This is a genomic window from Cytobacillus sp. FSL W8-0315 (genome assembly GCF_038002905.1).
Lineage (GTDB): Bacteria > Bacillota > Bacilli > Bacillales > Cytobacillaceae > Cytobacillus > Cytobacillus pseudoceanisediminis.
Genome location: NZ_JBBOOC010000001.1, coordinates 2,995,534 through 3,053,204 on the forward strand (window position 1 = coordinate 2,995,534; position 57,671 = coordinate 3,053,204).

Sequence of the window (57,671 nt, forward strand, 5' to 3'; positions counted from 1 at the left end):
GATAGAACAGCGTATTTGCTTGAACATGAACTCCGCATATCCAATATGAAGATTGTAGGTGACAGGAGAGTTCGGATTTATGATGTAACCCAGTCTCAAAGTGAGATTACAAAAATCTTAATTCTGCATGATATTGAGCTAGAGGAAATACAAAAACATACAAGCACACTGGAAGACTATTTTTATCGTCAAATTCATGGAGGTGAAATAATTGTTTAAATTGATGGAATTGGAATGGAGAAAATTAAAACAAAAGATGGTTATTGGTGAGATGATTATTTACCTAGGCATTCTTATGTTTTTGCCAGTGTTTTTTATTAAGATGGTAATGGCAGATTTTGGGCAGAATTATTCCGTTGTTATTCAGCTGATCGTGTCGATTCAGCTGGGATTTGTCCTATTTGGAGCATCTCTTATCAATCAGGTTTTCATTGAGGAATATAAGAATAAAACCATATCTCTTTCGTTTGGCTATCCAATAAGCCGGAAAAAGCTGGTTATGGCGAAAATTCTTTTTATCTCGCTGGCTGTTTTCCTTTGTACGCTTGTATCCTTTGTATTGACCGGCTTGGCAACCTATTTGATCGATCAGGTTTTTGATATCATTAATGGGCAGCCAACTGCTGCAGATTTCGCAGCCTATTTTAGTAAAATGATTGTTCATTCATTTATAACTGCCCTAATTAGTTTAATTCCGCTCTTCTTCTTTGGTATTTGGAAAAGGGCAACGATTCCAACCGTTATTTGTGCCATATTCCTAATGCAGTTTCAAAACTTTTCCTCTCTTATTAATATCACTCTTGACCCTGCCCTTGTTAATGCAGTGCTTTGTCTATTAGGATTCGTTAGTGTTTATCTTTCGATTAAAATGATTGATAAAGTGGGGGATATTTAGTTTTAGGCAGCGTTGAAAAATTTTGGGGATGGTTAATAAGCTTTGCACTATAAAAAGTTTTTAATAAGGTTAATTGATGATAAGTTGGTGAAGAAATGGAGCTTAGAATAACAGGTGCAAGAGTTGGAGATTCAGTGTGGATCGGCAGCTCTTTTTTCTTATTCGGCTAAAGGGGCAGGTTTTTTTAAAACTAACGATTGTACTAAAATAAAAACATGAGAAAAAAGAACTTCTTTAGATAGTTTTTAGAAGAGTCCATACTTATTAATGGTGATGGAGCTAATACTGTTTAATAGAAGAGGAAGAGAAGATAGTGTTTCTCCGAGAAAAGGAATATCTTCTAAGATGAAAATGGCGGAAAACGGGAATGCAGACATTTTGTCAGCGTTCATCCGCCAAACATTAAGAGAGCCTGACTTATATGCCAGGCTAATGTTTAAAAAAATGGAACAAATCTAAATGGATTAAGCGGCTTCCTAATTATTAACTTCCTCTTTGGCTAATATTTTCATCGGTTGGACATATTCATAGCCGAGATCGTTTGCTACAGCTTTATAGGTGACTTCACCATTAATGGTGTTCAGTCCTGCTGCAAGAGCTGGATTTTCAATCAATGCTTTCTTTACACCTTTATTGGCAATTTGCAGCGCGTATGGAACTGTCACATTTGTAAGGGCGATAGTTGATGTTTGCGGAACAGCTCCCGGCATGTTTGCCACAGCATAATGGATAACACCATGCTTAATATATGTTGGGTTATCATGAGTAGTGACTCTGTCAGCTGTCTCAATAATACCTCCTTGGTCAACGGCGACATCAACAACTACAGATCCTACCTCCATTGATTTAATCATTTCTTCCGTCACTAGTTTCGGTGCCTTCGAGCCTGGGATGAGTACAGCTCCAATCACTAAATCGGAATCTGCAACCGCCTTGGCAATGTTAAAAGGATTAGACATAAGTGTTTGGATTTGGCTGCCAAAAATATCATCGATTTGGCGCAAGCGATCTGGGCTTAAATCGATGATTGTTACATCAGCACCCAGACCCATTGCGATTTTTGCAGCATTTGTTCCTGCAACGCCACCGCCAATGACGGTAACCTTTCCTCTCTTAACGCCTGGTACACCAGAAAGAAGAATTCCTTTCCCGCCTTTCGTTTTCTCTAGAAGCTGTGCACCAATTTGGGCGGACATTCTTCCAGCTACTTCACTCATTGGAGTAAGCAGCGGCAGCGTATTTCCTGCTTGTACTGTTTCATATGCGATAGCTGTTACTTCATTTTCCACCAGTGCTCTTGTCAGTTCAGGTTCTGCTGCTAAATGCAGGTAAGTAAATAAAATAAGGCCTTTTCGGAAATACTTGTATTCACTTGAAATAGGTTCCTTGACCTTCATAATCATTTCTGCATTTGCCCAAACCTTCGCTGCGGCTGATTCAATAGAGGCACCAACCTCTTGATAGAACTCGTCCCTAAATCCACTCCCAAGTCCCGCTCCACTCTCGATCACTACCGTATGTCCAGCATTAACCAGGCTCATAGCACCGGCTGGGGTTAGAGCTACCCGATTCTCATTATTTTTAATTTCCCTCGGTACTCCAATAATCATTTAAATAACCTCCATTAATCATTATTATTAAAGATTACTAGCTTGAGCTCAGTCATTTCCTCGATGGCATATTTAATCCCTTCACGTCCAATGCCGCTTTCTTTTACACCGCCATAAGGCATGTGGTCAACACGGAAGGTGGGTATATCATTAATGAGGACTCCGCCAACATGCAATTTCTTTGATGCCTGTAAAGCAGTGTGAATATTATCTGTATAAATGCCAGCCTGCAGCCCATAACGGGAATCATTAACAAAATCAATCGCTTCCTCAACAGAGTTGACCTTGTTTATTAAAACAATTGGAGCGAAAACCTCCTGACATGACACCTTAGATGTTGGATTCACACCTAGTAAAACAGTAGGGAGGAGGATATTACCTTCACTGGCTCCGCCTGCAGCAACGATTGCCCCATTTTGTTTTGCCTCTGAAATCCATTCAAGGGTTCTTTCCACTTCCTTAGGATTAATTAAAGCAGAAACATCTGTGTCAGGATTTAAAGGATCTCCAGCTTTCAATTGTTGTGCTGCTTTAACAAATTTTTCAACGAAGCTGGTGTAGCTATCCTTATGGACATAAATTCTCTGAAGGGAAATACAAACCTGACCCTGATAACTGAAGGCTCCTTCTACACAGCGCTTAATGATTTTGTCGATATCAATATTTTTATCTACAATGAGTGCAGCGTTAGATCCCAGTTCTAGTGTGACATGTTTTAATCCCGCTTTATTCCTGATGCCGATTCCGACCTCGGGGCTGCCCGTAAAAGTAATTTTCTTCACTCGATCATCTGATATCAGCTTTTCACCTATGACCGGGCCACTTCCTGTTACTACATTCAAAGCACCTGGCGGCAGCCCGGCTTTTTGCATAAGTTCAGCAAGAAAATAGGCCGAAATGGGCGTCTGGCCTGCTGGCTTTAATACGACTGTATTTCCAGCGGCAATTGCAGGTCCAACCTTATGGGCAACGAGATTCATCGGAAAGTTAAAAGGAGTAATGGCTCCGATAACTCCAAGTGGTTCTTTTACAGTGTAAGCGAATCTCCCTTCACCGCCTGGAGCTGCATCCAGCGGGATTGTTTCTCCGCTAATTCTTTTAGCTTCCTCAGCAGCAAATTTGTAAGTTTGAATCGTTCTTGCCACTTCTCCTTTAGCGGTTTTTAGCGGCTTCGCCGCCTCTAAAGAAAGAATTTCAGCAGCTTGATCAAAGTGCGCTTCAAATAGGCCTGCGAGGTTTTCAAGGATTTTTGCCCGCTGATGGCTTGGCATTTCAGACATAATCGTTCTCGCCTTGTATGCAGCTTCTATAGCGGAATTGACTTCTTCCACTGTTGCACTTGGGATTTCTGCGATCAGTTCTTTGCTATAAGGAGAGAATAGGGGGTTATAATGTTTTGCTTTTGCCCACTCTCCATTGATAAACAGGTGATATTTTTTCATAAGCATATAACCTCCAAATTTTTGAACAAGATTAATTACTTTTTAAAAAAGTCCAGTTCTGAAATAAAAGTCTACACTTTTTGCTCTATTTGATAGATGGCATGATGGATAATTTCTACTAAACGATCAATCTCCTGCTTATTAATTGAAAGAGGGGGGGCCAATACAAGTATATCCATCTTATCGAATACAACAGATCGGCAAATGAGTCCCTGTTTGGCTGCCTCATTGACAATCAGAGGGGCTAGGGGTCCCGCTGCCGATTGTTGGCTATTTAATTCAATAGCTCCCATAAGCCCTAACGCCCTGACATTTTTAACAATCTCTCTCTCTCCTTGGATCCATCTAAAGCCCTTGAGCATTTCTGCACCCATATTTTTGGCGTTCTCAATTAAGTTTTCATTTTCAATTATTTCAATATTCTTCAGTGCTACTGCGCATGCCATTGGATGACCGCTATAAGTATAGCCATGCAGGAGTGTGCCAGTTGATAATCGTTTAAAATCTTCATATATCTTTTCAGAGAGGACCACTCCGCCAAGCTGTGCATATCCACTAGTGACTCCTTTTGCAAAACACATTAAATCGGGGGCAACACCATAATGCTCAATTCCAAAGTATTTTCCTGTCCGCCCAAATCCGGTAATGACTTCATCCGTGATAAAAAGAATATTGTATTTATCACAAATATTTCTTACATTTTTAAAATACTCCTCAGGAGCAATATGAACTCCTCCAGCTCCTTGTACGGGCTCTGCAATAAAGGCAGCAATTGTATCAGGTCCTTCAGATATTACGGCTTCTTCAAACGCTTTTGCCGAAAAATTATCCGTATGATAAAAATCCGGTGCCAAGGAATTAGTGAAATCCCTGAAAGGCTTTAGGCCTGTTGCGCTGGTTGCCCCCATTGCAACCCCATGGTAGGACTTTATTCGGGAAATTATTTTCTTTTTCTCAGGCTGCCCTTTTAAAATCCAATAATGTCTTGCTAACTTATAAGCGGTATCATTGGCCTCTGATCCCCCAGAAGTAAAAAAGGTGGCATTTAAATCCCCAGGTGTGACCTCTGCTATTTTAGCAGCTAATCGAATAGCTGGTTCATTGCTAAATGTCGCGAAGCAGGAGCTAAAAGCCAGCTTATTCATTTGTTCCATGGCAGCAATACCCAGCTCTTTTCGCCCATGTCCAATATTTACATTCCAAAGAGAGGACATTCCATCAATAACCTTTTTCCCATGAACATCTTCGAGATATATGCCGTCTCCTTTTGTAAAAATATAGGCAGGGCCATTTTCCTGCTGTTGTTGAATAGGGGATGTAGGATGCATGAAATGCTTTTTGTCCAATTCCGCCAATTCTTGATAAGTAAGTTCATTTGCGATCATTATCATTCTCACCTCATACTTTAAATTTAAGTTTCTAAAAAGAACATAATGGCTTTCTTCTTACATCTAATTACAATGCAAGGATTGTGCCAAATATTATATGTAAGCCATTTTTTCCGGGGAACACACAAAAAAAGAGCTGAATTAAAATTCAGCTCGAGTTTTTTTAAAAATAAGAGTATAAGTTTTCACGAGTATTAAAAATGCTTAGTTCTATGACGCTTTAGCTTTTCTTATGGCCACGGCTGCTGCTGAGTGATGCAATGAATGTTTCCTCCGCCAACTGACACCTCACGAGTGTTAACCGTAACAATTTGCCGGTCCGGGAACATTCTTTGAAAAGCGGCGACAGCATGCTCATCCTGGGGATCATTAAATGTTGGCAAAATAACTCCACCGTTACATAAATAACAATTGATATAAGTAGAAATAAAGGTCACGTGTGTTGACCGTTCGTAACTATGTCTGGAGTAATCAATTTCAAAACTTTCAGCTTCGCTTAATGTTATTTGTTTCGGCATTTGTATTTTGTGTATTTTTAGTTTTCTGCCTTTTGCATCTGTTGCATCCTTCAGCCGTTCGTATGCATCCTGAAGCACTTCATACTGAGGATGAATCGGGTCATCTGTCCAGCTCATGGCAATTTCACCAGGCTTAACAAAAAATAAAACCTCGTCCACATGCCCATCTGTTTCATCTCCGACCAGCCCATCCTTTAACCAGATGATCTTTTCTACATTCAGGAATTCAGAAAGTCTTTCTTCTACCTCTTCTTTTGTTAAATTTTTATTTCGGTTTTTATTTAAAACACACTGTTCGGTAGTAATTAGCGTGCCTTCACCATCCACGGTTATAGCGCCGCCTTCTAAAACAAATTCTGTTGCATCGTACCGGCTTATATGCTCGATCTCTAATACTTTTCGTTTTACTTGGAGATCTAAATCCCAAGGGAAATATAAACCCTCTTCAATTCCTCCCCAGGCATTAAACCCCCAGTCAATCCCGCGCACCTCACCTTGATCATTTTTCACAAAGGTTGGACCAATATCTCTCATCCAGGCATCGTTAGAGGAAATTTCAATTACGCGGATATGTTCAGGTAAAAGGGCGCGGGCATTTTCGAATTGTTCCGGTCTTACACACATGGTAACAGGTTCAAATTGGGCAATCGCTTTTGCAACTTCGACATATACCCTTTGAGCAGGCTTAGCTCCAGCTCTCCACGTATCCGTTCTGACTGGCCAAAGCATCCAGGTCCCCTTATGTTTTTCAAATTCTCCCGGCATTCTAAAACCGTCTTTTTTTGGTGTTCCATTCATTGTTAATACCATGTTTTATCCCCCTAAACTCAGTAATTCATCGTAATTATTGACAGAGCCTTTATATAAAGAAAGCAGCGATGCTTTAAAAAACTCCCTCCTTAAACTGTATTTACTAGGTTTCTGTTGCAAGTTCCATGCCAAGATTAAGAAGAGAATTTTAAATGCTTATATCCAATTTTTTTCGTTTTCTAAGCCTTTGGTAAATTTGTTTTTCGAATAAATGAACCGATTTCGAATCAATTCATGTTTTAGTTTATGTAACTTATAAATTATATTTTTGCAGTCTTCTTATCAAGGAGGATTGTGTTATTCCAAGTGCTTTGGCGGCTTTCCTGGTGGAGTTATGTTCTTTTTGGGCATCAATAATCAGCTTTTTTTCAATTTCCTCGATATAACTAGGAAGACTTTGGCCATTTAGTTTGGGAGGAAACGCACTTTCCTTCTTCTGAACCTCTCTTAATACCTTTTCCGATAAGTCGCTTTTATCAATTATTTCTGACTTTGCAGTGACAACTAAACGTTCGATCATGTTCTCTAATTCACGAATATTACCAGGCCAGCTATAATTCTGCAGATAATCAACCAGCTCTTTTCCTAAGACAGTGGACTTTCGATATTTTGTTTTGAAAAGTTCAAGGTAATGAAAAACAAGAGGAATAATATCATCCTTTCTTTCTCTTAGCGCCGGGATTTGAATTGAAACAACGTTCAATCTATAATATAAATCCTCTCTGAATCGCTTTTCTTGGACCATTTCCAGAAGGCTTTGATGGGTAGCGGTAATAATCCGTACATCTACCTGTTTTAATTCGGTGGAACCAATAGGAAAAAATGACTTTTCCTGAACCAATTGAAGAAGCTTGGGCTGCAGAGTTAAAGGCAGTTCCCCGATTTCGTCAAGAAAAAGGGTACCTCCATTTGCCTTCTCAACTAATCCGATTTTCCCGCTATTGTTTGCTCCGGTGAATGCTCCTTTCTTGTATCCAAATAATTCTGATTCCAGCAGAGTTTCAGGAATTGCTCCACAATTTATTTGAATAAACGGTTTATCGGTTCGGTTGCTCCTTCTGTGAATCATTGATGCAATCATGCTTTTCCCGACCCCAGTCTCTCCGGTTAAGAGGATGGTTACGTCTAATGATGCAATTCTCCCGATTAAATCCAAAATTTCCTCATGTTTTTTGCTATTGCCAATAATGATGTGATTGTTTTTCTTTTCTGATTCCTTGACCTTCATTTCCTGGAGTTCATCCCAATACTTTTGGAGAAGTATTTCCGCTTTTTCCAGCTGAAGGGAGGACCTGACAGTATCCGTTATATCCTTAACATTGACCAGGACATACTGGGTCTTATCTTCTTTTATTTCAACAAAATAGCCAGTTGCTAAGTATTGTCGCCCTTTAGAGGTTTGAACCTTTGTCACGGTCTCTCTTTTTTCTAACACAATATTTGTAATGGACGGGGTGAATAAGCCGTCTTTTTCAAGATCAGATACACTTCTTCCGATAACCTTAGAGCGCGGTGCTCCCATTTGCTTTGAACTAGTGTCATTAATCCATAGAGCGATGCCATTATGGTCAGCTATAAAAATCCCATCTTTTAAATGATTAAACATATGATGAAAATGTTTATCTTCAAAAAACTTTTTGCTCATATTAAGCCCCCAAAGTATGATCGATAGAGTTTGATTCGTTTTCGATTCAAAATGAACCGGAATTGGTTCGAAATAATTACTATATTATTAATTTTCAGATTAATAGTCAAATAAATATTGATATTTAGGATGATTTTCACTTTGGCATAAAAATTGCATTAAAAATAGTTGAGGAGGTAAGTAAATGGAAACTACGAAACTCATGGTTAATAGAAAACGCCTGCTTGATACGATTAATGTAAGTTCTTCCATTGGAGCGTTAGAAAATGGAGGATTAAATCGGCTGGCTTTAACAGAAGAAGATAAAAAGATGAGAAATATATTTGTTAAATGGCTGCAGGAAGAGAAGCTGGACGTACGAGTTGACGACCTTGGAAATATTTACGGAAGGAGAAAAGGAAAGTTTAATGATAGTCCAGCTGTTGCAATTGGATCTCATTTAGATACACAGCCCTGCGGCGGAAGGTTTGACGGAATCCTGGGTGTTTTAACCGCCTTGGAGGTCGTCCGTACATTAAACGAAAATAATATTGAAACTGATTATCCAATTGAAATTGTTAATTTTACTAATGAAGAAGGTGCCCGTTTTGAGCCTCCGATGCTTGGATCAGGCGGTGTTGCAGGTGAATTTACAACAGACTTTATCTATAACACAAAGGATAATGAGAACATTTCGTTCCAGGAGGCATTAAAAAAAATTCAATACATGGGAGACGAAAAGCACAGATTAAGAGATATAAAATACTTTATCGAGCTCCATGTGGAACAAGGTCCCATTCTTGAAAAAAACAACAAGTTAATTGGAATTGTCGAAGGAATTCAAGGAATAAGCTGGCTGAATGTAAAGGTAGTAGGAGAGACAAATCACGCTGGGCCTACTCCGATGGAAGACCGAAAGGATGCCTTGGCACCTTCAGCTAAAATGGTTACCAAAGTATATGAAATAACAAATGAAATAGAAGGTTTGAAAACGACAGTAGGAAAACTTAATGTCAAACCGAATATTACGAATGTTATACCTGGTGAAGTAGAGTTCATGATTGACGTGCGGCACAAGGATGATGAGATTAGAGCTGGTACAATTGATAGACTAAGAGAGCAGTTAGGCACAATTGCGGTAATGAATAATGTTGAAGTTACGATTTCAACAGATTGGAATTCGGATGCTGTGCTATTTTCCTCCGAAGTTATGGATGCAATTAGTGAAGCTGCAGGCGTGTTGGGATATTCCACTTTAAGATTATTTAGCGGTCCAGGACATGATGCAAAATATATAAGTAAAATGGCCGACACCGGGATGATTTTTTTACCCAGTATTAACGGGATTAGCCATAATGAAAAAGAATTGACTTTAGAGGACGACATTGAGAAGGGTGCAAATGTCCTTCTGAACACGATTCTAAAGCTTGCAAGGGCTCATTAACTTTTATTTATTTAATTGGCTTTTTAAAACTATTTTAACTGGAGGCATGTTTGAAAATGAACCAAAATCAAACAATTATGAATGGAAAAAACGAATTGCTGGCAAGTGAACTTTCCGCTTTAGATCGCAGGCATCTCCTTCATCCATCTACGAATCCAAAATTACAGGCGCAAACAGGCCCAAAACTTATTTTTACAGGTGGAGAGGGAATTTATCTCCATGACATGAGCGGCAAAAAATATATTGATGGAGTTTCCATGCTGTGGAATGTAAATTTAGGGCATGGAAATAAGGAAATGGCTGAAGCTGCCTATAATCAGATGGTAAATGTTGCGTATGCTTCGGCATTTTATGGCTATGCAAATGAACCAACTGTTCGCTTGGCTGAAAAAATTGCTTCATTAACACCGGGAGATTTAAATACCGTTTTCTTCACTTCCGGTGGATCGGAATCAAATGATACGGCCTTTAAATTATCCAGGTTTTATTGGCAATTGCAGGGATACACCGAAAAAAGAACGATTATTTCATTAAAGAGAGGGTATCACGGTGTAACAGTTTCTGCACAAAGGGCAACTGGTATAGAGGTTTACCGTGAATTCTCGGGATCTACTGACCCGGATATCGTGAATGCAAAAGCTCATTTAACAGAGTGTGAACTTGGTGACACGAACCATCCAGAGTATGAGGGATGTATTAGAAGCATCATTGAAAAATTAGGAAAAGATAAGGTTGCAGCTGTTATTGTAGAGCCAATCCAAGGAGCTGGCGGAGTCCATATTCCTCCTGATGGCTATCTTCAGGCTGTTAGAAAATTATGTGATGAGTTTGATATCCACCTTATAGCAGACGAGGTTATCTGTGGTTTTGGACGTACAGGAAAAATGTTCGGGGTAGATCATTGGGATGTTGTTCCGGACTTTATGTCAATCGCAAAGGGGATAACCAGCGGGTACATTCAACTTGGCGGTGTGGTCATGAGAGAAAAAATCAGAGATGCCTTTACATCATATGACGGCATGCTTGCGCATGGATTCACTTACAGCGGGCATCCGACAGCTTGTGCAGTGGGATTAAAAAATATTGAAATTTTAGAACGAGATGGTCTTATTGAAAAAGCCCGGATATTGGGAGAACGATTAGAGAAGGGGCTTCTTTATTTAGAAGACAAATATGAATTTGTATCAGGGTCAAGAGTGAAGGGTTTATTGGCTGGTTTTGATTTAATGAAGGATCCAGATCAAAATATTCCTTTTGATGAATCTGTAAAAGCATCGGTTAGTGTGGTAGATGAAGCATATCAAAGGGGCTTATTGATTAGGCCATTTGATTTTGAACCAGGGATGAACATTGTTGCGATTGCTCCTCCTTTTATCACTAGTGATAATGAGTTGGAACGAATTATCCATATTGTAGATGATTCTTTAGCAGCCTTTTCAAAAAAGGTCACAAAATAATTTGAGTAAGCAAGGAGGAAGATCCGGATGGTTGGCAATACGGTGGAATTGCACCCCAAAGTGATAGAATTTTTAAAAGAACCAAAAAAACTATTTATCAATGGAGAATGGGTTGAGTCCATTGAAGGAGATACAATTCAAACGATAAATCCTGCTACAGGAGAAGAGTTAGCTATTGTATATGCTGCGTCAGAAAAGGATGTTCATTTAGCTGCCGAAGCGGCTTCAAGGGCATTTGAAGAGGGACCCTGGCCGAATATTTCCTCTGCAGAAAGATCTAAGCTCATGCATAAACTGGCTGATTTAATGGAACGGGACATGCAGGTGCTGGCAGAGCTTGATACATTAGACAATGGGAAGCCCATTAAAGAAATGTTAACTGGCGATCTCCCTAATGCAATCGAACAGCTAAGATATTTTGCAGGCTGGACGACAAAGATGACTGGACAGACCATTCCTATTTCAACAACTCATTTAAACTATACTCACCATGAGCCAGTCGGTGTGGTTGGGCAGATTATTCCGTGGAATTTTCCCATCATGATGGCCCTATGGAAAATAGCTCCCGCTCTTGCAACAGGCTGTACTATTATATTAAAACCTGCAGAACAAACACCTTTATCAGCTTTATATTTAGCTAAGTTAATAGAGGAAGCAGGTTTCCCAAAAGGGGTTGTCAACATTCTTAATGGCTATGGAAAAATAGCCGGAAATGCGCTTGTTAAACATCCAAAGGTAAATAAAATTGCTTTCACTGGTTCAACACCTGTTGGTCGAGCCATTATGAAAGAAGCTGCAAACACGATGAAACGAGTAACCTTGGAGCTTGGAGGCAAATCACCAAATATTATTTTGCCTGATGCGGATCTGGATAAAGCGATACCAGGTGTATTTTCCGGGATTATGGCAAATCAAGGTCAAGTATGCTGCGCGGGCTCAAGAGTGTTTATACCAGATCATCTTTATAACCAGGTAATGGATAGACTGGTAGATTATGCAGAAAAGGTAAAACTGGGTAATGGTTTGGATGAGTCAACAGAAATGGGTCCACTCGTCTCTAAAAGACAGCAGGAAATTGTAGCATCCTATATAGAAAAGGGGATAAAAGAAGGTGCAAATCTTCTAATAGGCGGAAAAAGCTTAGACAAAGGCTATTTTGTTCAGCCAACCGTATTTGCTGATGTACAGGATGAAATGTCTATAGCCAGAGAAGAGATTTTCGGTCCAGTTGCAGCTGCGATGCCATATAAGAGTATCGATGAAGTTGTAGAACGCGCCAACTGCAGCCCATACGGATTGGCAGCAGGATTGTGGACGGAAAATTTAAAACATGCCCATACTATTTCAAGAAAATTAAAGGCTGGTACTGTGTGGGTTAATTGCTATAATATCACCAACGCAGCTGCACCTTTTGGAGGATATAAAGAATCCGGATTTGGCCGCGAGATGGGGTCATATGCATTAAATAGCTACACGGAAGTAAAGAGTGTATGGGTTAACTTAGAGTAATTAGCCTTACTTAATGGCCTTCAATAAATAGAATGTTAATCGAAGGCTGTTAGGTAAAATTCTTCTCGAAATGAAAGCGGATTCAATATAGAGGGAAAGGGTGTTTATATGGATGATACGAATCAACTTCAGCGAAGGTTGAAATTAAAGCATGTTGTCGCAATTGGAATTGCTTATATGTCTCCATTTGCTGTATTTGATACTTTCGGAATTGCTTCGGATGTATCCTCAGGGCATGTGCCGGCAGCATATATTATCGTTTTTACTGCAATCCTTTTTACGGCTTTGAGCTATGGAAAGTTAGTTAAGAAATACCCAACGGCAGGTTCAGTTTATACTTATACAAAAAATATTTTGAACCCATATTTGGGAATAATCGCTGGCTGGATCACTTTTCTTGCTTATTTAGCTTTGCCAATGATCAATGCCTTATTGGCCAAAATCTATTTATCTGCTGCCTTACCAGAGGTTCCCGATTGGATTTGGATTGTAGGGTTAATTCTTGTCATTAGTATTTTAAATATTTTTGGAGTAAAGCTGGCAGCTTCATTAAATATGCTGCTCGTTGCTTTCCAGTTTATTGTCGGAGTCCTCTTCATTTACCTTAATGTAAGATCAATTATTAAAGGACCCGAATCTTTAATTTCTATTAGTGAATTATTTCCGTCCAGTATGGGAATTTCCGGTCTATTTGCCGGTGCTGCACTTCTGGCTTTATCCTTTATCGGCTTTGATGCAATCACTACACTTTCGGAGGAGACGATTGAACCGAAAAAGACAATCCCAAGGGCGATTATTTTAGTAGCTTCAATAGGGGGAATCTTCTTCTTTACGGTAACTTTCTTTATGCAGTCCCTTTTTCCTGATGTATCTGTGTTTAATGATATCGAAGGAGCCTCTCCAGAGATCGCCTATACCATTGGAGGAAACCTTTTCTTATCTATTTTCACAGCTGGCGCATTATTTTCAGTATTTGCTTCCGGCTTAGCAGCTCAAGTAAGTGCATCAAGGCTGTTATATGCTATGGGCAGAGATAACGTTTTACCTAAAGGGTTCTTTGGGTATCTTCATCCTAATTTAAATACACCGGTCCCAAATATTCTATTTATTGGGCTTCTGGCGCTTTCCTCTCTTTTTCTGGATTTAACAATGGCAACATCACTTATAAATGTAGGGGCATTTACGGCATTTAGCTTTGTTAATATTTGTGTGATTGCAAATTATTTTAAAACCAATACAAAACGTACGATTGGATTCACCTTTGGAAACTTGATCGTCCCCCTGGTTGGACTTGGTTTCATTATATACCTATGGAGCAGCCTGGATTTTATGTCCATTATTGCAGGATTAATATGGACTTTACTCGGTATCGTTTATTTAATTATATCAACCGGCTTCTTTAGTAAAGAACCCCCAAAGATCGACTTTGAAGAGTTAGAGATGTAGCATCAACGTTTTGATTTTTTTATAGTAGTGTGTCTGAAACATCCCTAAACAATAAGGAGTGAAATGTCGATGAATAATAGATTGCGTAACAAGTTGTGGTTTTTGATTTTCATCCTTATTCCATTAATGCTCATACTTGGTGCCTGTACTGAAAAATCAGATGTAACCGCCAAAAAGGACACAAATTCTTCTGATAAAAAGGACGTGGAGGCATCTCATGATCATGCCTCACTTGTACTTAAAAATGGGAAAGTTTACACCATGGAAGAAGATCAGCCGCTTGCTGAAGCAGTTGCAATTAAAGATGGAGAAATCCAGTTTGTAGGAAGCAGTTCTGACGCGGAAAAATATGTGGGGGAGGATACTGAGGTAATTGATCTGGAAGGAAAGATGGTATCTCCTGGTTTTATGGATGGTCATACTCACCCGCCAGGTTTATGGACCTCCAAGCTTTTTGAAGTATATCTAGCAGAGCTTGAAAGCCATGAAGAATATGTCCAAGCAGTCGCTGATTTTAGGGAGAAAAATCCTAAGGCCAAAATCATTACTGGGGATGGATGGGTGAACGGTCCGTATGAACAGGCGGATGGTACCAACCCAGGCCCTAAGAAAGAGGATTTGGATGCAGTTGTTTCGGATATACCTGTTATGCTTTACTCTATCGACAAACACTCAGTATGGGTAAATTCAAAAGCGCTGGAGATTGCCGGAATTACCAAGGATACAGTGGTTCCTAAGGGTGGTATGATTGAGCGTAATCCTGACGGTTCTCCCCGGGGTGTGCTGCGGGAAGGAGCAATGGATTTGCTCGCAGATGTCCAGGCGCTGTCTAACTTAACGGATGAACAATATAAAGAGGCAATATTAGAATTTCAAAAAGAAATGCATAGCTTTGGTATGACAGGAGTCATGAATATGTCAGGCGGTGATAGAAGTTTAAAAGTACTGAATGAATTAGAAAAAGAGGGGAAGCTGACCATGCGGGTCGCCAATGCAATTGTATTTGGACCGGAAACTCAACCGGAAGAAGCGGTTGCGAAAATACAGGATGCTGGTAAAAAGTACAATTCAGATTGGCTTTCAGTGAACACCGTAAAATTATTTGCTGATGGAGTGACTGAAGGGAAAACAGCCCTCTTTGTTGAACCATATACCAAGAATGCCGGAATGGGATCCCACCACCACGGTGATGCGAATTGGAAAGAGGATACTTTTAATAAGATGGTCTCAAAGCTAGATAAGGAAGATATACAAGTACACATTCACGCAATCGGCGATGGGGCAGTTAAAATGGGCCTTGATGCCCTGGAATTGGCAAAGAAAGAAAATGAAGAGCACAATTCCCGCCACACGATTACTCATATCAGTGCGATTCAGGATAGTGACATCTCCCGTATGGCGAATTTAGGTGTTATTGCGAGCTTGCAGCCTTTTTGGTTTTACAAAGATCAGTACTATGACTTGGAAAAGGCCATGATAGGGGAGAAACGTGCATTAGCCATGTATCCGGCTAGAGAAATGTGGGATGCCGGAGTAACGATTGCCAGCAGCAGCGATTATCCGCCTACCCCTGATTATCGCCCATTGAACGCAATAGAAACAGGAGCTACAAGAAATAGTCCTTATCCAGAAGAGCAAGATACTGATTTGGTTCGCAACCTTGATCAAGCTCTTACTGTAAAGGAAATGCTGCAGTCATACACAAAGAATGTTGCGTATCAAATATATCGCGAAAATGACTTAGGCTCACTTAAAGCTGGGAAGAAAGCGGATATGGTTGTTCTTGGAGAGGATCTGACCAATATTGAACCAAAAAATATATCTGAAACCTCTATTGTTTACACGATAGTTGATGGGAAGATTGTATTTAAAGGGGAATAAAACTGATCTATGTCTGTAATTTCTCAATAAAAAGAAGCTGATACCTACTATTCGTAGATGATCAGCTTCTTTTTCTATATATTGTCATGTTTACTAGTTCTTAATCCTCTATACGAGTTTGTTATTATTTTAAGTATCTTCATTTTACCTTAATATCTCATTTTCTTTAGGGACAAATTACACAAGTAAAGGGTTTCCGATGACGGCTGGGACGTTCGTGCGCCCTGTTCTATCGTGAATAAGAGAGGAAATATATGATAACCACATGGTATAGACATTTATAGTAATAGAAGCAAGTGTTTATATGTTTCGGCACATAGGTTCTCTATTAACTTATAGTTAAAATACGTTTGACAAAAAATTTTTTAGGTCTTGAATGGGAACCGAGTTCTAATGTTTATACAGCTAAAGTTAACTTACTTAGATTATATATGCTTTCATTTGTAAGTTGGCGGATTCACGCGATGAGTGGTATTAGGAAAGTTGAGATGTTAGAGTGTTAAATCAATTGTATGGCATTGAATTTAACTAATCTGTTCCTAGACAAATTGGAAATAAAAACTATAGAATAGCTAATAAAAATAGATTAAATTAAGGATATTAAAAAAATACAAAATATTATGAAAAGTAATGGAGGGAGGAAAAGAAATGAAAAATGAGATTACAGTATATTTGACAGAAGTTACTCGCAGGTTTTCCTTTAAAGATAGCAGTTGCCTTAAAACATTTCAAACAGAAGCAATAGCAGTTCATTTTGCAATAGATCGTACGAGAGCAAGCAGATTATTAAATGAGCTAGCTAAAGAAGGGACTTTATTAAAAATTAATACTCGCCCTGTTTGTTTTTTACACAGACAAACGCTAGAAAAACAATATGGGAGTTTGCAGCATACTGTTTATGATAGTTTGGAATCGATAGAGAAAGAGCTTATTCCCGACTCGGAGGAAATTTTTAAAAGGCTGATTGGATATGAGAAGAGTTTGAAAGAAGCCATTGAACAAGTCAAAACAGCCATTTATTACCCAAATATGGGATTGCCATTACTTCTACTAGGTCCAACTGGTGTAGGGAAGACTTTCTTCGCAAAACTTATTTATGATTATTCAAGGGCGAAAAAAATCATTTCGGATCAGGCTCCTTTTTTTGTTTTTAATTGCGCCCAGTATGCAAATAATCCCGAACTATTATCAAGCTATCTATTTGGGCATTCAAAGGGGGCTTTTACAGGCGCCTTGAAGGACCAGGTTGGTCTGATTGAACAAGCAAATAATGGGATATTGTTTTTGGACGAGGTCCATCGTTTAAATAAAGAAGGACAGGAGAAGCTATTTACCTTTATGGACCAAGGAATATTCACAAGGTTAGGTGAAACGAGTGTTGTTAGAAAGTCCAAGGTTCGATTGGTGTTCGCGACTACAGAAAGCCTGTCCGTTTTTTTAGAGACTTTTTTAAGAAGAATACCAATTAAAGTAAATATCCCTAGTCTTGAGGAACGGGGGCCAGATGAAAAAAAACAATTTATTCACCACTTTTTTATGGAAGAAAGTAAGTTACTTGGCCTGCCAATCGAGGTAACAAATAAGACTGTTGATATTTTAAACAAATATCATTATAGCGGCAATATCGGTGAATGTAAGAATACAATTAAATATGCTTGCGGCTTTGCTTTCTCTAAGAAGTCGAAAACAATGGATAAAATTTTTGTAACCCTACAGGACTTGCCAAAGCAAATTTTTAAAAATTCCCCGAATCTTTTTAATAATTACTCTGCTAAAGATGGCAGTGTGCTCTTCTCACCTAATAGTAAGCAGTCTTTTAATCATGTAAATGAAATGAAAATTACACTTATTGAACAAACCTATCAGAATTGCTTAAACTATTTCTTGAAGTTCGAGAATGATCACTTCGTTGAATCTGCATTTATAGAGAAATGTACAGATGAGATAACAGCTATGATGGATAGGTTAATATTTGAACGCCCTAATGAATCAAATAATATAATGATGGAGATTATTCTTTCAACTATGCAGGATATCTTTAGATATCTGGAATTGAATTATTATGTGAAATATGATGGCAACAGTGTTTATACATTATCATCCTATTTATTTTTTAAAGCTTATCCTTTTCAATTTTCGAAACAGGAACAGGTTCTATCTCAACGCATGCTTCAATTCATAAAAGATCATTATAAAATGGAATATTCAATTGTTTCTAAGTTGAAGGTATTTATTGAAAAACGGATGGACATTCATTTAAATCTCGAAGATTTTGTCATGATGACATTATTCTTATGTAAGGCAAAAATAAAGCAATTCCATAACCGAGTTAAAGCCATGATTATTGCCCATGGATATGCCACAGCTAGCAGCATTGCAAATGTATGTAATCGTCTTTTGGGAGTAAATGTCTTTGATTCCATTGACATGCCTGTAGAGGCTACCGTCCGTGACATTACAGTGAAAATGCTGCAATATATGGAGGAACAGGATACTTCAACTGGCTTAGTTGTTCTCGTCGACATGGGCACATTGAGTTTAATCCATGATCATATAAAAGGTGAGATTGATGGTCCACTTCTTTGTGTAGACCAGGTTTCGACCCCAGCTGCGTTAGAGATTGGAAATTATGTAATACAGGGAAGGACCGTAGAGGAAATGGTAGAACCTCTTCAAAAATCAGTACAACCTAATATAAATCTATACTATCCCACATATGGGAAGGAATACGCTATTATAACGTCTTGCTTTACTGGAATTGGAACGGCTACACAGATTCAGCAGCTTCTTTCGGAAAGTATTGGGGATTTATTAGACATTAAAGTGATAGCTCATGATTTTGACCGGCTTAAACAAAACGGAATGAACGAGGCGCCTTTAAGAATTTATGATGTACTAGCTATTGTGGGAACAGCAAATCCAGAGATAGAGGAAGTTAATTTTATTTCATTAGAGGATATTATTTCTGGTAAAGGTGAAGGTGATGTGTTTCGAATATTCGATAAAATTGCTGACTCTGAGATTATTCGTCAAGTAAACGATAGAATTATTATGAACTTTTCCCTTAGCAGGGTTATTGATTCCTTGACTATTCTTGATACAGAAAAAATTATTCATAAAGTAGAGCAGGGAATTATTCAAATAGAAAAACAGATGAGACAGAAGCTTCCAAATGACAAAAAGATAGCTTTATTTGTCCATGTAAGCTGTATGATTGAGCGATTAATAAGAAAAGCACCGATCACGGAATACCCTAATTTAGATAAATTTAAAAATAATCACACTAAGGAAATCAAATGGATAAAAAATGCTTTTAGTGTGTTGGAAGATCATTATAGTGTGCAAATGACACTGGCAGAGATCGGTTATATCTACAATATTATCGAGCCTAAAGTATTGACCCAGAAAGAATTAGTATGAAATATATAAATATTTTTCAAGCATGTCACTAGTTGGCATGCTTTTTGCATTATAAAAAATGAAAAAAATAAGGGGGATAGATCATGAAACACTTTTTAATCGCCACTCATGGGGAGTTATCCCAAGCATTTATCGAAACAGTAGAACTGATTGCTGGAAAGCAAACGAATGTTTCCTATTTTGGGATGACAAAACTAAAGTCTGGCGATATGGCGAAAAAGGAATTGAAAGAGATATTAGGCGGCAAGAAGGAGGATGAGCATTTTATTGTATTAACGGATGTGTTTGGCGGCAGTGTTACAAATATTTGTACCGAACTGCTGCTTGAAATGGATGATTTTGACCTAATTACCGGCTTAAATTTGCCGATGATACTTACTATGATTTTGACAGGCGAGGAAACAAGCGTTACTGATACAATTTCCGAAGGCGTAAGCGCAGCACAAAATGGAATTATTCATATTAATAACTTACTAAAATCCCAGAAAGGAAGTATGTGTGATGATTTCATTATTTAGGATTGACGATCGCTTAATTCACGGTCAAGTAGCATATGGCTGGACCTCTGCCCTGGGGGTTAATGTCATACTTGTAGTTAATGATGAAGCCAAAAATGACCAAATGAAAGCGATGGCACTTAATCTGGCCAAGCCGTCCAGCGTAAAACTGTATATTCGAGGGGTTCAAGAATCCGGTGAGATTGTCCAAAAGTTTTCACAATCACAAAAAAGTAAGGTTTTGGTTCTTGTAAAGAATACAAATGATGCTGTTGAACTAGCAAGAAATTCAGGAGGGGTTATCAAAGAAGTAAATGTTGGCGGATTACGCTATTCGGAAGGAAAAAGAAAGTTAACAGACTTGGTAGCTGTTGATGACCAGGATCTTGCGAATTTAAAGGAAATGGAAGAAATGGGAATAGAACTTGAATTTAGAATGTTGCCCCGTGATAAGAAAAAGGGGCTAAAGGATATGATTTAAAAGACTAAAAGGGGGGTTTTTGATGGCAGCACAAGCAATTATGTTAGGAATTATTGCTGGAATTGGAATTTTGGATAGTCGGATTTTTGGGGTACTGATGTTAGAGCGTCCTTTGGTTTTAGGCCTCTTAGTGGGTTTGGTTTTAGGAGATGTCCAGCAGGGTGTCATCATCGGGGCACAGCTTGAATTAATCTGGATGGGTATTGCCGGAATAGGCGCAGCTACACCTCCGGACATTGTAACAGGCGGGGTGCTAGGAACTGCTTTTGCAATTATTTCTGGCCAAGGTGTGGAGGTAGCACTAGTACTGGCTGTTCCGATTGCTGTATTAGCTCAGTCACTAGGTGTACTGGTCAGAATTATTAATACTTACTTTATGCATAAGGCTGACAAATATGCGGCAAAGGCAGATTTCCGAGGCGTAACAATAATGATGTGGATTCCTCCAATTTTGTTTTTCCTAAGCGTATTTATTCCAACTGTCTTAGCGATTATTTTAGGGGCAGAACAAGTGAAAAATTTAATTGAATCAGTCCCTAAAACGATTCTGGGAGGGTTAGAGGTTGCTGGGAATTTATTACCTGCAGTTGGATTCGCTTTACTGCTCGATATGCTGTTTTCTAAAAAGATGGGTGTTTACTTTTTCCTCGGGTTTTTAGCAGCCTCCTTCTTAGATATTAATATCACAGCCATTGCGTTATTTGGAGCATGTATAGCTATAATTGTTAATCTCGTTATTAACAATAACAATAATAATCATGGTAATGACCAAAAAGCTAACATTAATAACTTAACGGAGGGGGAGATCGACTTTGAGTAGTCCCAAAAAAATAACTAATAAAGAATTGCGCCAAGTATTTTGGAGATCCTTTGCCCTTCAAGGAGCCTTTAACTATGAACGGATGCAAAATTTAGGCTATGCCTTTGCTATGATTCCGGTTATCAAAAAATTATACGACAATCACGATGACCAGGTAAAAGCCCTAAACAGGCATTTGGAAATATTCAATACAACCCCGGCTGTGTCAACAACGATTATGGGGATATCCGCCGCCATGGAAGAACAAAATGCAAACGATTCTAATTTTGACTCGAATTCAATAAATGCGGTTAAAGCATCACTCATGGGTCCGCTGGCAGGTATTGGTGATTCACTGTTTTGGGGAACATTTCGAATTATTGCAGCTGGGATTGGTGTTTCACTTGCAACACAGGGAAACATTTTCGGACCTATATTGTTTTTAATCTTATTTAATATTCCTCACCTTTTTATTAGAATTGCTGGACTAAAACTGGGATATCGTGTCGGTGTAAATTCTCTTGAAAGAATACAAAAAGAAGGTTTAATGGAGAAGATTATGGCGATGACCACTACTGTCGGATTAATGGTAGTTGGAGGAATGGTCGCCACCATGTTAAAGCTGACAACCCCGCTCGAATTTAACATTAACGGTGCAAAGGTAGTTCTTCAAGATATCTTGGATCAAATATTACCGAATATGCTGCCTTTGATTGCTACATTTGTCATATATGGATTAATGAAAAGAAAAGTTAGCATTACCAAACTAACCCTAGGAATTATCGTTGTTGGAATCCTTCTACATTGGATTGGATTACTTTAAAAGAGAGGAAGAATAAAAATGAGAATTGAAGATTACATGCAAGAAACCCCAGGGAAAATGAAGGAAATTATTCAAGGTGCAGATCAATTGTTTGCCGAAGTAAGAAATAAAGAAATTGACCGTGTGGTTGTTACCGGCTCCGGTACAAGCTATCATTCTGGTCTCCAAGTACAAAAGTTAATGCAGTCCGTAACGGGTATTCGTGTAGATGTCTATTATCCATTTGCTATTAGTAGAGAAACTTTCTTAGGGGATTCTTCCAAAACGCTATTAATTGGTGTATCACAAGGTGGAAGCAGTTACTCAACTTATAATGCAATGAAATTAGCAAAAGATGCAGGTTGTATGATAGCTTCGATGGCTGGGCAAGAAAAAGCATTAATTGATGAGGTAGCGGATTTTATCTTGACAGTTAAATGCGGTGAGGAAAAAGCAGGTGCAAAGACTAAAGGATTTTACACGACTAAGTTAAACCTGACTCTATTTGCACTGCAACTTGCAAGAGAAACAAATAAAATAACATCAGCAGAATATAATGCAGAAATCATTGAATTAGAGAGAAGCGCAAATCAGTTTTTGAAAACATACGAAAAGTCTTATCAATGGATTGATGCGAATAAGGAAAGATTATCTAATGCAAAAGAAATTCGAGTTATTGGGACAAGTGAAATCTATGGCGATACATTAGAAAGTGCCCTGAAGTTGTTAGAAACGCTGCGAATTCCGGTAACTGGCTACGAGTTCGAAGAATTTATTCATGGTATTTATAATGCGGTCAATGAAGATTCTACTATTATTATTTTAGATACTGGAGTAGAAAAACGAGTAAAGAAAATGATAGAGGTGCTATCTGATTGGACTGAAAATATCTATGTAATTGGATGTGAGTCTGATGAGAATTCTCGAAGCCTGGCTGCTGAGTTTATCAACCACCCCTATTATAAGACCTATGAATATATTATCCCGATTCAGTTAATGTGTGCAATAATTCCACCACTAAGGGGAGTGGATCCCAGTATTCCAAAAGATCCAAAGTTTCATCAGAAATTAGGAAGTAAAAAATTAAATAACTAATATTCACTTAAGGCTACCATAGTCTCAAAAGCAGGAATATGTGAGACTATGGTTATTTTCTAACAATTTTAGTGACCTTTAAGTATTTTAAAGGGTAGATAAAGGAGATTGAACTAATGATTGAAAAAATATTTACAATTGTAGATAAAGAAGGAATCCACGCACGCCCTGCATCACTATTGGTTCAAACAGCAAACAAGTACAGTTCTGACACTTCTATAGAGTTTAATGGAAGCAAGGGGAATTTAAAATCCATCATGACTATTATGACTTTAGGTATTCACCAAGGAGCAAAAATAAAAATAAGTACTTCAGGCCCTGATGGAAATGAAGCACTTGCTGCTATTGAGGAGGTATTGAAACGTGAAGGGTTGGGTGAATGATAACAATTTGGCTAAAAGGGATTTGGGTGCGAATACTTTTCAAAAATGTCGCTGACGTTGCAGTGACCGCTCAATAAGTCAAGTGACTAAAATCGTGAACCAACTTAATGGGGATTATCTGGAACTATTGGAAAAGACGATACAATCAGCATTGTATTTAATGAAATTGTTGATGTCCAAAGACGTCTATACATTAGTGACGAACAAATATTCAACCGGGATCGAAAATGATAAAAAGTTGTCTTTTATAAAAGGAGCATAACATATTTTCCTACTGATTAAACAGCGAAGTAATTCGCTTTTTTTTATGATTATTATTTAGGAGTATGGTAATGGAGTAGCAATTTTCCTTTTTTAAATTAAACATTTGGTTTTAATTCTGATTATACGAGAGTGTGCGAAACATCTGAATTTCAGCTTTGACGCACTTGAGGACACACTCCCGTTTGTTTTTGTGAAATTTTAAAAAATCACACATGCATTTGAAGGAAATTGTAACCTTGCGTTTATTAATTGTCATGGGCAATATTCTACCTAATAGTTGTTATGATGAAGTCTTTTTTAATTCCCTAAGTATTAACTCCCTAATTTATTGGAAATTCGCAAGCCGTATTCGATTACTTTTTCGATTAAGCAGTTTTGTCTTTCTTCTGTGATATTGAAATTAACATATCCGATGCTTATGGCTCCCAGGAGTTCATTGGCGTGATCGAAAATAGGCGCAGCGACAGAAGAGGTTCCAGGCGTTTGTTCACCATGACTCTCCCCATAACCCTGCCTTTTCACTTTGCTTAATAGTTTAATAAACGAATCTCTATCCTCAGACGGGACTAAGGAATTAACAACTTTAACAGTCTCTGAGTTTGGCATATTAGCTAACAGCACTTTGTTGGCCGCCCCAATATTCAATGGAATTCGGATCCCCAGCTGATCATTAATTCGAATAGGATTGTTGAGACAATCAATTCTTTCAACCACTAGTGATTCTAATCCAATTGGCTTGCTAAAATACACACTCTCCTCCACCTCATGCATTAATTTTTCCATCTCTGGGCGAATCAGTCCAACAAAATCAAAGGTGTCATACATTTTAAGTCCATATTCTAACCAGGTGTTGCCCATAGAATATAGTTTCAAATCTGGATCCTGCTGAATAAGCCCGTGCTGCTTCATGGATTGCAGGAGCCGATGAAGTGTACTGACAGGCAAGTCGCATTCCTTTGATAAATCTGTAATGGAAATCCACATTCTTGTATCATTTTTAGACAAAACCTTGATTACCTGCATGGCACGATTGATTGTCTGCATCTTTTATCCTTCCATTCCTTTTAATTTGCATAAGTGTACTGAAATAAATTATTCAGTAAATTCAAAATATATTGACATGGAGAATCTATCACTATAATATCATATTATAAGTTTTCCTGTCAGAGGAAATCTATTCCGATATGTGGAAAAAGGAGGTTAAGCCAATTGGTGACTTCGATGTACAAAAAGCTAAACACTGTCATTGTAAAGCATCCAAAAGAAGCCTTTATCAGCCAGGAGCATTTAAGAAGTGAGTGGAAAAAGTTTAACTATATCAGTGAGCCGAATTATATGAAAGCCCAGAAGGAATACGAACAATTTCTATCCATAATCAAGAAGCATGTCGGCCATATTAAATTTCTGCCGGTTTCAGAAAAGGTGGGGCTGGATTCGCTTTATGCCCATGATCCCGTTAAATTTACGAAAAAAGGCGCAATGATTTTAAAATCAGGGAAAAAATTACGTCAGCCTGAAGCAGGAATTTATAAAGAATTTTTACAGGAAAAAAATATCCCCATTCTGGGAGAATTAACTGGTGATGCAATAGCTGACGGGGGAGATCTTGTTTGGCTGGATGACCGCACTTTATTAATTGGACGCGGTTATCGAACAAACGATGAGGCGATTCGCCAAATTAAAGAAATGACAAAGGATATAGTTGATGAATGTATAGTTGTCCAGCTCCCGCACGATCAAGGAGAAGAGGAGTGTCTTCACCTTATGTCATTTATAAGCATCGTGGATGAAAATCTTGCAGTGGTATATTCACGGCTTATGCCGGTATTTCTAAGACAGATGCTTCTGGAACGCGGCTTCCAGCTTGTTGAAGTACCGGACGATGAATACCGGCGGCTCGGCTGTAATGTACTGGCTGTTGCACCGCGCATTTGTGTCATTGTTTCCGGAAATCCTCAAACCAAACAGGGACTATTGGATGCAGGAGCGACTGTCTATGAATATGAAGGTAATGAAATTTCATATTTAGGCACTGGCGGGCCAACATGCCTCACATGTCCTGTGGAACGTGTTTAACCAAAGCTTACAAATCAGAGAAATGATGGAGGAATAATACATGTTAAGAGAATCAGCATCAAAATCAGCACAAGCTGCAAAAATGTTTCATAACACAATTGTAAAAAGACCCGGTTCAACTTTTATCAATGGATTAACAACATCTGACCTTGGAACACCTATTTTAGAAAAAGCATTAGAGCAGCATGATGCCTATATTGAAGCACTTAAAGCATGCGGTACAGAAGTAACTGTGCTTCCAAGCAATGATCAATTTCCGGATTCTACCTTTGTAGAAGATACAGCTGTTTTAACTGCAGAGTTCGCAGTTATTTCCAACCCTGGTGCGGAAAAAAGAAATGGCGAAATTCACGAAATAGAGCCGGCAGTCAAATCCTTCTTTGATAAGATCTACTATATTAAAGCGCCTGGAACACTTGACGGAGGCGATGTTTTACAAATCGAAGATCATTTTTACATCGGAATTTCTTCCCGGACAAACCAGGAAGGCGCCGAGCAGCTTAAACAAATATTAAAATCCCAAGACTATAATGCTACCATCGTTCCATTACAGAAATTCTTCCACCTGAAAACTGGAATAGCTTATTTAGGCAACCAAACGATTGTCGCTGCAGGAGAATTTGTCAACCACCCGGATTTCAATACCTATCAAAAAATTGTTGTTCCTCCTGAAGAGGAATATGCAGCAAATTGCATTCGCGTCAATGACTATATCATCGTCCCGTCCGGCTACCCGCAAACAAAGCAAAAAATTAATGAGGCGGGATTCCAGACGATTGAACTTGATACATCTGAGTTCCGTAAACTTGATGGCGGTTTAAGCTGTTTGTCACTGCGTTTTTAATAAATAGTTAAAAAAGGGTCGTTTTATTTCGCATAGAAGGAGCGTTTAGTTATGACACAGCTAAGGTGGGGAACCCCAGATGCATTGCGCAGGTTATTGTGTGAAGTAGTAAGCTGGAAAAGCATGACACTTACGGAGGGAGAGCGTGAATTTTCTTTTAAGGTGACAGCGAAGCTCAAGGAGTTGACCTATTTTCGGGAGAATCCTGATCACTTGGGGCTCCATGATGCCGATTTAGGCCGTCGGTTTGTAACCGCTTTATATAAACACCCTGATGCCACGGAAACGATCGTGTTAATCAGCCATTTTGATACAGTAAATACCGAAGAATATGGCGATCTTCAGGAGTACGCGCATCTCCCGGAGGAATTGACGAAATTGCTTCATTCCAGGGCAGATGAGCTTCCGGAAGAAGCCAGGCAGGATCTTCTCTCGGGAGAGTTCTTATTTGGCAGGGGCACGATGGATATGAAAATGGGGCTTGTCATGCATATGGGATTATTAGAAAAAGCTACTGTTGAACGCTGGCCTATTAATCTAATTTTGCTGACGGTTCCTGACGAAGAAGTGAATTCATCCGGAATGCGGGCAGCTGTTCAAGAACTTTTAGAATTGAAGGAAAAACATCAGCTCACCTATAAGCTTTTCTTGAATGGGGAACCGGTATTTACGCAGGAACCGGGTGACAGAAACTATTATGTGTATTCAGGCTCTATTGGTAAAATCATGCCGGCCGCACTCTTTTATGGAAAAGAAACGCATGTGGGGGAACCGCTCAGCGGTATAACAGCGCCTTATATTGCCTCGTTTTTAACACAAAGAATGGAGTGGAATACAGCGCTGCAGGAATCAGAGAAGGGAGAGCAGACTCCGCTTCCGGTGACACTGCAGCAAAAGGATCTTCGTCTGGAGTATTCCGCGCAAACACCTTATCGTTCAGCGGCTTTGTACAATGTATTTTTAATGAAACGGAATGCCGGTGAAATCATGGATATATTCGAAAAGGTAGCGCTAAAAGCAGCTCATATCTGCAATGAAGCCTATAAAGAAATCTGCAGTGAACAGAATGTATCTCCCGTAGGTGAGGTGCGTGTGCTGCGCTATGAAGAACTGGAAAAGCATGCTATTCGAAAATTTGGTTCAGCTTTTGTTGCGGGCATCAAAGACTACGTACAGAAAAAAGCGGAATGGGATGACCGGGAGAAATCTATCCGAATTGCTGATGCGTTAATCATTAAGTGTCAGGAGCTGACACCCGCAATCGTTCTGCTTTATGCACCGCCTTATTATCCGGCAGTCAATTCCTCTGAGGATGAGCTGGTCGCAGAATGCATCGAATACGTTAAACAACAAGGCTTTGAAAAGTTTGGACTGCCTGTTAACCAAGTACACTATTTTAATGGGATTAGCGATTTAAGCTACGTCAATTATCAGGATGCTGGTGACGGCTGGATCGTATTTAAAGAAAACACGCCGGTTTGGGGCAGCAGCTACAGTATTCCATTCGATGAAATGACAAAGCTCCAGGCACCGGTACTAAACGTAGGCCCATTCGGAAAAGACGCTCACAAACGAACCGAACGACTTCAAATCAAAAGCGCGTTCGAAGAAGTACCTGCCCTTGTAGAAGGGATGGTCAAAATGCTGGCAAAAAAGCATCTAATGGTGTCAGGCGCAACTAGTTGACAAAATGGCGATTTTGTCCATTCAGGTGGACAATTCGCGCAAGCTTAATGTGCCTGATGCCAATCTAATAAAGGGATGTGATCTAGATGGTAGAGCAAGATGGTCAGAAGAATCAATTAAACCGGTCGATGAAGCGCCGTCATTTGTTTATGCTTTCTTTGGGTGGAGTAATCGGGACCGGATTGTTTTTAAACGCCGGCTACACGATCAATCAAGCGGGGGCAGGAGGGGCTTTAATCGGGTATTTATTCGGTGGGGTCATTTTGTATCTTGTCATGGTTTGCCTGGGGGAGCTTGCTGTGTACATGCCAGTTACGGGATCGTTCCAGACCTATGCCAGTAAATTCATTAGTCCTTCGGCTGGTTTCTCATTAGGCTGGATGTATTTCATTGGATCAGCAACCACAGCTGGAGTAGAATTTACGGCTGCCGGAATTTTGATGAAACGCTGGTTTCCGGATATCTCCGTATGGGTATGGTGTGCAATATTCATCCTTCTTTTATTCGCACTCAATGCCTTAACAACAAGGGGCTTTGCTGAGGCGGAATATTGGTTTTCCGGCATTAAAGTTGTAGCTGTGATCTTCTTTATTATTATAGGCTTCAGTGCCATCCTGGGCATCATACCACTGGCGGACAGGCCGGCGCCATATATGGAACATTTAGCTCCTAAAGGCCTTTTCCCTGCTGGAATCGCCATCGTGTTTGTAACGATGATGAATGTTATCTTTTCCTATCAGGGATCTGAATTAATCGGGATTGCGGCCGGAGAGAGCGAGGAGCCTCAAAAGAATATTCCTCGTGCGATTCGAAATGTCATATTTAGAATCATCATTTTTTATATTGCTTCTATTATTATATTATCCGCCATATTTCCAACACAAGAGCTCGGAATATTAGAAAGCCCGTTTGTAACCTTAATGGACCTGGCTGGAATTCCATTTGCCCCTGATATCATGAATTTTGTTATCTTAACAGCTATTTTATCTGTAGGAAACTCTTGTATTTATGCTTCGACCCGCTTACTTTGGGCGATGGCTCATGATGGAATGGCACCAAGAGTTTTTGGAAAACTCTCAAAACGGAAGGTGCCGTTCACTGCTCTAGTATTCACCATGATATTTTCACTTTTATCATTACTCACAAGCGTGTTTGCTGCTGAAACCGTGTTTGTATTATTAATGTCCATTGCTGGTATTTCTGTCACCATCTCATGGATGGGAATCGCGCTCTCTCAATTCATGTTCCGGCGTAAATATATAAAAGCAGGCGGTAAGGTAGAGGATCTAAAATACAAAGTCCCATTCTACCCAATCATCCCTCTGATTTGTATTATATTCTGTGTCTCTATTCTAGTATTCCTGGCCTTTGATCCAACTCAGCTGGCAGGACTGCTTATCGGAATAGGATTCCTGCTTGTCAGCTATATATTCTATTACTTCAAAAATCGAAAGACAGATAAAGTTCGTTCCAATAATGAGATTGGTGCGTGAAGGCAACCTTAGACATTTGTAAGTTTCTATGTATCTAAATGAATTAACCGGATGACCATGATGGCTGTCCGGTTTATTAGAATTATAGAGGGATATTGTAGTTTTCATAATTACCTATTCAAATAAACACTTACTTTCAAACGTGTTGATTTCATAGCACTCATCTGATAATGAGAATTTGCTGTAAAAAGTAAATACCACATGTTCATTCGGCTAAAAAACATGTGGTATAACTTATTCCCATTAAATGCTTGAAATTAATTTGTCAAAAAGATAACAGAAATAACAATTAACCAGAAAATTATTATTGAGAAAACTTGTTGTTAAATACTTGAACAGCTGCCTCTGCAACCTGGATATCATGGGGAACTGTACTGCCGCTGACTCCCACGGCGCCTGCCACTTTTCCATCATTGACCAGAGGGATTCCTCCGCCAAAAACGACAAGGCGTCCAGGCTTTATTTTGGGCAATTTCGATGCTGGCTAACCGGGCATCATCCATTCGGTGAACAGCAATTAGATTTCCACCCTCATCCACTACGGAGATAACCATGGAAACCCCAATTCTTTTTGCTTATTCTTCAGCACCTGCAATAATTTGCTTAGCTAAATCTAATGTGATTTTGCTCTTCTTAATGAACCTCCTAATCTTTTATGGTTAGATTACCGGTATCATATTTTTTCAAGCGTTTTGTTCACATACAGAATACTTTTTACCTCAAAATTTGCTCACTCAAATTTTTTAGTGAATGCTTCTGACAGACTTTATTTATTAAATATCCCGTGAGGGTCAATAACAAATTTCTTGGAAGCACCCTGATCAAATTCGGTATATGCTGCTGGTGCCTGGTCTAATGAAATCAACGTTGCATTTACAGCTTTGGCGATTTGTGCTTTTTCGTTTAGAATAGCCATCATTAAGTCACGGTGATAGTTCATAACGGGTGTTTGACCAGTCACAAAGGTATGTGCTTTTGCCCAGCCGAGCCCCAAACGGACCTTCAATGTTCCGCTTTTCGCATCATTATCGATCGCACCCGGATCACCAGTAACATATAGACCTGGTATACCCAGCCGTCCTCCGGCACGTGTTACTTCCATTATCGAGTTTAATACAGCTGCTGGAGCTTCACCTGCTCCAGCACCATGTCCGTGGGCTTCAAAGCCTACACAGTCAATTGCGCAATCCACTTCTGGAATTCCTAAAATTTGTTCAATTTGTTCCCCCAGATTTGGATGTTCTTTTAGGTTAACCGTTTCACAGCCGAAACTTCTGGCTTGGGCAAGTCGCTCGCTATTCAAGTCACCAACGATAACGACAGAGGCACCAAGAAGTTGAGCAGAATGGGCAGCAGCCAAGCCGACTGGTCCAGCTCCAGCAACATATACTGTAGAACCGGGCTTCACGCCAGCGCTTACCGCACCATGATAACCAGTTGGAAAGATATCGGAAAGCATCGTTAAGTCAAGAATTTTCTCCATGGCTTGTTCTTTATCTGGAAATTTCAGTAATTGGAAGTCTGCATAGGGTACCATTACATACTCGGATTGGCCTCCAACCCATCCGCCCATATCTACATAACCATAAGCGGATCCGGGACGATCCGGGTTAACGTTCTCACAAATATGCGTGTTGCGTTCTTTACAACTGCGGCAGCGGCCACAAGCAATATTAAATGGAACGGATACAAGATCTCCTTTTTTGATAAATTCAACATCGCGTCCAACCTCAATGACTTCACCCGTGATTTCATGGCCGAGAACGAGTCCCTCAGGAGCAGTCGTCCGGCCGCGAACCATATGCTGATCGCTTCCGCAAATATTGGTCGTAATGACTTTTAGAATTACCCCATGTTCACACTTACGGCCGACATTTAAAGGATTTACTCCGGGTCCGTCTCTTAGAATCAAATCCGGATAGCTAATATCTTCCACGGCTACCCGTCCTGCACCCCTGTAGATTACTGCTTTGTTTCCTGCCATTCTTGCATCCTCCATTCTATTTAAATAGTGAGTTGGTTATCGTATAGATAGAGTGTTTTTTAGGATGCTCCATCCTAATTTTATAAAAAACCAAAATCTCAATTTTCTCTATCTTGAATATATTCTAAAAAATAATCCTTTTTTATGGAAGAACGCACTTTTTTGTGAGAAGGTTACTAAAAGGATACTTTTAGACTGCAGGGAAGTGGAGGGGATATTATGGATGACTTGCGGAGCGAAGTGAGGAAGAAAATTGAAAATAGAGAATTTAATTGTGAAAAAGAATTGACATTATCCCTTATTAGCGGCAAGTGGAAAATAACGATTATATACTATTTAGGAACTGACGGGACTTTACGATTCAGTGAAATTAAGCGTCTGTTTCCAAAAATCACCCACAAGGTATTGACAACTCAGATTAGAGAATTAGAGGAAGATGGGATAGTTCATCGGAAAGTTTTCCCGGAAGTCCCGCCTAGAGTGGAATATTCATTAACAGAATTAGGGCAAAGCTTAATGCCGGTTATTTTAATGATGTACGATTGGGGGAAAGAAAATATAAAAACATTCATAAAATAGGTTGACAATGTATGGATTTATTTAAGAGATGCTGACTTTGTGACGTCCTATAGAGAGCAGGTATAACGCAGTTTCATATTGTTGAGAGGATAAAAAAGTTATGTTTCAGATTTTCAATATAGCTCCAATACTATGCTTTATTTGAAAGAGGGATATTATGATTCCAGGTTCATGGAGAGCGTTAGGATGGATTGGATTAGCTGAATTATGCGCATTAAGCTTGTGGTTTAGTGCTTCTGTTATAGCCCCTGAACTGATTCAAGTATGGAATCTTAGCTCCAGCTCAGAAGCATGGCTGTCTGCTTCTGTCCCAATTGGCTTTGTAATGGGTGCATTAGTTAGTTCATATTTTGGGATAGCAGATCGTTTTAATCCCCGAAAGGTTCTTGCCGTTTCAGCGTTTCTGGGTGCGCTATTGAATGCCTTGCTTTTATTGGCAGATCAGGCTTTTTTCGGTATTCTGCTTAGGATATTAACCGGTGTATCACTCGCTGGTGTATACCCGACAGCTGTTAAAATATTATCTCAATGGTTTCCGAAAAAACGCGGGCTTGCAGTTGGTATCTTAATAGCCGCCTTAACTCTAGGGTCCTCTTTGCCACATTTTATTGTTATATTCTCTTCTTCTTTAAATTGGCAATTAGTGATTATTTGCAGTTCAATATTGGCTCTCATGGCAGCTGTAATTGTCAATTGGGTTTTAACAGATGCTCCAGTAACAACGAAAAAATTACCTTTCTCTTTTAAATTAATAAAAAAGGTAGTTTCGAATAAACCAGTAATGCTTGCGAACTACGGTTATTTTGGGCATATGTGGGAATTGTATGCGATGTGGACGTGGATTCCCATCTTTTTGACTGCTAGTTTTACAAGCTATTCTCCAGGGATTCCTCCCTGGTTCATTGCATTGTCCTCTTTTATTATTATCGGAATTGCAGGGGGGATTGGCTGTGTAGCAGGCGGGCTAGTCTCAGATAAAATTGGAAGAGCAAATCTAACGATTATTTCTATGTGTATCAGTGCCATTTGCTGTATCTTGATTGGCTTTACTTTTGGTCAATATATTTGGTTAACTCTTCTCCTTTCTATCATTTGGGGAATGTCTGTCATCGCTGATTCTGCCCAGTTTTCTGCCGCAGTTTCAGAAGTTGCAGAAGTTGAGTATGTAGGAACAGCTTTGACTTTTCAAATGTGCATTGGTTTCCTGATCACTATATTTTCTATAAATTTAATCCCTATTATACAGAGGTTAGTTGGCTGGGAGTGGGTCTTTGCCTGTTTAGCGATTGGACCAATTCTTGGTATTGTATCTATGGTCCAGTATAAACGGCATGATTTTAATAATGTCAAAGGGACAATCGGTCATTTTAAATAAATTAAACAATATCTATTTGGTCTAACTTTGTAAATTATATCCCAGCAAAAATTAACTCCTGAATAGCAGATATAAGTTCTTTTTACCAATTCCTATATCTAAAAGTCAAAGGCATTAACATAGCATTTAAAAAATTTAGAAAAAAATAATATGCCAAAATTGGTCATTATATGTTATATTAGTAAAAAATTAATATATCAATTTGAATAAGTGCTCACTTTGGTGAGGTAAAAGGGAAACCAGTGAAAGTCTGGTACAGCCCCCGCTACTGTAAAAGCTGATGAAATTACAATGCCACTGAGAAATCGGGAAGGTGTAAGAGTAAGAAGAAGCTTAAGTCAGGAAACCTGCTTATTTAAACGACACTTGCTTTTCGGAGGGAGAAGTATAGGCGGGACAATTATGATCAATTGTTTTTGAGTTTCAGTATGCTAATTTTTATACTGTCATTTCATATGCCTGTATTCCTTTGAAAAGGAGTGCAGGCATTTTTTATTTGGCAAGAAGCAATGAATTTTGAGAATTGTCCGGCGCAGGGCGCCTGCTAAGCAGCACTGCAGCAGGCAAGGCGCATGTGCTTTTCTTAATTGGAGGTTACCTATGAAGAAGGGAAAAATCTTTGTTGTCGGCTTCGGTCCGGGCGATCGTGAGCATATAACCAAACGGGCTGTGGATGCGCTGCAGCAGAGTGATTGCATTATTGGCTACAAAACTTACGTAGATCTGATCATGCCATTCGTTACAGCAAGTTCCATTGTGAGCACGGGGATGACTGAGGAGGTATCCCGTGCGCAGGATGCAGTGAAAAGAGCGGAAGCCGGCCATATTGTTTCCGTGATATCAAGCGGTGACTCGGGTGTATACGGCATGGCTGGCTTAGTGTATGAAGTGCTGATCGAAATGGGCTGGACGGAAGAAGAAGGAATCGAAGTGGAAATTGTTCCGGGCATCTCTGCGATTAATTCATGTGCGAGTTTACTGGGGGCACCTGTCATGCATGACTCCTGCACCATCAGTCTGAGTGATCATTTAACACCCTGGACTGTGATCGAAAAGCGCATTGAAGCAGCCGGGATGGCGGATTTTGTCATCGCATTATATAACCCGAAAAGCGGCAGAAGGACACGGCAGATTGTCGAGGCACAAAGGATCCTATTAAAATATCGTTCTCCTGATACACCAGTGGGTCTTGTGAAAAGTGCTTACCGCGAGAATCAGAATGTCATTCTGACTACACTGGCGGAAATGCTTGATCACGATATAGGCATGCTGACAACGGTTGTGATCGGGAATTCCTCCACTTTCTTTTATGACAATAAAATCATTACGCCTCGCGGATATCAGAGAAAGTATACGCTCGGTGAAGAGAAGCAAAGCTTAAAGCCGCATCAGCGTTTAAAAAAGGAAGCGGAGCCATGGGCATTAAATCAGGAAACCGGGGAAGCACAGGCCGGCTACGAGCAGATCCAGAGAAGAAAACAAGAAGCCAGCTCAATGGATATGGCTTTAAAGGCTTTATCGATGGCAACGAAATCGGGGATTGACCAAACACATTTGGTGAAGCAGCCAATCGAAGATATTTTTGAATTTGCAGTAACGCCTGGGGTTGCCAATAAATTTATTACACCAGACCAAATGCGCGTATTGGCAGAAGCTGTTGGCGAGAAAGGCACCATGGAATATACACCGGATCACCGATTTTTAATCAAGATTCCAACTGGACGGCCTCAGTCGATTGTGGAAAAACTCGAACAAAATCAACTGACAGTCATGCCAGTGGGCGATGTTCTAAATGTAAAAGCCTGCGATTTTTGCTACGGGGAGAAAGCAGAATCCATTCCATATGCAGAGAAAATTGCAGCTGAACTGGGGGGCTTAAAGCTTCCAAAGGAACTGCATATTGGTTTTAACGGCTGCGGTATGGCCTGTTATCGGGCCGTATTTGATGATATCGGCATAGTTTACCGCAAGAAGAAGTTTGATCTATTTATCGGGGCAAAGCCGGTTGGCCGTACAGCCCATGCTGCCCAGCCGGTGGCAGAGGGAATTGAGCCCGATCAGCTGGTGCCGTTATTAAAGGAGATTATCGAAGAATACAAAGAAAATGCGCATCCAAATGAACGGCTTTTTAAATATTTTAAGCGTGTGAAAAAAATTCAGTATTTTACCTATCAGGATATGAGCTCCAAGATCGAAGTCGAGCCGGCACCATGCGGGGATTAGGGGGATCTTATGATTTTATTTTTAGCAGGCACAAGTGATGCGAGAGCATTAGCTATTCAATTGAAAAATCAAGGTTATCCCTTATTGGCAACCGTTGTCACAGAATCGGCAGCTGACAGTTTGAAGGCTGAAGGCATTGCTTATAAAGTGGGACGGCTGTCAGAAAATGACATGATTGAATTAATTCAGATGCAAGAGATGACCACTGTGATTGACGCAAGTCACCCTTATGCGGACGAAGCGTCAAAAACGGCAATGGCAGCAGCCAAAGCATGCAGCATTCCTTACATACGTTACGAAAGGCCAAATGAACAGTTCACCTCACCGCTCATAACTGAAGCCGAAAGTTATGAGGAAGCAGCAAAATTGGCTCAATCGCATAAAGGAACGATTATGCTGACAACCGGCAGCAAAACGCTGGAAATCTTCACAAAATATTTAATGCGTGATGATATCCGGCTTGTATGCAGGATGCTTCCAAACATGGGAAATATGGAAAAATGCCAAAAGCTTGGGGTTAAACAAAAGGATATTATTGCGATTCAGGGGCCATTTTCTGAGTCATTAAACAAAGCTCTTTGTGAGCAATATGAAGTGACCCTGATGATTACAAAAGAAAGCGGCAAAGTGGGATCGGTGGATGAAAAAATGACCGCTGCTCTGGAATTGGGGATTCCTGTTATTTTGATTAAGCGGCCGCCGCTCGTATATGAAAACTTCTGCACTTCTTTCGAAGAAGTGATTCAAAGATTGGGAGGGCTTTACACATGGCAAACATGAACTTTAATACAACATTTGTACCGGTAACGGTAGATCCGGATAAAATTTATGATCACAGCTTCGCAATTATTAAAGAGGAGATGGGCGAGCATCCATTTACAGACGAGCAGTGGCTGGTGGTTCGGCGTGTCATCCATGCCTCAGCAGATTTCGAGCTGGGCAGAAGCATGATTTTTACACGGGATGCTATTGAAGCAGGTGTTCAATCCATTTTAGCGGGCCGTCATGTCGTGGCAGATGTACAAATGATTGAAAGCGGGTCAGGACGCAAGCGATTCCAAAAGCATGGCGGGGACCTGCATTGCTATATTGCGGATGAAGATGTTGCAAAGGAAGCGAAGGCCCAGGGAACAACACGTGCGATCATTTCCATGCAAAAAGCTGTGAGTCTGCATGAAGGAGGAATCTATGCCATCGGCAATGCGCCAACAGCGCTCCTGGAATTGATTCGTCTAGTGAAAGAAGGGCTCGCGAAACCAGACTTGATTATTGGCATGCCAGTCGGCTTTGTATCAGCGGCAGAGTCCAAAGCCGAGCTGGCCGTGCTTGAAGGGATCCCATTTATTACGAATGCAGGGAGAAAGGGTGGCAGTACAGTGACGGTCGCTGCGCTGAATGCCATTTCGATAATGGCGGATGAACGGGCAAAAGCAGCGAAATAAAAAAGATCCATCCCAAATGCGGCACGGCTACACGACAGGTGCCTGTGCCGCAGCCATGACAAAGGCAGCACTGCAGGCACTAGTGACCGGAGAGGTGCCAAATGAAGTTACGATTTATCTGCCAGTTGGCCAGTATGCCACTTTTAAAGTGACGGCATTTGATCGGTCAGATGGCCGGGTCATGTGCGAAACGATCAAAGACGCAGGGGACGACCCGGACGCCACACATCAGGCACGAATTCAAAGTACAGTGACTTATGCCAAGGAAGAAGGCATCCATTTAGATGGCGGGATCGGTGTAGGACGAGTCACGAAAGCAGGGTTGCCAGTAGCGGTCGGGCAGGCAGCGATTAACCCTGTGCCGCGAAAAATGATCCATGGTGTCGTCCAGGAAGCAATGGATAAATATAAAGTAAATCGGGGCATTGAAGTAGTCATTTCGGTTCCGGACGGTGTAGAAATTGCAGAAAAAACATTGAATGGCCGATTAGGCATTATTGGAGGAATCTCGATTTTAGGTACACGGGGAACGGTGGTGCCATTTTCCAGTTCCGCCTATATGGCAAGTATCGCTCAGGCGATCAATGTCGCAAAAGAAGCAGGATGTGAGCATTTAGTCATTACAACAGGCGGACGCAGTGAAAAATTTGCCATGAAGCAATATCCGCATTTGCCGGAAGAAGCCTTTATCGAGATGGGCGATTTTGTCGGTTTTACTTTAAAGAATATAGCAAGGAAGAAGTTTCCCAAAGTCTCTCTTGTAGGGATGATGGGGAAATTTTCAAAAGTTGCACAGGGAGTTATGATGGTCCACTCGAAAAGTGCACCAGTCAGTTTCGAATTTTTAGCAGGTATGGCCAATAAAGTGGGTGTCAGTGAGGAAATTCAGCAGGACATTTTACAGGCAAATACGGCATCACAGGTTGGTGAAATCCTTCAGGGAAACGAAGCATTCTTTGAATCCCTTTGCCGAAACTGCTGCTATTATGCACTGAATCATATGAACGCAAGCATCAAAGTATCGACAACTCTGTATGCCATGAATGGAAGCTGTCTAGGAAAGGCTGAGAATATTGACAAATTGGATGAAGATGATTGGTATCGGGGATAATGGCGCAGAAGGATTGCTCCCCCCATACATAGACTGGATTCATGAATGTGATGTCCTGGTCGGCGGGGAACGTCATTTGCAATTCTTCCCGGAATTTACTGGAGAGAAAAAAGTAATCAAAGGCGGCTTGTCGGCATTAACGGCTGACCTGCAGCAAGAAAAACGCAATACAGTTATTTTGGTATCAGGTGATCCGCTGTTTTACGGGCTTGGCGGTGTATTGGCGAAAAAGCTTCCATTGGAGATTTATCCTTATACAAGCTCTGTTCAGCTCGCTTTTTCGAAAATGCAGGAAAGCTGGCAGGATGCGTATATTGTCAGCCTGCATGGCCGTTCTATTAAAGGCTTTGCCCAAAGAATCGACGGGCGGAAAAAGATTGCTATTTTAACAGACGAAAAAAATTCTCCGCAGGCCATTTCAACGTATTTAAAGAAGTTCGGCATGACGGAGTATGATGCCTTTGTTGCTGAAAACCTGCAGGGGGAAGATGAGCGCTGCCGCATTTTCACTTTGGATGAAATGGAGCAATCGTCTTTTTATCCATTAAATGTGGTGATTTTAAAGCAGCGTGTGGCAGTAGAGCGTGCCTCACTGGGAATTCCGGATGATAGGTTCGTACAGAGAAAGCCGGATAAAGGCTTGATTACGAAAAAGGAGATCAGGACTCTTTGTATTCAGGAGCTGAAGCTAAAGGAAAACAGCATCGTCTGGGATATTGGAACCTGTACAGGCTCCGTTGCGATTGAGGCAGCGAAAATAGCCCGGGAAGGGGCCGTATATGCGATTGAAAAGAATGAGGGCGACCTGGAGAATTGCCTGGAAAATCAATTAAAACATCGGACAGATTTCACGGCCGTCCTTGGAAAGGCGCCTGAGAGGCTGGATGAATTTCCTGATCCGAATGCGATTTTTATTGGCGGAAATGGCGGGAATATGGAGCTTTTATTGCAATCATGCCTTTCAAGGCTGCAGCCGAATGGCCGGCTCGTGATGAATATTGCCACAATCGAAAATCTCGCAGAAGCGATGAAGCATTTGAAAAATATGGGCTGTGAAGTATCCGTATTGCAGGCGCAGATTTCAAAAAGCAAGCCAATCCTGCATTTAACACGCTTCGAACCGTTAAATCCCATTTTTATTGTGACTGCAAAGAAAGGAAAGAACTAAATGACAATCGGAACTTTATATGGATTAGGAGTCGGGCCGGGAGATCCGGAATTAATCACGGTAAAAGCATTCCGCAAATTGCAGGAAAGCCCGGTCATTGCTTATCCCAAAAAATTAAGAGGCAGTAAATCCTACGCCCATCGCATTGTAGACATGTATATAAATCCCGAAGAAAAAGAAATGCTTGGTTTGGTTTTTCCAATGACAAAAGACGAAGAGACATTAAGGGCTGAGTGGACAAAATCCGCAAAAGCTATTTATGGCTTTCTGTCTCAGGGAAAAGATGTGGCATTCGTGACGGAAGGGGATCCGATGCTGTTCAGCACCTTTATCCATTTAATGAAGCTGATGCAGACAATGCATCCTGAAGTTCCGATTGAAACGGTAGCTGGCATCTCGTCCTTTAATGGTTCTGTTAATCGCTTGGGAATTGCCCTGGCTGATGGTGATGACCATGTCGCGATGATTCCGGCAACCGGGAATATGGAGGAAATGCGGCGGGTGATTGAAACTCATGATGCGATTGTTTTCATTAAAGTAGCGAAAGTATTGGACGATATGCTGAATCTATTGGAAGAAATGGATTTACTGGACAAAACACATGTTGTAACAAAGGTTACATCTGACGAAGAGGTCATATGGAATGTCCATGAGCTCCGGGGAGCTGAGTTAAATTACTTGTCATGTATGGTGGTGCGCAAATGAAGAAAATTTGGATTATCGGAGCGGGACCTGGAGATCCCGATTTAATTACGGTAAAAGGCTTAAAGCTATTAAATAAGGCTGATGTTGTCATGTATACCGACTCTCTTGTCAGCGAGACATTAGTGGCGGAAGCCAAGGAGTCGGCAGAGATTATCCGCACTGCCGGGATGCATCTTGAAGAAATGGTGGATTGCATTGCTGAACGAGTCAATGCTGGTAAAACGGTTGTACGTCTGCATACAGGCGACCCGGCCATGTACGGGGCAACGATGGAGCAAGTGGCTTTATTGAAACAGCACGATATCAGCTGTGAAGTAGTACCAGGCGTCAGTTCTGTTTTTGCCTCCGCAGCGGCAGTAGGGGCAGAGCTGACCATTCCGGATTTAACGCAAACTCTTATATTAACAAGGGCTGAAGGGCGGACACCAGTGCCGGAGCGTGAAAAATTACAGGCATTGGCCAGCCATCACTGTACAATCGCGATGTTTCTAAGTGCGACCTTAACAAAGAAAATCACAAAGGAACTGCAGGCAGCCGGATGGGCAGACAATACACCAGTTGCAGTTGTGCAGCGTGCTTCCTGGCCGGATCAGAAAATTATCCGCACCACACTGTCTGAGCTGGACGAAGCAATGCGTGTCAACGGCATCCGCAAGCATGCGATGATTCTGGCAGGCTGGGCATTGGACCCGCATATCCATGAAAAAGAATACCGCTCGAAGCTATATGACAAAACATTCACACATGGCTTCCGCAAAGGTGTGACGGCGAATGATTAGTTTGCGCGAAGGTGAAATTCCGGTAATTGAAAAGCGCAAACCCTATGCCCTTGTTGCCATTACAAAGCATGGGGTTGCGCATGCAAGAAGCTATACGGAAAAGTTCCCGTATGCAGACCTTTATTATATGAAAAAATTCGAACAGGGCGATGAAGAAGTACGGCAAATTCAGTTATTTGATGGCACGGTCCGCCTATTATTGCCCGCATTATTCCAGCAGTATAAAGGGATTATCTGCATCATTTCCCTTGGTGCTGTCGTCCGCATGATTGCCCCGCTTCTGATCGATAAAAAGAAAGACCCTGCCGTGCTGGTGGTTGATGATAAAGGCCAGTATGTCATCAGCGTTTTATCCGGCCATATTGGCGGTGCCAATGCATTAACACATGAATTTGCCCATGCGATTGGGGCGGCGCCCGTTGTGACCACCGCATCAGATGTTCAAAAAACAATTCCCGTCGATTTATTTGGAGCCCAATTTGGGTGGGTGTGGGATAGCGAAGAAAAATTAACACCTGTCAGTGCATCGGTTGTCAATGAAGAACATGTGGCGATCGTGCAGGAAACCGGGGAGAAGAACTGGTGGACGTATGATCGGGAATTGCCGGAAAATCTAAAGATTTATCCATCAATAGAGGAAGCCATCAAGGCAAAGCCGCAAGCCGCACTGCTTATTACAGATCGCCTTATGGAACCGCATGAAGAGGTGCTGCTTGAAAACGGGGTCCTGTACCGTCCCAAATCAATTGTTCTCGGCATAGGCTGCAATCGCGGAACATCAATGGCTGAGATTGAACAAGTCATTGATGAAACATTGGCAGAAATGAAGTTGAGCAAGAAAAGTGTGAAAGCCGTTGCGTCTATTAATCTAAAGAAAAACGAGGCTGGCCTGCTTGAATTAACATCTAAATATAACTGGCCGTTTGTTACATACACACCTGAAGAGCTGAATGAGACTCCGATGCAGAATCCGTCGGACACCGTCTTCAAATATACAGGCGCGTATGGGGTCAGTGAACCGGCGTCCATGAGGTATGCGAATGCGAAGGAATTGCTGCTGGAGAAAAAGAAAAGCGGCAATGTGACCATCAGCATTGCACGCGTCCACTTTGAGGAGGGAAGAGGATGAATCGATTTGTTCTGGCAGGAACAGGAAGCGGTGTCGGAAAAACAACGTTCACCATCGGTATTATGCGTGCGCTGATGAAGCGCGGGTTAAACGTACAGGGTTTTAAATGCGGTCCTGATTACATTGACCCGACGTATCATTCAGCTGTCACGAAACGCCCTTCCCGGAATATTGATAGTTTCATGATGGACCATGATACCGTCCGCGCCATTGTCTCAAGAGCGAGCAATGATGCAGATGCAGCGATTATAGAAGGGGTGATGGGATTCTATGATGGCAAATCCCCATTATCAAATGAAGGGTCTGCAGCTCATATTAGCGAGATTACAAGCAGCCCCGTCATTTTAATTGTCAATGCCGCAAGTATGGCAAGAAGTGCGGCGGCGATTGTAAAAGGTTTTCAAATGCTTGATGAAAACTCCCATATCGTCGGTGTCATTGCCAATCAATTAGGAAGCAGAAGCCATTTTGACATTGTCAAAACAGCGATTGAACAAGAATGCGGAATTCCTGTCATTGGCTATCTCCCGAAAGGAGCTGTAGCCAAGATGCCAAGCCGTCATTTGGGGCTGGTGCCGGCCATAGAACGCGGTGATTTAGATTCCTATTTTGACAGTCTGGCAGAAGCGATTGAAGAAACAGTCGATATTGATCAGCTTCTGGAACTAACGAAAGCCCAAGTCCTGGCGGTTTCCTCTTCGATTTTTGATGCACAGCCGGAAAGACAGGAAGTACATATTGCGGTTGCCAGAGATGCGGCCTTTAATTTTTACTATGAAGAAAACTTAGAATTGCTGCGTGCCCATGGTGCCACATTGGATTTCTTCTCTCCATTGCAAAATGAAGAGGTTCCCGAAAAAGCGCAAGGGCTCTATATAGGCGGCGGTTTTCCTGAAGAGTTTGCTGAAACTTTGGCAAAAAATGAAGCAGCGAAGCTTTCCATCAAGGCCGCGCTGGAGCGGGGACTTCCAACATTGGCAGAATGCGGCGGTTTTATGTATTTAACTGAAGAAATTGCGGATCGAAAAGGACAGGCATTCCCGATGATCGGTGTGATTCCGGGCCGGGTGAGGATGCAGGATAAATTGGCTGCACTCGGATATCGGGAAATTACAGGTGTTCCGGGCAACTTCCTGATGAATGAAGGAGAGCAGGCAAAAGGGCATGAATTCCATTACTCATCATATGAAGGAGAGCTTTCATCACCGGCTTACTTTAGCAAAGGCCGCTTCCGCTCTCAGCGGGAAGGCTATTTAACTGATAATCTTGTAGCCGGCTATACACACTTTCATTTTGCATCGAATCCCCAGCTTGTGAAAAATTGGCTGGCAGCTTGTTTGGAGGCAGAACATGAATTATTTCCCGTTATTAATGAATCTTGACTATAAAAAGGTGGTCATTGTCGGTGGTGGACATGTGGCACGCCAGAAGGCAGAAGCACTCCTTCCAACGAAAGCGCAAGTTACTGTGATCAGCCCGGTGGTTACTGAAAAATTAGAGCAGTATATCCATGAAGGACTTGTGACATGGAAAGAAAAATCGTTCGAACCGGCTGATTTAGATGACGCGGCCCTGATCTTTGCCGTAACAAACGACGAAGAAGTAAACAATGCAGTGGAAGAAGCAGCACAGCATTGGCAGCTGCTCAGCCGTGCAGATGCAAAGGGCCGTATTGATTTCATTAATCCCGCAGTTGTCCGACGCGGTGAATTCGTTTTGACCGTATCAACATCTGGCGCAAGCCCCGGTCTGACCCGCAAAGTGAAGTCAGAATTAGCAGAGGAATATGGAGAGCATTATGCGCAGTATGTATCTTTTTTAAAGGAAGCCCGTCAGCGAATCTTAGTGAAGTTTACGGGGGATGAAAAAAAGCAGCTTTTGGCAGAGCTTTTGGATCCTCAAGTTTTGGAGTGGGTGGAGCAAGGCGATATGCAAAAATGTGAAGCCTGGCTGCTTAAGCGTTTAGGAGAAGAGCAATGAGCGGATTTGTCTATATTGTTGGAGCTGGACCAGGTGACCCTAAACTGCTGACGATTCGCGGATTGGAGTGCATTCAGGAGGCTGATGTGATTTTATATGACCGTCTGGTGAATGCGGAAATTTTAACACATGCAAAAGAAGATGCAGAGCTGATTTACTGCGGGAAAGAGCCGGGAAGGCATGGATTGATTCAGGAAGAAATTCATCGGGTGCTGGTGGATCAGGCAAACCTGGGGAGGCAGGTGCTGCGCTTAAAGGGCGGTGACCCTTTTGTATTTGGACGCGGTGCTGAAGAAGCGGCCATTTTGCGGGAAGCGGGTATTCCCTTTGAAATTGTTCCTGGTATAACCGCCGGGATTGCTGCGCCTGCATATGCAGGGATTCCTGTGACACACCGTGATCATGCGGCAAGTTTTGCCATTGTGACAGGCCATGGCCGCGCTGAAAAGGAGCAGGACTTTTTAAAATGGTCTGCGCTTGCTCAAATTGATACGGTCGCCTTTTATATGAGCATTGGCAATATTGCTCACATTACGAAAAGCTTAATTGCCAATGGCAAAAGCCGAACAACCCCTGCCGCTGTGATTGAATGGGGCACAACTGCCAATCAGCGGACGATTACAGGGACACTTGAAACGATTGCAGAGGATATCCAGATTCATGGCATCTCGAATCCATCGATGATATTGGTTGGAGATGTGGTTGGAGTACGGAATCAAATTGCCTGGTTTAGAGAAAAGGAGCATGAATTATGTTAGAAGCCTTGAAAAAACGCCGTGCGATTCGAAACTTTGAATCGCGCGAAGTAGAACGAGACAAAATCGAGACATTATTAGCAGCAGCCACATATGCACCAAATGACCGTATGCGTGAACCATGGCATTTCTATGTATTACAGGGAGAAAGCTTAAAACGCTACGAGCAGGTGGCACTTGATTACTTGCAAAAGCGCTTTCCCGCGAAGCCGAATTTAGTGGAGAGTTCCATGAAAGCCATCACGAACACGCCCTTGATCATAGTCGTGACATCCGCCATTGTTGAAGGAGATGAAGGAGCGACAAAAGATAATGTCTTTGCTGTAAGCAGTGCCATCATGTCGATGTGGCTGATGGCCGAACAGCTGGGGTTAGGCATGGTATGGCGTACAAGAGGCGTTGGTTTGGTGCATGATACCGCACTGCATGATTTAATCGGTGCATCTGACGAGGAGCAATTAGTGGGGACGCTATGCATCGGCTATCCGGCAGAAGAAATTGCCTCCGAGAAAAAGCGTACACCATTTGCTGAAAAGACAACCTGGCTTTAAGGAGGAATGTTGTATGGCACAAAAAGGGATGCTGTTAGTTTATACAGGCGATGGCAAAGGAAAAACAACCGCCTCGCTTGGTGTCGCATTAAGGGCCATTGGCCGCGGCATGAAGGTTAAATACTATCAATTTATTAAATCACCGGAACGTACATATGGTGAACAGCTGGCACTAAGAAAACTTGGTGTTGAAACTGTTCAATTAGGAATCGGGTTTACATGGACAAAAACTCCGGAGGAGCATCGACAAGCACTTGCGATCGCATGGCAGACGGTAAAACATGAACTAAAAGATGAAACAACAGATGTATTAGTGCTCGACGAACTGAATAATGCCTTGGCCATCACACGGTTTCCAATTGACGATGTGCTGCCGTTATCCGAGGTGGTAGACGCCATTCAAAACCGTCCAAAAAAGATGCATCTGGTTATCACAGGGCGTTCTGCACATCCTGCCATTCTCGAATTAGCCGATTTAGTGTCAACCATCGATGCCACCAAGCATTATTATGCCGAACAGGATGTTAAAGCCATGAAGGGGCTGGAGTTTTAAGCAGCCAGCCCGAGAATTTAGGACGCTGTATCTATTTAGGTATTAGAAATTGAGGAGAATTTCAATGATTAAAGAATCCCCTTTGCAATACGATTTTGATAAGCTCTGGAAGGAAGGCATGCTGGACTGGCATGGCAGGATGCCGGAGCGAATGGTTGATGATGAGCTGGAAGAAGCCTTTTGGATGCAGTCCATGAAGAAAAAAAGATACAAGCAGACAGATGAGTATGCCAAAAAGATTTACGAAAAAATGAGGCCGCACATCCCGAAAGACTCTACCTGTATTGAATTAGGTCCGGGATGGGGCAACTATACATTTCCGCTCAGCCAGGATGTCAGAAGCTTAACGCTGGTCGATGGTTCAAAGAGTGTGCTCGCATACTTAAAGCAGTACTTTGAAGAGGATGGGCCTATCCAGTTTGTCCACAGCAAATGGGAAGAAGCACAATTGGAGCCGCACGATGTCGTGGTGGGGGTGAACTGCTTTTATCGGATGTATGAAATGAATGAAGCGCTGAAGAAAATGAACATGCTGGCAAAAAAGCGTGCCATTATCGGCTTAACAACAGGGCCTATTCAGCCTCATTACGTCCTATTGGATGAGCAGTTTGGCTATGACATTAAATACCCGCGCCGGGATTATATCATGATCGTCAACATGCTGTACCAGCTAGACATTTATGCAGATTGTGAAATGATAAAGCTTGAGCGGGAGCATCGTTATGATACATGGCAGCAATTAATTAATGCCCAGAGCAAGAAAATCTTATCTCCCCGGTTTGAGCAAGCACATGTGGAAGCATCCTTGGAACGATTTATTTCCAAAGAGGATGGCCAGTATGTGTACCGTTACCCTTTCCATGCAGCAATCATCAGCTGGGAGCCTGTAAAGCATATATGACTAGTGCACGATTTACATTACTGATGGCTGCACTGGCCGCGGGGCTGCTTGCTTCCATGACTTTTGCCGTGATGGTAGGATCTGTGGATATTACCCCGCGCCTTATTGGGGAAGTGCTATTCTCCAAGCTGGGTGTATTCACAGAAACAGATGCTTCCAAGGCACAAACGGTTATTATTTGGGATATACGATTCCCTCGTATTGTACTTGCGGCCATAGTAGGTGCTTCCCTGGCCATTTGCGGCGCAGCCATTCAAGCATTAGTGAAAAACTCGATAGCAGATCCTTATATTCTCGGAGTATCTTCCGGAGCATCCGTTGGAGCTGCATCTGTCATTTTACTTGGTGCATTCAGCATTTTGGGGGAGTATGCCATATCCTTGGCCGCATTCTTAGGGGCTATCCTTGCGGTCATGATTGTGTTTTTCCTAGCACGTGTCAATGGACGCCTATCGGTCATTCGTCTGCTTTTGGCAGGGATTGCGGTTTCGATGGTGTTATCCGCCATTACCAATTTTATGCTGATGATGTCCAAGCAGCAGGGCGGCATTCAAGCGGTCATGCATTGGATGCTCGGCAGTCTGGCTGGCGCGAAATGGTCCAATCTTGGCATCCCATTTTTTTCAATGCTGCTTGTTTTTATTCTGCTGCTTATGAATTATCGGCAGCTTAATGCTTTATTGCTTGGAGAGGAAACGGCCGCGACACTTGGTGTTAATCTGGACCGGTTTCGTATATTTATCATTCTCTTTGTATCCCTTCTGACCGGTGTGGTCGTCGCGGTCAGCGGAAGCATTGGCTTTGTCGGGCTGATTATCCCTCACATCGTACGGATGATGGCAGGGTCTAATTACAAAATGGTTCTCCCGATAAGCGCCCTAATGGGTGCCATTTTCTTAGTTTGGGCCGATATGGGTGCACGTATAGTGCTGGCGCCTGAAGAAATGCCAATCGGGATTATAACCGCTATTTGCGGAAGCCCATTCTTTATCTGGATGCTTAGGCGAAAGCAATATTCTTTTGGGGACGGTGAATAAGGATGATCCAGGTCAAAAATATGTCCTTTTCAGTGCCGGACAAGCAAATTTTAAATAATATCTCTTTTTCTGTGGAACTGGGGAAATTCGTTGGCATCATTGGGCCGAATGGCAGCGGAAAATCTACGATGCTAAAAATCATTTATCGTCATTTAAAACAAACGAGCGGTTTCGTGACGTTATATGAAAAAGATATTCTCGATATCTCTCAGAAAAAGCTTGCTCAGGAGTTAGCTGTTGTCAGTCAGGAAACACCGGTGCTCTTTGATTTTACGGTAAAAGATTTAGTCATGATGGGACGGACGCCGTACAAAAAATGGCTTGCCGCTGATAACCGGGACGACTTTGCCATTGTGGAAGAAAGCATGATGCTCGCGAATGTGCTTCACCTGGAAAACCGCACATTCAGCCATTTATCCGGCGGCGAGAAAAAAAGGGTGATGCTCGCTCGCGCCCTGGCACAGCAGGCAAACATATTAATTCTGGATGAACCGACCAATCATCTGGATATTGAACATCAATATCAATTAATGGATTTAGTGAAGGATCTGCCTATCACCATTGTGGCTGCCCTTCATGATTTAAATCTGGCAGCCGGGTATTGCGATGAACTCCTTGTCATGAACGATGGAGCTCTTTATATGTCAGGGACACCTGAGCAAGTCCTTACAGAAGAGACATTAAGAGAAGTCTTCCATATGCAGGCTGGTGTTTCGAAAAACCCATTTACCAAAAAGATTCATTTATTTTTTTACACAAACGATTAAATGGAATCGAGGGACCTATAAACATGAAAATCAGCAGAATTTGGGCTTTTCTGGTCTTAGCGGCCGTATTATTATTGTCCGCATGCTCAAGCGAAAAGGCAAATACAGCAAAGGTGAAAAATGAACAAGCGGAGCAGACGGAGAAAGTGGTTATTGAAAATGAAGGGTTTGTGAATGAATACGAAGAAGCGCCAAAGCGTGCTATATCATTAAATCAGCATGTGACTGAAATCATGCTGGCACTTGGTTTAGAAGATTCAATGGCTGGTACAGCATTTTTAGATAACGAGATTTATGAGCCACTACAGGAGGCATACGACAAAGTTCCAGTATTAGCAGAACAGTATCCATCAAAAGAGCAAGTCATATCAGAAGAAGCAGACTTTCTATATGGCGGCTGGGAAAGTGCCTTCAATGAGAAAAACATTGCAACACGTGAAGAACTAAAGGAACTAGGCATTAATAGCTACTTACAATCTTCATCTGTTAAAGTGGCACCCACCCTGGAAGATATCTATGGTGACATCCGCAATATCGCAAACATTTTCCGGGTAGAAGAACGCGGTGAAAAACTAATTGCCCAAATGAACCAAGAGATTGAAGCCATTACATCACAATTGCCCAAAGTAAAAGAGCCGCTGGATGTCCTGGTTTACGACAGCGGCGAAACAGATGTATTCACCGCCACACAAAACTTCATGAACACACTTGTCACAATGGCAGGCGGCCACAATGTCTTCGGGGATGTAAAAGGAAATTGGGCGACTGTCTCAAAAGAAGATGCAGTTGAACGCCAGCCTGATGTAATAGTAGTGATAGATTATGGATCAACAACTGCAGAACAAAAAATAGAATTCCTAAAAAAAGATCCGGCCTTAAGCCAGACACCTGCCGTCCAAAACGAACGCTTTGTCATCCTGCCTTTATCAGCAGCATCTGAAGGAGTTCGTGTTGGGGAAGCGCTTGAGGTTTTGGCAAAAGGTTTTTATCCGGAAGCTTTCAAAAATTAGGTTGTCAGTGGGGGTTTAGATTTCAAAATAGATTTATTCGCTGAGTTGATTGGAGCGGAGGGCACTTAACTCCTGTGGGAGCAGCGGGACAGGTGAGCCCCCGCAGGCGCATGCGCCGAGGAGACTCACCGCACGCCCCGCGGAAAACAAGTGCCCGCAGCGGAAATCAACGGGCTTAATACTAAGCCTATCCAAACTTACAAGATTGAGAAACAAAATAAATAGAGGGAGGTCACCTAATGACAACCTGGAACCTAACACAAATGCAGCGTCACCTGCTCATCTGCAACGGCGCAACCTGTATGGGAGCAGGCGCAGAAGAAGTCACACAGCAAATACGCGATGAAATCCGAAAAAACCGTTTAGACGAGCATATTCATACATCCCGTACACGCTGCAATGGCCGCTGCAAAGACAAATGCGTCGTCATTGATTACCCAAAAGGAACCTGGTATTCAGTCCAGCAAGAAGAAACAGCCCGCGGCATTGTTCAAGAAGCAGTGAAAGAAGATGCAATCATTTACTCCATGGAACAAGGCGAACGTAAACGCAATGAAAACCGCATAAAAGGAATTGATAAATACAAGAAAGGAAAAGGAACAATGAAAAAAGCTGTCTTATTTGTCGGGCATGGCAGCAGGATGGAGGCAGGGAATAACGAGGTCCGCCAATTCGTCGGGCAAATGAGAGACTGCATTGACCCAGCCCTTCTGGTAGAAACCTGCTTCTTGGAATTTGCATCCCCCAATATTGAAGACGGAATTCAGCTTTGTGTTGAAAAAGGGGCAGATGAAATCCATGTCATTCCCATCATCCTATTGCATGCCGGACACTCCAAACTGCACATTCCGGCAGAAATTGAACATGCCAAAGAGCATTTCCCGGATATTCAGTTCACCTATGGCCAGACGATAGGGGTTCATGAGGAAGTCCTTGAAATATTAAAAACAAGACTTGCCGAAACCGGCTTTGATGTAAATCAAACACATGAAGATACGGCTATTTTATTAATCGGACGGGGCGGCAGCGATCCATATGCCAATGCTGATTTTTATAAGATCAGCAGATTGCTGTGGGAAAAGTTAAATGTATCTGCTGTTGAATGTGCCTTCATGGGGGTTACAACCCCAACCGTCAAGGATGGGATGGAGCGCTGCATTAAACTGGGCGCCAAAAAGATCATCATGCTGCCATATTTCTTATTTACCGGCATTTTAATGGAAAGAATGAACAAAATGGCCGAACAGTTTAAAGCAAGCTATCCTCATATATCCATAGATATTGCTGAATACTTCGGATACCATCCAAAGTTGAGAACAGTGCTGCTAGAGCGTATGAATCAGGCCCTTGACGGCACTTCGACAGGAATGCAGGATCTGGAAAATTTCCGTAAGTATGCAGAAGAAAATGGCTATGAGCATCATCACCATCATTAAAATGAATAATTCCTATAAGATAATTGATCCGGCTGCCAAATGGCAGCTTTATTTTTTATAAAATGCTTAGAATTAACAGGTTCAAGAATAAATAAATTCAAAATGGGTGAATTTAGTACTATCTGTAATAGAAAGGCTGATTCTCAATGGAGAAAAAATTATTGAACCTGCTTCTCGGATTGTGCATTTTTTCAGTTCCATTTTTGTTTAAAGGGAAAAAAATGAGGGAGACTTTAGTTGTCTTTTTCTCGAAAGGCGTTCTTGCCACTCTTGTTGATGCCTATGTTGTTGGAACGAAAAGAGTTGAATATCCGGTCCGCCCTTTTTCAAAAATTTTTAAAACCAACGTAATTTATGATATTTTGTTTTTCCCGCTTTTAAGTGTGATTTGGGTTAAGATTTCTTACAATGACAAATTAAGAAATATCTTTCTCAAAAGTTTGATATTCAGTGTCCCAATGAGCATCGCCCAATGGTATTTTGAGAAAAACACCAGACTATTTAAGTGGAGGAAATGGTCCATTTTCCATACCTTTGGCAGTGTGAATTTTACCTTATTCACTATTAGAGGTTTTGTTGGGTTTATTAAGATATTGGATCGATTAAAGAATAATCGGAACTTAACTAAGTTAGAAGGTTAATGTTTTTTTGCATACTGCCTTACTATATCCCATAATAAAATTCATGCTGCCATTACGGCAGCATTTTTTATGTATATTGCTGATGTAAATCTTACTCCATGCAAAGTCTCAGAAACGCATCTGGTATTAATACACAACCGGAATTAATAAAAGAACACTATGATTTAAATTATCCATGATGATGGTTATTAAATTTGCGCTCTGTCCATAAGAAAACGTCCGTAATCACCTTAGCTAATATAATGACGATTAGGTAACATATAAAAAGAAAAAGATAGTTTGTGCTTCCATATAGCTTGAATAGACCGAGACCTATAAGAAGAGGCTTAAAAACAAAGGCTAAAACGGCAGAAGTCAGCACAGTATAAACATAGTAATTTTTTTTATGATTCAATGTCCATTGATAAACAAGCATAAATGTGACAGGAACGAAACTGGAGTCAAGGGATAAACCTGGAACCATTGGAATCATAGGAAAAGGATAATTCAGCAGCCCGGAGGTTTTATTGTACAAGTCGATATAGCCAAATAGCATATGAATACTATAACCATAAAATCCCATGAAAAATAATTTTCTTTTATCAATTTTGAAAAATAACACTATTAAAGGAACAATAAAAAGCATAACCATAAACCAATATTCAAAGGAAGTGTAAATGCTGTATTCCACCCAGTAATCATTTAAAGCTTTTTGTCCCTCTTTACCCATTTTGACAATCTGATCGAAGTCTTTTATCCGGTTTTCCTCCACGGCGAATTAACCCCTTTTAGATACGTGTTATCTACTTCTATATTTCCTAATTTCTTATTTTAATATGTGTGATTTTATAAGGACATTGAGGAAAGACTCATTATTTTTTACTTATCGCTAATCAAACAATGTCGAACATTATGGCCTAGGGGGAAGGACTAAAAAATTCTTTATGGAATAATAAGTAACAGGAGTCTAAAGAAAAGGAAGGCTGTGTGGGATAAATGAAGGATGAAATTAAGAAATATTCACTTGTGGGTACAGTCAAAGCGGTAAGTATAAGCAAAAAGCACACTTTCAGTAAAAAAAATCAAAATATCATAAAACTGGTGAAGGGTTTTGGGATCGAAGAGGATGCCCATTTTGGTTCAACGATTAAACACCGGTCAAGAGTGGCACAAAACCCTGACCAGCCGAATCTAAGACAGGTTCATTTAATCCACAGTGAGTTATTTGAGGAGTTAGCAGACCGTTTCCATATTGAACCTGGCCAAATGGGTGAAAATATTACAACTGCCGGAATCAATCTTCTTGAACTGCCTGCTGACAGTGTTTTATTTATTGGGACATCTGCCGTTATTCAGGTAACTGGATTACGGAATCCTTGTGCTCAGATCGATCATTTTCAACCTGGTCTTTTAAAGGCTGTTATTGACCAGGATGGAGGAGGAAACTTAATAAGAAAAGCTGGAATAATGGGAGTTGTTTTGGAGGGCGGAGAAGTGAAGCCAGGTGATGAAATCCGTGTTGAATTACCGCCAAAGCCTTTTAAAAAGCTAGATCGGGTTTAATACCTGTTAATTAAAGGGCAAATTACATTCGTACACAGGGAGATGAATAGTATTGAAAAATTTGCTGATTCCTATTTTAATAGGACTGATGGCTTTCTTGTATATTTTCATTATTCCTCAAGAGCCCCTGGCAATGAAGGTCGTCTTCAAGCTGATTCCTATGGCACTAATTATTATTTATGCATTCCGTAAGCTCCCTGCCAGTCCTTCGCCGGCATTGCGTTTAGTCGTTATAGGCTTATTTTTCTGCATGCTCGGGGATGGATTCATTGCCGTGTCATTTGTTGCCGGACTTGGAGCTTTCCTGGTTGGCCATCTGTTCTATTTGACTGGATTCCTGAAAATGGCGGATATCACTAAGCTGCGGCTGGCTGCCATAATCCCGATTGGTTTATATTCCTGGCTCATTGGCCGCCAGCTGATTGCATCCATAGCTGCTGAGGGAAATGGGATGCTGATGATGCCGGTTATTGCCTACATGCTGGTCATTTCAATAATGGCTTTATCAGCCATCCTGACCGGCAGCAAATGGGCCATTGCCGGGAGCCTTTTGTTTGTGATCTCGGACTCCATTCTGTCTTGGAATATGTTTGTTTCAGGCGTTTTTTATTCAGATGTTTTCATCATGACAACTTACTACTCTGCCCAATTCCTGATTGCGTGCAGCCTTTCTTCATTTGGGAAAAGAGAGGCGACAATCACAGCAAAATCGGAAGTGATTCGGCCATTCTAAATTGATTTTATGAGATAAAAAGTACACTTTGGATGCAGAAAAGACTTTCCGATAATTAAGAAAGTCTTTTATTTATTTCATTTTACTTTCCTTCCGATTACTCTCCATTCTCGTTATCCAATATCCGGCATAGTAAAGTGTGAGGAAAATGACAAAATCATATAAAGTAGACCAGCTTTTTGGATTATAAAAATCAATGGCGTTAAAGAAATTCATCCCTCCAAAAGCTGCAATGGCAGAGAAAAGAATTCCTTTTAACAAGCTATTCATTTGAGGCTTTATCTGGAGAGCAAACATTATTCCGACTGGTGCTAAGGAAAAGTGGTACGGCAAAAATAGAAATGGTGCCAGAGGAATAATGATCATAGGATAGGACCATAACCCCAAGGATAATGCTGCCAGATCGATTGTAAGAGATAAAATAATAATTAATAAACCAGCTAAGAGAAGACGCCCGGTGCTGTCTTTTTTCCTGTACTTAAACCACACCAGCCAGGGAATGATAAACAAAGCAAGTCCAAACCACCATTGCCATGTTGTAATAAAATCGTTCTTAACGATATCCGCGAATGCCGCGCTTATCTTCGTAAACTGTTCATATGCTTTTTCAGATTTTGCCAGTCCCTCTTCAAACGCCATATAATTCACCCTATCTTTTTCTAATTATTTTCAAATGGTAAATCAATTATGCCACTCTTTTAAGAATCAGGAGTTACAAATTGCATCTATAGATCCCTCTGTTTGCTGTAAATAGGGAGAGTTTCGCTTAATATATAACAAGTGCATGTAAATCCTTGTATTTTCTTTCCGCCTCTACACAACATATATAATGAGGAGGTAAAAAGATGCCTAACGCGTTAGAAGCAATTTTTAATATGCTCAGAATTTCATTTGATAATACAAATGAACCTAAATCTCTCTTACATGTGATTGAAGTTGGAGACCTATGGAAGTATGTAACTTTAGTTGAAGAATTTATCCGGTACGAAGAAATGGGATTAAACACAACTGCTGATGATGAAGTACGGGAAATGCTGACAGATATAGTAAAGGTATGTGAAGCACAGGTGAAAAGGGTAGGCAATTTTATGAAAAACGAAGGAATTCCTTTACCTGATGTAACTTCTTCAAAGCCAAATTCAAACCCGAAAGATGTTCCTTTAGGTGTTAAGTTAACGGATGATGAAATTGCAAATGGCGTCGCCTTTAAATTAGTTACATGTTCACAAGCATGCGCAAAAGGACAGGCAGACGCTATCCGTAATGATTTAGGCCTCATGTGGACTGAATTCTTTTTAGAATGGACAGCAATAGGGGCAACTGTAAAAACATTGATGAGGAAAAGAGGATGGCTTAAAGTGCCGCCATATTACTATACTCCAGGTTCTCCACAAAGGTAAAAAATCCAACTCAAGGGGTTTGAGTTGGGTTTTTCATTTTTCGGAGGAGGTGTTTAAATAGTATTCTGGCTGAGCAGTTTGGGAAATGAGTGCTTATTAGGGAGTTTTTTAAGCCGGTAGTGAAAATTAACGGCGAGAGGAAAGGTGGAGGTTCGGATGCAGCGTATACATCCACTGAAGGCGTCCCAACTGTGGACGGCATGGGACCGCTCGGAGAATTTTCCCACAGTGAAACAGATGAGTATATCGATTTAAAAACGTTCCCGAAGCGAACGGCTTTACTGGCAAGTACGATCGAGAGGCTGAGCAAGCTTGGATAACAATGTTAACCTCCTGGCCAGGATTTCATATTAAACAAAAAGGAGATCATTTTTATTAGAAATGGTCTCCTTTTATTTTCTTGATCTTCATTATTTTAAATAAATAGCTGACAAAAGGTAACACTAATCCAAGAAAATAACGGGAGGCAATCAAAATGGACAAGGATTCATTTAATCACCATACAAAAATTACGGCACCTGAATTAGCTACCCTCTGGTCACAATATATGAATGACAGCTTATCTCACTGCATACTGCGTTATTTTGTTCATCATGTCAAGGATGAAGACATCAAGGATGTCCTTATCTATGCACTTGATTTATCTGAACGGCATCTCCAAAAAGTAAAGGAATTTCTGACAGAAGAAAAATATCCAATACCTATTGGATTTACGGATGAAGATGTCAATCTGGAAGCTCCGCCATTGTTTACCGATACATTTATGATCATTTATATTCATATCATGTCCATTCATGGGCTAACAAGATATGCCGGTGCAATGGGAAACGCCATTCGCGAAGACCAGAGGCAATACATGATGCAAGTGATAGGGGAAACTCTTAAACTGGTCGATCGGGCATCTAATGTCTTGCTGAACAAAGGGATTCTGAGTAAGCCGCCGGTTTTTAATAATCATCAGTCTGTTGACTTTTTGGAAGAGAAAAAATATTTAACAGGGTGGCTTGGAAAACGCAGACCAATTAGCGCAGTTGAAATTAGCGGTACATATATGAATATGCAAAAGACAATGGCGAAAATTGTTCTGGAACTGGGCTTTAGTCAAGTGGCTCAATCAAAAGAGGTACGAAAATATATGGAAAGAAGCAGACATCTCTGCCATAAACACTTTGAGATCCTCTCATCAATGTTGGAAGAAGATAATTTAAACATACCGAAAACTCTTGAAACAGAAGTAACCGATTCAACTGTTCCACCCTTTTCTGACAAACTGATAATGACACATATAGCAGCACTGCTTTCATCTGCCATAGGATATTATGGTGAGGCATTGTCCATGTGCCAGAGGAGGGACTTATCAGCGAGCTACGCGCGAATGATTGCTGAGATGGGAGTATTAGCTGAAGATGGCATCAATTTATTAATCAAAAATGAATGGATGGAGCAGCCGCCCATTGCGACCGATCATGAAGAATTGGCAAAGAGAAAATGAATCCAGCCACATGATCATAAAACAGGATAAAGTCATTGAAAGTCTTTTATGGAGTATCGTTTTGCACAAGTTTTGCATGGCAAGCTTTATAAAAGAACTCTCTTTATTGTCTTGGTAGTACTGACCATATCAATTCCAATTTCAATGAAGTAATTCGTTTAAGCTTTCACGGAAAAATACAGGAAGCAATTGTTCTGACTAATTATCAATGGCTGATGCTCTATCCAGGTTTATACTTTTTTGCCATGTGGGATGCGTTAAAGAGGCAGGCTGAGGAGGAGAAAAAAACTTCTCGTAACTCCCATTTGTCTGATCAGCGGCATTTATAACAGCAGGGCTCTTGGTCCCATCAAAAGTAAAGATTTGGAAATCACTCTTGGGACTATGTGGTTTCCCATGTTATGTGTTTTTCCTGGACTTCTTATGGGAATCAGCTTAAAGAGAATTTTGAATGGACAGTTATACCTGCATTTGATTCATTATGGATGAATAGCCGTCAGCCTGAGGAAATTCA

Annotated in this window: 55 protein-coding genes, 1 pseudogene and 1 riboswitch (2 of these 57 only partly in view); of the genes and pseudogenes, 45 read left to right on the forward strand and 11 right to left on the reverse strand. The window is 41.0% G+C overall.

What is annotated here, in order from left to right:
• Nucleotides 1–219 carry the end of an ABC transporter ATP-binding protein gene (locus MKY20_RS15320; RefSeq protein ID WP_251157081.1) on the forward strand. The gene continues 705 nt to the left of window position 1, outside the view, so 219 of the gene's 924 nt are visible here — the last part of the coding sequence; the start codon falls outside the window, past its left edge; its stop codon occupies nucleotides 217–219.
• Complete coding sequence (locus MKY20_RS15325) at nucleotides 212–895, forward strand: ABC transporter permease (protein ID WP_009334073.1); 684 nt, start codon at nucleotides 212–214, stop codon at nucleotides 893–895. The genes MKY20_RS15320 and MKY20_RS15325 overlap by 8 nt, the downstream gene beginning before the upstream one ends.
• 476 nt (nucleotides 896–1,371) lie before the next feature.
• On the opposite strand, the gene ald is transcribed toward MKY20_RS15325, so the two are convergent.
• The 5 genes from ald to MKY20_RS15350 all read right to left on the reverse strand — a co-directional run bounded on the left by ald (nucleotide 1,372) and on the right by MKY20_RS15350 (nucleotide 8,308).
• Complete coding sequence (ald, locus tag MKY20_RS15330; RefSeq protein WP_019383360.1) at nucleotides 1,372–2,505, reverse strand: alanine dehydrogenase; 1,134 nt, start codon at nucleotides 2,503–2,505, stop codon at nucleotides 1,372–1,374.
• Between the two features lie 14 nt (nucleotides 2,506–2,519).
• Entirely contained in the window at nucleotides 2,520–3,953 is a 1,434-nt protein-coding gene (locus MKY20_RS15335) for an aldehyde dehydrogenase family protein (protein WP_341001874.1), read from the reverse strand.
• A gap of 65 nt (nucleotides 3,954–4,018) precedes the next feature.
• On the reverse strand, nucleotides 4,019–5,332 hold the full coding sequence (locus tag MKY20_RS15340; protein ID WP_251157048.1) for an aminotransferase family protein: 1,314 nt from the start codon (nucleotides 5,330–5,332) through the stop codon (nucleotides 4,019–4,021).
• 233 nt (nucleotides 5,333–5,565) lie between these two features.
• On the reverse strand, nucleotides 5,566–6,663 hold the full coding sequence (aguA, locus tag MKY20_RS15345; RefSeq protein WP_009334078.1) for an agmatine deiminase: 1,098 nt from the start codon (nucleotides 6,661–6,663) through the stop codon (nucleotides 5,566–5,568).
• Nucleotides 6,664–6,916: 253 nt separating this feature from the next.
• Entirely contained in the window at nucleotides 6,917–8,308 is a 1,392-nt protein-coding gene (locus MKY20_RS15350; protein WP_071158365.1) for a sigma-54 interaction domain-containing protein, read from the reverse strand.
• A gap of 184 nt (nucleotides 8,309–8,492) precedes the next feature.
• Here MKY20_RS15350 and MKY20_RS15355 point away from each other — a divergent pair, with 184 nt between their 5' ends.
• The 13 genes from MKY20_RS15355 to MKY20_RS15415 all read left to right on the forward strand — a co-directional run bounded on the left by MKY20_RS15355 (nucleotide 8,493) and on the right by MKY20_RS15415 (nucleotide 23,763).
• A complete protein-coding gene (locus MKY20_RS15355; RefSeq protein ID WP_071158364.1) occupies nucleotides 8,493–9,731 on the forward strand; it encodes a M20 family metallo-hydrolase in 1,239 nt (412 codons plus the stop codon).
• A 56-nt stretch (nucleotides 9,732–9,787) separates the two neighbouring features.
• Nucleotides 9,788–11,188, forward strand: a complete 1,401-nt coding sequence (locus MKY20_RS15360; protein ID WP_071158362.1) for an aminotransferase family protein — start codon at nucleotides 9,788–9,790, stop codon at nucleotides 11,186–11,188.
• A gap of 27 nt (nucleotides 11,189–11,215) precedes the next feature.
• Entirely contained in the window at nucleotides 11,216–12,697 is a 1,482-nt protein-coding gene (locus MKY20_RS15365) for an aldehyde dehydrogenase family protein (protein WP_071158360.1), read from the forward strand.
• Between the two features lie 108 nt (nucleotides 12,698–12,805).
• Nucleotides 12,806–14,143: an APC family permease gene (locus MKY20_RS15370; protein ID WP_019383368.1), complete on the forward strand. Its 1,338-nt coding sequence runs from the start codon at nucleotides 12,806–12,808 to the stop codon at nucleotides 14,141–14,143.
• Nucleotides 14,144–14,212: 69 nt separating this feature from the next.
• Entirely contained in the window at nucleotides 14,213–16,024 is a 1,812-nt protein-coding gene (locus MKY20_RS15375; protein ID WP_071158359.1) for an amidohydrolase, read from the forward strand.
• Between the two features lie 648 nt (nucleotides 16,025–16,672).
• Nucleotides 16,673–19,444, forward strand: coding sequence for a sigma 54-interacting transcriptional regulator (locus MKY20_RS15380; protein WP_251157049.1), 2,772 nt, complete (start codon nucleotides 16,673–16,675; stop codon nucleotides 19,442–19,444).
• An 83-nt stretch (nucleotides 19,445–19,527) separates the two neighbouring features.
• The gene (locus MKY20_RS15385) at nucleotides 19,528–19,962 is read left to right on the forward strand and encodes a PTS sugar transporter subunit IIA (protein WP_341001882.1); all 435 of its coding nucleotides are present in this window, start codon (nucleotides 19,528–19,530) and stop codon (nucleotides 19,960–19,962) included.
• Complete coding sequence (locus MKY20_RS15390; RefSeq protein ID WP_341001884.1) at nucleotides 19,946–20,422, forward strand: PTS sugar transporter subunit IIB; 477 nt, start codon at nucleotides 19,946–19,948, stop codon at nucleotides 20,420–20,422. The genes MKY20_RS15385 and MKY20_RS15390 overlap by 17 nt, the downstream gene beginning before the upstream one ends.
• A 22-nt stretch (nucleotides 20,423–20,444) precedes the next feature.
• Nucleotides 20,445–21,242 carry a PTS mannose/fructose/sorbose/N-acetylgalactosamine transporter subunit IIC gene (locus MKY20_RS15395; protein WP_251157082.1) on the forward strand — a complete coding sequence of 266 codons (798 nt, stop codon included), beginning with the start codon at nucleotides 20,445–20,447 and terminating at the stop codon, nucleotides 21,240–21,242.
• The gene (locus tag MKY20_RS15400) at nucleotides 21,235–22,044 is read left to right on the forward strand and encodes a PTS system mannose/fructose/sorbose family transporter subunit IID (protein ID WP_251157052.1); all 810 of its coding nucleotides are present in this window, start codon (nucleotides 21,235–21,237) and stop codon (nucleotides 22,042–22,044) included. Before MKY20_RS15395 ends, MKY20_RS15400 begins: the two co-directional genes overlap by 8 nt.
• Before the next feature lie 18 nt (nucleotides 22,045–22,062).
• Nucleotides 22,063–23,118 carry an SIS domain-containing protein gene (locus MKY20_RS15405; protein ID WP_251157053.1) on the forward strand — a complete coding sequence of 352 codons (1,056 nt, stop codon included), beginning with the start codon at nucleotides 22,063–22,065 and terminating at the stop codon, nucleotides 23,116–23,118.
• A gap of 119 nt (nucleotides 23,119–23,237) precedes the next feature.
• The gene (locus MKY20_RS15410; RefSeq protein ID WP_341003361.1) at nucleotides 23,238–23,501 is read left to right on the forward strand and encodes a phosphocarrier protein HPr; all 264 of its coding nucleotides are present in this window, start codon (nucleotides 23,238–23,240) and stop codon (nucleotides 23,499–23,501) included.
• Between the two features lie 94 nt (nucleotides 23,502–23,595).
• On the forward strand, nucleotides 23,596–23,763 hold the full coding sequence (locus tag MKY20_RS15415) for a hypothetical protein (protein WP_251157055.1): 168 nt from the start codon (nucleotides 23,596–23,598) through the stop codon (nucleotides 23,761–23,763).
• Nucleotides 23,764–24,077: 314 nt separating this feature from the next.
• Here the strand turns inward: MKY20_RS15415 and MKY20_RS15420 are convergent, their stop codons facing one another.
• Nucleotides 24,078–24,809 (reverse strand): IclR family transcriptional regulator, encoded by a 732-nt coding sequence (locus MKY20_RS15420; protein WP_341001886.1) that lies wholly within the window; start codon nucleotides 24,807–24,809, stop codon nucleotides 24,078–24,080.
• 177 nt (nucleotides 24,810–24,986) lie between these two features.
• Between MKY20_RS15420 and MKY20_RS15425 the strand changes: the two genes are divergently transcribed.
• The 4 genes from MKY20_RS15425 to MKY20_RS15440 all read left to right on the forward strand — a co-directional run bounded on the left by MKY20_RS15425 (nucleotide 24,987) and on the right by MKY20_RS15440 (nucleotide 29,864).
• On the forward strand, nucleotides 24,987–25,841 hold the full coding sequence (locus MKY20_RS15425; protein ID WP_251157083.1) for a dimethylarginine dimethylaminohydrolase family protein: 855 nt from the start codon (nucleotides 24,987–24,989) through the stop codon (nucleotides 25,839–25,841).
• A gap of 40 nt (nucleotides 25,842–25,881) precedes the next feature.
• Entirely contained in the window at nucleotides 25,882–26,685 is an 804-nt protein-coding gene (locus MKY20_RS15430; RefSeq protein ID WP_284951376.1) for a dimethylarginine dimethylaminohydrolase family protein, read from the forward strand.
• Nucleotides 26,686–26,736: 51 nt separating this feature from the next.
• Nucleotides 26,737–28,371 (forward strand): M20 family metallopeptidase, encoded by a 1,635-nt coding sequence (locus MKY20_RS15435; protein WP_341001890.1) that lies wholly within the window; start codon nucleotides 26,737–26,739, stop codon nucleotides 28,369–28,371.
• 86 nt (nucleotides 28,372–28,457) lie between these two features.
• Nucleotides 28,458–29,864, forward strand: coding sequence for an amino acid permease (locus MKY20_RS15440; RefSeq protein WP_251157057.1), 1,407 nt, complete (start codon nucleotides 28,458–28,460; stop codon nucleotides 29,862–29,864).
• Between the two features lie 304 nt (nucleotides 29,865–30,168).
• Here MKY20_RS15440 and MKY20_RS15445 read toward each other — a convergent pair.
• A pseudogene (locus MKY20_RS15445) lies at nucleotides 30,169–30,418 on the reverse strand (GlcG/HbpS family heme-binding protein).
• Nucleotides 30,419–30,630: 212 nt separating this feature from the next.
• Nucleotides 30,631–31,848, reverse strand: a complete 1,218-nt coding sequence (gene fdhA / locus MKY20_RS15450) for a formaldehyde dehydrogenase, glutathione-independent (protein WP_217026750.1) — start codon at nucleotides 31,846–31,848, stop codon at nucleotides 30,631–30,633.
• Nucleotides 31,849–32,067: 219 nt separating this feature from the next.
• On the opposite strand from fdhA, the gene MKY20_RS15455 reads away from it, so the two are divergent.
• The 21 genes from MKY20_RS15455 to MKY20_RS15555 all read left to right on the forward strand — a co-directional run bounded on the left by MKY20_RS15455 (nucleotide 32,068) and on the right by MKY20_RS15555 (nucleotide 51,990).
• On the forward strand, nucleotides 32,068–32,427 hold the full coding sequence (locus tag MKY20_RS15455) for a winged helix-turn-helix transcriptional regulator (protein ID WP_009334102.1): 360 nt from the start codon (nucleotides 32,068–32,070) through the stop codon (nucleotides 32,425–32,427).
• A 157-nt stretch (nucleotides 32,428–32,584) separates the two neighbouring features.
• A complete protein-coding gene (locus MKY20_RS15460; protein ID WP_341001895.1) occupies nucleotides 32,585–33,802 on the forward strand; it encodes an MFS transporter in 1,218 nt (405 codons plus the stop codon).
• A 191-nt stretch (nucleotides 33,803–33,993) separates the two neighbouring features.
• Nucleotides 33,994–34,171: riboswitch (cobalamin riboswitch) on the forward strand.
• A gap of 231 nt (nucleotides 34,172–34,402) precedes the next feature.
• The gene (gene cobJ, locus MKY20_RS15465; RefSeq protein WP_251157058.1) at nucleotides 34,403–36,025 is read left to right on the forward strand and encodes a precorrin-3B C(17)-methyltransferase; all 1,623 of its coding nucleotides are present in this window, start codon (nucleotides 34,403–34,405) and stop codon (nucleotides 36,023–36,025) included.
• Nucleotides 36,026–36,034: 9 nt separating this feature from the next.
• Entirely contained in the window at nucleotides 36,035–36,805 is a 771-nt protein-coding gene (cobK, locus tag MKY20_RS15470; RefSeq protein ID WP_019383378.1) for a precorrin-6A reductase, read from the forward strand.
• Nucleotides 36,793–37,467 (forward strand): precorrin-8X methylmutase, encoded by a 675-nt coding sequence (locus tag MKY20_RS15475; RefSeq protein WP_251157059.1) that lies wholly within the window; start codon nucleotides 36,793–36,795, stop codon nucleotides 37,465–37,467. The genes cobK and MKY20_RS15475 overlap by 13 nt, the downstream gene beginning before the upstream one ends.
• A complete protein-coding gene (locus MKY20_RS15480; protein ID WP_019383379.1) occupies nucleotides 37,442–38,578 on the forward strand; it encodes a cobalt-precorrin-5B (C(1))-methyltransferase in 1,137 nt (378 codons plus the stop codon). The genes MKY20_RS15475 and MKY20_RS15480 overlap by 26 nt, the downstream gene beginning before the upstream one ends.
• A complete protein-coding gene (cbiE, locus tag MKY20_RS15485; protein ID WP_251157085.1) occupies nucleotides 38,553–39,746 on the forward strand; it encodes a precorrin-6y C5,15-methyltransferase (decarboxylating) subunit CbiE in 1,194 nt (397 codons plus the stop codon). Before MKY20_RS15480 ends, cbiE begins: the two co-directional genes overlap by 26 nt.
• Nucleotides 39,747–40,451 (forward strand): precorrin-2 C(20)-methyltransferase, encoded by a 705-nt coding sequence (cobI, locus tag MKY20_RS15490; protein WP_009334115.1) that lies wholly within the window; start codon nucleotides 39,747–39,749, stop codon nucleotides 40,449–40,451.
• Complete coding sequence (cobM, locus tag MKY20_RS15495) at nucleotides 40,448–41,230, forward strand: precorrin-4 C(11)-methyltransferase (protein ID WP_251157060.1); 783 nt, start codon at nucleotides 40,448–40,450, stop codon at nucleotides 41,228–41,230. The genes cobI and cobM overlap by 4 nt, the downstream gene beginning before the upstream one ends.
• Nucleotides 41,223–42,359 carry a cobalt-precorrin 5A hydrolase gene (locus tag MKY20_RS15500; RefSeq protein WP_251157061.1) on the forward strand — a complete coding sequence of 379 codons (1,137 nt, stop codon included), beginning with the start codon at nucleotides 41,223–41,225 and terminating at the stop codon, nucleotides 42,357–42,359. Before cobM ends, MKY20_RS15500 begins: the two co-directional genes overlap by 8 nt.
• Complete coding sequence (locus MKY20_RS15505; RefSeq protein WP_009334118.1) at nucleotides 42,356–43,741, forward strand: cobyrinate a,c-diamide synthase; 1,386 nt, start codon at nucleotides 42,356–42,358, stop codon at nucleotides 43,739–43,741. The genes MKY20_RS15500 and MKY20_RS15505 overlap by 4 nt, the downstream gene beginning before the upstream one ends.
• Nucleotides 43,710–44,339, forward strand: a complete 630-nt coding sequence (locus tag MKY20_RS15510) for a precorrin-2 dehydrogenase/sirohydrochlorin ferrochelatase family protein (protein ID WP_217026742.1) — start codon at nucleotides 43,710–43,712, stop codon at nucleotides 44,337–44,339. The genes MKY20_RS15505 and MKY20_RS15510 overlap by 32 nt, the downstream gene beginning before the upstream one ends.
• Nucleotides 44,336–45,097: a uroporphyrinogen-III C-methyltransferase gene (gene cobA / locus MKY20_RS15515; protein ID WP_009334120.1), complete on the forward strand. Its 762-nt coding sequence runs from the start codon at nucleotides 44,336–44,338 to the stop codon at nucleotides 45,095–45,097. Before MKY20_RS15510 ends, cobA begins: the two co-directional genes overlap by 4 nt.
• Nucleotides 45,091–45,645, forward strand: a complete 555-nt coding sequence (locus MKY20_RS15520) for a nitroreductase family protein (RefSeq protein ID WP_192908717.1) — start codon at nucleotides 45,091–45,093, stop codon at nucleotides 45,643–45,645. Before cobA ends, MKY20_RS15520 begins: the two co-directional genes overlap by 7 nt.
• A gap of 13 nt (nucleotides 45,646–45,658) precedes the next feature.
• The gene (locus tag MKY20_RS15525) at nucleotides 45,659–46,198 is read left to right on the forward strand and encodes a cob(I)yrinic acid a,c-diamide adenosyltransferase (protein WP_192908716.1); all 540 of its coding nucleotides are present in this window, start codon (nucleotides 45,659–45,661) and stop codon (nucleotides 46,196–46,198) included.
• 64 nt (nucleotides 46,199–46,262) lie between these two features.
• Nucleotides 46,263–47,099: a class I SAM-dependent methyltransferase gene (locus tag MKY20_RS15530; RefSeq protein ID WP_009334123.1), complete on the forward strand. Its 837-nt coding sequence runs from the start codon at nucleotides 46,263–46,265 to the stop codon at nucleotides 47,097–47,099.
• The gene (locus MKY20_RS15535) at nucleotides 47,096–48,136 is read left to right on the forward strand and encodes a FecCD family ABC transporter permease (protein ID WP_034296895.1); all 1,041 of its coding nucleotides are present in this window, start codon (nucleotides 47,096–47,098) and stop codon (nucleotides 48,134–48,136) included. Before MKY20_RS15530 ends, MKY20_RS15535 begins: the two co-directional genes overlap by 4 nt.
• A gap of 2 nt (nucleotides 48,137–48,138) precedes the next feature.
• Nucleotides 48,139–48,903, forward strand: a complete 765-nt coding sequence (locus MKY20_RS15540; RefSeq protein ID WP_019383386.1) for an ABC transporter ATP-binding protein — start codon at nucleotides 48,139–48,141, stop codon at nucleotides 48,901–48,903.
• Nucleotides 48,904–48,926: 23 nt separating this feature from the next.
• On the forward strand, nucleotides 48,927–49,913 hold the full coding sequence (locus tag MKY20_RS15545; RefSeq protein WP_251157065.1) for an ABC transporter substrate-binding protein: 987 nt from the start codon (nucleotides 48,927–48,929) through the stop codon (nucleotides 49,911–49,913).
• Between the two features lie 239 nt (nucleotides 49,914–50,152).
• Nucleotides 50,153–51,349 (forward strand): CbiX/SirB N-terminal domain-containing protein, encoded by a 1,197-nt coding sequence (locus MKY20_RS15550; protein WP_251267296.1) that lies wholly within the window; start codon nucleotides 50,153–50,155, stop codon nucleotides 51,347–51,349.
• 146 nt (nucleotides 51,350–51,495) lie between these two features.
• Nucleotides 51,496–51,990 (forward strand): CBO0543 family protein, encoded by a 495-nt coding sequence (locus tag MKY20_RS15555; protein ID WP_009334136.1) that lies wholly within the window; start codon nucleotides 51,496–51,498, stop codon nucleotides 51,988–51,990.
• Nucleotides 51,991–52,159: 169 nt separating this feature from the next.
• Here the strand turns inward: MKY20_RS15555 and MKY20_RS15560 are convergent, their stop codons facing one another.
• Nucleotides 52,160–52,741, reverse strand: coding sequence for a hypothetical protein (locus tag MKY20_RS15560; RefSeq protein WP_251157067.1), 582 nt, complete (start codon nucleotides 52,739–52,741; stop codon nucleotides 52,160–52,162).
• A gap of 224 nt (nucleotides 52,742–52,965) precedes the next feature.
• Here MKY20_RS15560 and MKY20_RS15565 point away from each other — a divergent pair, with 224 nt between their 5' ends.
• Complete coding sequence (locus MKY20_RS15565; protein WP_251157068.1) at nucleotides 52,966–53,532, forward strand: MOSC domain-containing protein; 567 nt, start codon at nucleotides 52,966–52,968, stop codon at nucleotides 53,530–53,532.
• Between the two features lie 52 nt (nucleotides 53,533–53,584).
• Nucleotides 53,585–54,265 (forward strand): lysoplasmalogenase, encoded by a 681-nt coding sequence (locus MKY20_RS15570; protein ID WP_251157069.1) that lies wholly within the window; start codon nucleotides 53,585–53,587, stop codon nucleotides 54,263–54,265.
• Between the two features lie 72 nt (nucleotides 54,266–54,337).
• On the opposite strand, the gene MKY20_RS15575 is transcribed toward MKY20_RS15570, so the two are convergent.
• The gene (locus tag MKY20_RS15575) at nucleotides 54,338–54,904 is read right to left on the reverse strand and encodes a CBO0543 family protein (RefSeq protein ID WP_251267298.1); all 567 of its coding nucleotides are present in this window, start codon (nucleotides 54,902–54,904) and stop codon (nucleotides 54,338–54,340) included.
• Nucleotides 54,905–55,110: 206 nt separating this feature from the next.
• On the opposite strand from MKY20_RS15575, the gene MKY20_RS15580 reads away from it, so the two are divergent.
• The 3 genes from MKY20_RS15580 (at nucleotide 55,111) to MKY20_RS15590 (ending at nucleotide 57,157) form a co-directional block, all read left to right on the forward strand.
• A complete protein-coding gene (locus MKY20_RS15580; RefSeq protein ID WP_009334146.1) occupies nucleotides 55,111–55,665 on the forward strand; it encodes a DUF3231 family protein in 555 nt (184 codons plus the stop codon).
• 119 nt (nucleotides 55,666–55,784) lie between these two features.
• The gene (locus tag MKY20_RS15585; RefSeq protein WP_226280733.1) at nucleotides 55,785–55,985 is read left to right on the forward strand and encodes a M20/M25/M40 family metallo-hydrolase; all 201 of its coding nucleotides are present in this window, start codon (nucleotides 55,785–55,787) and stop codon (nucleotides 55,983–55,985) included.
• Between the two features lie 155 nt (nucleotides 55,986–56,140).
• Entirely contained in the window at nucleotides 56,141–57,157 is a 1,017-nt protein-coding gene (locus MKY20_RS15590; protein WP_009334150.1) for a DUF3231 family protein, read from the forward strand.
• A gap of 459 nt (nucleotides 57,158–57,616) precedes the next feature.
• Here the strand turns inward: MKY20_RS15590 and MKY20_RS15595 are convergent, their stop codons facing one another.
• Nucleotides 57,617–57,671: the 3' portion of a hypothetical protein gene (locus MKY20_RS15595; RefSeq protein ID WP_071158332.1), read on the reverse strand. 260 nt of this gene lie beyond the right edge of the window; only the last 55 of its 315 coding nucleotides appear in the window; its start codon lies off the right edge, out of view; the stop codon is at nucleotides 57,617–57,619.

Excerpts from the sequence above, each read along its gene's own strand:
- MKY20_RS15405 (WP_251157053.1), top strand. The coding sequence starts at position 22,063 with ATGAGAATTGAAGATTACATGCAAGAAACCCCAGGGAAAATGAAGGAA.
- MKY20_RS15385 (WP_341001882.1), top strand. The coding sequence starts at position 19,528 with ATGAAACACTTTTTAATCGCCACTCATGGGGAGTTATCCCAAGCATTT.
- cobK (WP_019383378.1), top strand. The coding sequence starts at position 36,035 with ATGATTTTATTTTTAGCAGGCACAAGTGATGCGAGAGCATTAGCTATT.
- MKY20_RS15435 (WP_341001890.1), top strand. The coding sequence starts at position 26,737 with ATGACACAGCTAAGGTGGGGAACCCCAGATGCATTGCGCAGGTTATTG.
- MKY20_RS15565 (WP_251157068.1), top strand. The coding sequence starts at position 52,966 with ATGAAGGATGAAATTAAGAAATATTCACTTGTGGGTACAGTCAAAGCG.
- MKY20_RS15545 (WP_251157065.1), top strand. The coding sequence starts at position 48,927 with ATGAAAATCAGCAGAATTTGGGCTTTTCTGGTCTTAGCGGCCGTATTA.
- cobA (WP_009334120.1), top strand. The coding sequence starts at position 44,336 with ATGAGCGGATTTGTCTATATTGTTGGAGCTGGACCAGGTGACCCTAAA.
- MKY20_RS15370 (WP_019383368.1), top strand. The coding sequence starts at position 12,806 with ATGGATGATACGAATCAACTTCAGCGAAGGTTGAAATTAAAGCATGTT.
- MKY20_RS15420 (WP_341001886.1), bottom strand. The coding sequence starts at position 24,809 with ATGCAGACAATCAATCGTGCCATGCAGGTAATCAAGGTTTTGTCTAAA.
- MKY20_RS15500 (WP_251157061.1), top strand. The coding sequence starts at position 41,223 with ATGATTAGTTTGCGCGAAGGTGAAATTCCGGTAATTGAAAAGCGCAAA.
- MKY20_RS15340 (WP_251157048.1), bottom strand. The coding sequence starts at position 5,332 with ATGATCGCAAATGAACTTACTTATCAAGAATTGGCGGAATTGGACAAA.
- aguA (WP_009334078.1), bottom strand. The coding sequence starts at position 6,663 with ATGGTATTAACAATGAATGGAACACCAAAAAAAGACGGTTTTAGAATG.
- MKY20_RS15480 (WP_019383379.1), top strand. The coding sequence starts at position 37,442 with ATGAACGGGCAAAAGCAGCGAAATAAAAAAGATCCATCCCAAATGCGG.
- MKY20_RS15550 (WP_251267296.1), top strand. The coding sequence starts at position 50,153 with ATGACAACCTGGAACCTAACACAAATGCAGCGTCACCTGCTCATCTGC.
- MKY20_RS15590 (WP_009334150.1), top strand. The coding sequence starts at position 56,141 with ATGGACAAGGATTCATTTAATCACCATACAAAAATTACGGCACCTGAA.
- cobM (WP_251157060.1), top strand. The coding sequence starts at position 40,448 with ATGAAGAAAATTTGGATTATCGGAGCGGGACCTGGAGATCCCGATTTA.
- MKY20_RS15360 (WP_071158362.1), top strand. The coding sequence starts at position 9,788 with ATGAACCAAAATCAAACAATTATGAATGGAAAAAACGAATTGCTGGCA.
- MKY20_RS15390 (WP_341001884.1), top strand. The coding sequence starts at position 19,946 with ATGATTTCATTATTTAGGATTGACGATCGCTTAATTCACGGTCAAGTA.
- MKY20_RS15505 (WP_009334118.1), top strand. The coding sequence starts at position 42,356 with ATGAATCGATTTGTTCTGGCAGGAACAGGAAGCGGTGTCGGAAAAACA.
- MKY20_RS15425 (WP_251157083.1), top strand. The coding sequence starts at position 24,987 with ATGTACAAAAAGCTAAACACTGTCATTGTAAAGCATCCAAAAGAAGCC.
- MKY20_RS15430 (WP_284951376.1), top strand. The coding sequence starts at position 25,882 with ATGTTAAGAGAATCAGCATCAAAATCAGCACAAGCTGCAAAAATGTTT.
- MKY20_RS15350 (WP_071158365.1), bottom strand. The coding sequence starts at position 8,308 with ATGAGCAAAAAGTTTTTTGAAGATAAACATTTTCATCATATGTTTAAT.
- MKY20_RS15380 (WP_251157049.1), top strand. The coding sequence starts at position 16,673 with ATGAAAAATGAGATTACAGTATATTTGACAGAAGTTACTCGCAGGTTT.
- MKY20_RS15395 (WP_251157082.1), top strand. The coding sequence starts at position 20,445 with ATGGCAGCACAAGCAATTATGTTAGGAATTATTGCTGGAATTGGAATT.
- MKY20_RS15455 (WP_009334102.1), top strand. The coding sequence starts at position 32,068 with ATGGATGACTTGCGGAGCGAAGTGAGGAAGAAAATTGAAAATAGAGAA.
- MKY20_RS15575 (WP_251267298.1), bottom strand. The coding sequence starts at position 54,904 with ATGGCGTTTGAAGAGGGACTGGCAAAATCTGAAAAAGCATATGAACAG.
- MKY20_RS15510 (WP_217026742.1), top strand. The coding sequence starts at position 43,710 with ATGAATTATTTCCCGTTATTAATGAATCTTGACTATAAAAAGGTGGTC.
- MKY20_RS15355 (WP_071158364.1), top strand. The coding sequence starts at position 8,493 with ATGGAAACTACGAAACTCATGGTTAATAGAAAACGCCTGCTTGATACG.
- MKY20_RS15365 (WP_071158360.1), top strand. The coding sequence starts at position 11,216 with ATGGTTGGCAATACGGTGGAATTGCACCCCAAAGTGATAGAATTTTTA.
- MKY20_RS15580 (WP_009334146.1), top strand. The coding sequence starts at position 55,111 with ATGCCTAACGCGTTAGAAGCAATTTTTAATATGCTCAGAATTTCATTT.
- MKY20_RS15535 (WP_034296895.1), top strand. The coding sequence starts at position 47,096 with ATGACTAGTGCACGATTTACATTACTGATGGCTGCACTGGCCGCGGGG.
- MKY20_RS15335 (WP_341001874.1), bottom strand. The coding sequence starts at position 3,953 with ATGCTTATGAAAAAATATCACCTGTTTATCAATGGAGAGTGGGCAAAA.
- MKY20_RS15540 (WP_019383386.1), top strand. The coding sequence starts at position 48,139 with ATGATCCAGGTCAAAAATATGTCCTTTTCAGTGCCGGACAAGCAAATT.
- MKY20_RS15555 (WP_009334136.1), top strand. The coding sequence starts at position 51,496 with ATGGAGAAAAAATTATTGAACCTGCTTCTCGGATTGTGCATTTTTTCA.
- MKY20_RS15440 (WP_251157057.1), top strand. The coding sequence starts at position 28,458 with ATGGTAGAGCAAGATGGTCAGAAGAATCAATTAAACCGGTCGATGAAG.
- MKY20_RS15475 (WP_251157059.1), top strand. The coding sequence starts at position 36,793 with ATGGCAAACATGAACTTTAATACAACATTTGTACCGGTAACGGTAGAT.
- MKY20_RS15520 (WP_192908717.1), top strand. The coding sequence starts at position 45,091 with ATGTTAGAAGCCTTGAAAAAACGCCGTGCGATTCGAAACTTTGAATCG.
- cbiE (WP_251157085.1), top strand. The coding sequence starts at position 38,553 with ATGAAGATGATTGGTATCGGGGATAATGGCGCAGAAGGATTGCTCCCC.
- MKY20_RS15530 (WP_009334123.1), top strand. The coding sequence starts at position 46,263 with ATGATTAAAGAATCCCCTTTGCAATACGATTTTGATAAGCTCTGGAAG.
- cobI (WP_009334115.1), top strand. The coding sequence starts at position 39,747 with ATGACAATCGGAACTTTATATGGATTAGGAGTCGGGCCGGGAGATCCG.
- MKY20_RS15525 (WP_192908716.1), top strand. The coding sequence starts at position 45,659 with ATGGCACAAAAAGGGATGCTGTTAGTTTATACAGGCGATGGCAAAGGA.
- cobJ (WP_251157058.1), top strand. The coding sequence starts at position 34,403 with ATGAAGAAGGGAAAAATCTTTGTTGTCGGCTTCGGTCCGGGCGATCGT.
- ald (WP_019383360.1), bottom strand. The coding sequence starts at position 2,505 with ATGATTATTGGAGTACCGAGGGAAATTAAAAATAATGAGAATCGGGTA.
- MKY20_RS15460 (WP_341001895.1), top strand. The coding sequence starts at position 32,585 with ATGATTCCAGGTTCATGGAGAGCGTTAGGATGGATTGGATTAGCTGAA.
- MKY20_RS15375 (WP_071158359.1), top strand. The coding sequence starts at position 14,213 with ATGAATAATAGATTGCGTAACAAGTTGTGGTTTTTGATTTTCATCCTT.
- fdhA (WP_217026750.1), bottom strand. The coding sequence starts at position 31,848 with ATGGCAGGAAACAAAGCAGTAATCTACAGGGGTGCAGGACGGGTAGCC.